Origin of the sequence: Klebsiella sp. GG_Kp173, assembly GCF_040062415.1 — a bacterium.
GTDB classification, from domain to species: Bacteria; Pseudomonadota; Gammaproteobacteria; order Enterobacterales; family Enterobacteriaceae; genus Klebsiella; species Klebsiella quasipneumoniae.
Genome location: NZ_JBEAFZ010000089.1, coordinates 1 through 54,788 on the forward strand (window position 1 = coordinate 1; position 54,788 = coordinate 54,788).

67 protein-coding genes, 3 tRNA genes and 1 pseudogene (1 of these 71 running past the window's edge) are annotated in these 54,788 nt (G+C 52.4%); 63 read left to right on the top strand and 8 right to left on the bottom strand.

Going from position 1 to position 54,788, the window contains the following annotated elements; all coding sequences use genetic code 11:
• The first annotated feature begins 54 nt into the window (after positions 1-54).
• Genes ABLU50_RS24540 through ABLU50_RS24565 form a run of 6 tightly spaced genes read left to right on the top strand, consistent with a single transcriptional unit; the run spans position 55 to position 3,720 of the window.
• Positions 55-267, top strand: coding sequence for a DUF4222 domain-containing protein (locus ABLU50_RS24540; protein ID WP_071557781.1), 213 nt, complete (start codon positions 55-57; stop codon positions 265-267).
• Entirely contained in the window at positions 224-1,138 is a 915-nt protein-coding gene (locus ABLU50_RS24545; RefSeq protein WP_087638371.1) for a conserved phage C-terminal domain-containing protein, read from the top strand. Before ABLU50_RS24540 ends, ABLU50_RS24545 begins: the two co-directional genes overlap by 44 nt.
• Entirely contained in the window at positions 1,135-1,944 is an 810-nt protein-coding gene (locus tag ABLU50_RS24550; RefSeq protein ID WP_064081157.1) for a Dam family site-specific DNA-(adenine-N6)-methyltransferase, read from the top strand. Before ABLU50_RS24545 ends, ABLU50_RS24550 begins: the two co-directional genes overlap by 4 nt.
• 9 nt (positions 1,945-1,953) lie before the next feature.
• Positions 1,954-2,331, top strand: coding sequence for a RusA family crossover junction endodeoxyribonuclease (locus ABLU50_RS24555; RefSeq protein ID WP_348864947.1), 378 nt, complete (start codon positions 1,954-1,956; stop codon positions 2,329-2,331).
• Positions 2,332-2,343: 12 nt separating this feature from the next.
• Positions 2,344-3,324: a DUF968 domain-containing protein gene (locus tag ABLU50_RS24560; RefSeq protein WP_324176365.1), complete on the top strand. Its 981-nt coding sequence runs from the start codon at positions 2,344-2,346 to the stop codon at positions 3,322-3,324.
• Between the two features lie 18 nt (positions 3,325-3,342).
• Positions 3,343-3,720: an antiterminator Q family protein gene (locus tag ABLU50_RS24565; RefSeq protein WP_023284966.1), complete on the top strand. Its 378-nt coding sequence runs from the start codon at positions 3,343-3,345 to the stop codon at positions 3,718-3,720.
• Positions 3,721-3,732: 12 nt separating this feature from the next.
• On the opposite strand, the gene ABLU50_RS24570 is transcribed toward ABLU50_RS24565, so the two are convergent.
• The gene (locus tag ABLU50_RS24570; RefSeq protein WP_023284967.1) at positions 3,733-4,743 is read right to left on the bottom strand and encodes a hypothetical protein; all 1,011 of its coding nucleotides are present in this window, start codon (positions 4,741-4,743) and stop codon (positions 3,733-3,735) included.
• A 975-nt stretch (positions 4,744-5,718) separates the two neighbouring features.
• Between ABLU50_RS24570 and ABLU50_RS24575 the strand changes: the two genes are divergently transcribed.
• From ABLU50_RS24575 to ABLU50_RS24730, 32 genes are all read left to right on the top strand, one after another.
• Positions 5,719-6,018 carry a phage holin family protein gene (locus ABLU50_RS24575; RefSeq protein ID WP_123235734.1) on the top strand — a complete coding sequence of 100 codons (300 nt, stop codon included), beginning with the start codon at positions 5,719-5,721 and terminating at the stop codon, positions 6,016-6,018.
• The gene (locus ABLU50_RS24580) at positions 6,015-6,554 is read left to right on the top strand and encodes a putative peptidoglycan-binding domain-containing protein (RefSeq protein ID WP_087832145.1); all 540 of its coding nucleotides are present in this window, start codon (positions 6,015-6,017) and stop codon (positions 6,552-6,554) included. Before ABLU50_RS24575 ends, ABLU50_RS24580 begins: the two co-directional genes overlap by 4 nt.
• Positions 6,551-6,892, top strand: coding sequence for a hypothetical protein (locus ABLU50_RS24585; protein WP_064164637.1), 342 nt, complete (start codon positions 6,551-6,553; stop codon positions 6,890-6,892). The genes ABLU50_RS24580 and ABLU50_RS24585 overlap by 4 nt, the downstream gene beginning before the upstream one ends.
• A gap of 2 nt (positions 6,893-6,894) precedes the next feature.
• Complete coding sequence (locus ABLU50_RS24590; protein ID WP_064164635.1) at positions 6,895-7,170, top strand: hypothetical protein; 276 nt, start codon at positions 6,895-6,897, stop codon at positions 7,168-7,170.
• Positions 7,121-7,318 (top strand): hypothetical protein, encoded by a 198-nt coding sequence (locus tag ABLU50_RS24595; protein ID WP_046659665.1) that lies wholly within the window; start codon positions 7,121-7,123, stop codon positions 7,316-7,318. The genes ABLU50_RS24590 and ABLU50_RS24595 overlap by 50 nt, the downstream gene beginning before the upstream one ends.
• A gap of 97 nt (positions 7,319-7,415) precedes the next feature.
• A complete protein-coding gene (locus ABLU50_RS24600) occupies positions 7,416-7,724 on the top strand; it encodes a hypothetical protein (protein ID WP_024623185.1) in 309 nt (102 codons plus the stop codon).
• The gene (locus tag ABLU50_RS24605; RefSeq protein ID WP_046659662.1) at positions 7,721-7,987 is read left to right on the top strand and encodes a hypothetical protein; all 267 of its coding nucleotides are present in this window, start codon (positions 7,721-7,723) and stop codon (positions 7,985-7,987) included. The genes ABLU50_RS24600 and ABLU50_RS24605 overlap by 4 nt, the downstream gene beginning before the upstream one ends.
• A 170-nt stretch (positions 7,988-8,157) precedes the next feature.
• Positions 8,158-8,391: a hypothetical protein gene (locus ABLU50_RS24610; protein ID WP_032439285.1), complete on the top strand. Its 234-nt coding sequence runs from the start codon at positions 8,158-8,160 to the stop codon at positions 8,389-8,391.
• Positions 8,379-8,729: an HNH endonuclease signature motif containing protein gene (locus tag ABLU50_RS24615; protein ID WP_074446783.1), complete on the top strand. Its 351-nt coding sequence runs from the start codon at positions 8,379-8,381 to the stop codon at positions 8,727-8,729. The genes ABLU50_RS24610 and ABLU50_RS24615 overlap by 13 nt, the downstream gene beginning before the upstream one ends.
• 158 nt (positions 8,730-8,887) lie before the next feature.
• A complete protein-coding gene (locus ABLU50_RS24620; RefSeq protein ID WP_032750791.1) occupies positions 8,888-9,385 on the top strand; it encodes a phage terminase small subunit P27 family in 498 nt (165 codons plus the stop codon).
• Positions 9,385-11,142 (top strand): terminase TerL endonuclease subunit, encoded by a 1,758-nt coding sequence (locus ABLU50_RS24625; RefSeq protein WP_048335121.1) that lies wholly within the window; start codon positions 9,385-9,387, stop codon positions 11,140-11,142. Before ABLU50_RS24620 ends, ABLU50_RS24625 begins: the two co-directional genes overlap by 1 nt.
• Before the next feature lie 10 nt (positions 11,143-11,152).
• Positions 11,153-11,338, top strand: a complete 186-nt coding sequence (locus tag ABLU50_RS24630; RefSeq protein WP_032408651.1) for a hypothetical protein — start codon at positions 11,153-11,155, stop codon at positions 11,336-11,338.
• Entirely contained in the window at positions 11,338-12,567 is a 1,230-nt protein-coding gene (locus tag ABLU50_RS24635) for a phage portal protein (RefSeq protein WP_087832146.1), read from the top strand. The genes ABLU50_RS24630 and ABLU50_RS24635 overlap by 1 nt, the downstream gene beginning before the upstream one ends.
• On the top strand, positions 12,554-13,207 hold the full coding sequence (locus ABLU50_RS24640) for an HK97 family phage prohead protease (protein WP_004884313.1): 654 nt from the start codon (positions 12,554-12,556) through the stop codon (positions 13,205-13,207). The genes ABLU50_RS24635 and ABLU50_RS24640 overlap by 14 nt, the downstream gene beginning before the upstream one ends.
• Positions 13,208-13,221: 14 nt before the next feature.
• The gene (locus tag ABLU50_RS24645) at positions 13,222-14,430 is read left to right on the top strand and encodes a phage major capsid protein (protein WP_071068275.1); all 1,209 of its coding nucleotides are present in this window, start codon (positions 13,222-13,224) and stop codon (positions 14,428-14,430) included.
• 38 nt (positions 14,431-14,468) lie between these two features.
• Positions 14,469-14,672 (top strand): hypothetical protein, encoded by a 204-nt coding sequence (locus ABLU50_RS24650; protein WP_176391507.1) that lies wholly within the window; start codon positions 14,469-14,471, stop codon positions 14,670-14,672.
• On the top strand, positions 14,669-14,989 hold the full coding sequence (locus tag ABLU50_RS24655; RefSeq protein WP_040186339.1) for a head-tail connector protein: 321 nt from the start codon (positions 14,669-14,671) through the stop codon (positions 14,987-14,989). Before ABLU50_RS24650 ends, ABLU50_RS24655 begins: the two co-directional genes overlap by 4 nt.
• Positions 14,990-15,058: 69 nt before the next feature.
• On the top strand, positions 15,059-15,256 hold the full coding sequence (locus ABLU50_RS24660) for a hypothetical protein (protein ID WP_071068277.1): 198 nt from the start codon (positions 15,059-15,061) through the stop codon (positions 15,254-15,256).
• 1 nt (position 15,257) lies between these two features.
• Positions 15,258-15,590 (top strand): phage head closure protein, encoded by a 333-nt coding sequence (locus ABLU50_RS24665; RefSeq protein WP_065810198.1) that lies wholly within the window; start codon positions 15,258-15,260, stop codon positions 15,588-15,590.
• Positions 15,583-16,122 (top strand): HK97-gp10 family putative phage morphogenesis protein, encoded by a 540-nt coding sequence (locus tag ABLU50_RS24670; RefSeq protein WP_040174775.1) that lies wholly within the window; start codon positions 15,583-15,585, stop codon positions 16,120-16,122. Before ABLU50_RS24665 ends, ABLU50_RS24670 begins: the two co-directional genes overlap by 8 nt.
• Complete coding sequence (locus ABLU50_RS24675; protein WP_086076158.1) at positions 16,119-16,484, top strand: DUF3168 domain-containing protein; 366 nt, start codon at positions 16,119-16,121, stop codon at positions 16,482-16,484. The genes ABLU50_RS24670 and ABLU50_RS24675 overlap by 4 nt, the downstream gene beginning before the upstream one ends.
• Before the next feature lie 56 nt (positions 16,485-16,540).
• Positions 16,541-17,032 (top strand): phage tail tube protein, encoded by a 492-nt coding sequence (locus ABLU50_RS24680; RefSeq protein WP_004104226.1) that lies wholly within the window; start codon positions 16,541-16,543, stop codon positions 17,030-17,032.
• A 43-nt stretch (positions 17,033-17,075) separates the two neighbouring features.
• Entirely contained in the window at positions 17,076-17,429 is a 354-nt protein-coding gene (locus tag ABLU50_RS24685) for a phage tail assembly chaperone family protein, TAC (RefSeq protein ID WP_001177591.1), read from the top strand.
• A 32-nt stretch (positions 17,430-17,461) separates the two neighbouring features.
• On the top strand, positions 17,462-17,725 hold the full coding sequence (locus tag ABLU50_RS24690) for a hypothetical protein (protein ID WP_032717793.1): 264 nt from the start codon (positions 17,462-17,464) through the stop codon (positions 17,723-17,725).
• A 56-nt stretch (positions 17,726-17,781) separates the two neighbouring features.
• Positions 17,782-18,153, top strand: a complete 372-nt coding sequence (locus ABLU50_RS24695) for a hypothetical protein (RefSeq protein ID WP_254912350.1) — start codon at positions 17,782-17,784, stop codon at positions 18,151-18,153.
• 61 nt (positions 18,154-18,214) lie between these two features.
• Complete coding sequence (locus tag ABLU50_RS24700) at positions 18,215-20,638, top strand: phage tail tape measure protein (protein WP_087832148.1); 2,424 nt, start codon at positions 18,215-18,217, stop codon at positions 20,636-20,638.
• A complete protein-coding gene (locus ABLU50_RS24705) occupies positions 20,638-21,108 on the top strand; it encodes a hypothetical protein (protein ID WP_087832149.1) in 471 nt (156 codons plus the stop codon). The genes ABLU50_RS24700 and ABLU50_RS24705 overlap by 1 nt, the downstream gene beginning before the upstream one ends.
• Positions 21,109-21,288: 180 nt before the next feature.
• The gene (locus ABLU50_RS24710) at positions 21,289-21,771 is read left to right on the top strand and encodes a DUF1833 family protein (protein ID WP_024623174.1); all 483 of its coding nucleotides are present in this window, start codon (positions 21,289-21,291) and stop codon (positions 21,769-21,771) included.
• A 9-nt stretch (positions 21,772-21,780) separates the two neighbouring features.
• Positions 21,781-22,161 (top strand): hypothetical protein, encoded by a 381-nt coding sequence (locus ABLU50_RS24715; protein WP_017880229.1) that lies wholly within the window; start codon positions 21,781-21,783, stop codon positions 22,159-22,161.
• Entirely contained in the window at positions 22,158-25,226 is a 3,069-nt protein-coding gene (locus ABLU50_RS24720) for a host specificity factor TipJ family phage tail protein (RefSeq protein ID WP_087832150.1), read from the top strand. Before ABLU50_RS24715 ends, ABLU50_RS24720 begins: the two co-directional genes overlap by 4 nt.
• A gap of 56 nt (positions 25,227-25,282) precedes the next feature.
• A complete protein-coding gene (locus tag ABLU50_RS24725; RefSeq protein WP_348864948.1) occupies positions 25,283-27,694 on the top strand; it encodes a hypothetical protein in 2,412 nt (803 codons plus the stop codon).
• Between the two features lie 4 nt (positions 27,695-27,698).
• Complete coding sequence (locus ABLU50_RS24730) at positions 27,699-27,896, top strand: hypothetical protein (RefSeq protein ID WP_087832151.1); 198 nt, start codon at positions 27,699-27,701, stop codon at positions 27,894-27,896.
• Between the two features lie 31 nt (positions 27,897-27,927).
• Here ABLU50_RS24730 and ABLU50_RS24735 read toward each other — a convergent pair whose 3' ends face one another.
• Positions 27,928-28,203, bottom strand: a complete 276-nt coding sequence (locus ABLU50_RS24735; RefSeq protein WP_087832152.1) for a hypothetical protein — start codon at positions 28,201-28,203, stop codon at positions 27,928-27,930.
• Between the two features lie 341 nt (positions 28,204-28,544).
• Here ABLU50_RS24735 and ABLU50_RS24740 point away from each other — a divergent pair.
• The 4 genes and pseudogenes from ABLU50_RS24740 to ABLU50_RS24755 all read left to right on the top strand — a co-directional run.
• Positions 28,545-28,736: pseudogene (locus tag ABLU50_RS24740) on the top strand (helix-turn-helix domain-containing protein); the annotation flags it as partial.
• 50 nt (positions 28,737-28,786) lie between these two features.
• Positions 28,787-29,209: a hypothetical protein gene (locus ABLU50_RS24745; protein WP_032409522.1), complete on the top strand. Its 423-nt coding sequence runs from the start codon at positions 28,787-28,789 to the stop codon at positions 29,207-29,209.
• A gap of 411 nt (positions 29,210-29,620) precedes the next feature.
• Positions 29,621-29,860, top strand: coding sequence for a hypothetical protein (locus ABLU50_RS24750; RefSeq protein WP_004216505.1), 240 nt, complete (start codon positions 29,621-29,623; stop codon positions 29,858-29,860).
• A gap of 2 nt (positions 29,861-29,862) precedes the next feature.
• Positions 29,863-30,189 carry a hypothetical protein gene (locus tag ABLU50_RS24755; protein WP_032418752.1) on the top strand — a complete coding sequence of 109 codons (327 nt, stop codon included), beginning with the start codon at positions 29,863-29,865 and terminating at the stop codon, positions 30,187-30,189.
• A 605-nt stretch (positions 30,190-30,794) separates the two neighbouring features.
• Here the strand turns inward: ABLU50_RS24755 and ompC are convergent.
• Positions 30,795-31,931, bottom strand: a complete 1,137-nt coding sequence (gene ompC / locus ABLU50_RS24760; RefSeq protein WP_087832153.1) for a porin OmpC — start codon at positions 31,929-31,931, stop codon at positions 30,795-30,797.
• A gap of 536 nt (positions 31,932-32,467) precedes the next feature.
• Between ompC and drpB the strand changes: the two genes are divergently transcribed.
• From drpB to ABLU50_RS24780, 4 genes are all read left to right on the top strand, one after another.
• Positions 32,468-32,749 carry a cell division protein DrpB gene (gene drpB, locus ABLU50_RS24765; RefSeq protein ID WP_004203489.1) on the top strand — a complete coding sequence of 94 codons (282 nt, stop codon included), beginning with the start codon at positions 32,468-32,470 and terminating at the stop codon, positions 32,747-32,749.
• Between the two features lie 41 nt (positions 32,750-32,790).
• Entirely contained in the window at positions 32,791-33,501 is a 711-nt protein-coding gene (locus tag ABLU50_RS24770; RefSeq protein ID WP_060656086.1) for a phosphohydrolase, read from the top strand.
• A 76-nt stretch (positions 33,502-33,577) separates the two neighbouring features.
• Entirely contained in the window at positions 33,578-34,978 is a 1,401-nt protein-coding gene (locus tag ABLU50_RS24775; protein ID WP_176391509.1) for a DNA cytosine methyltransferase, read from the top strand.
• The gene (locus tag ABLU50_RS24780) at positions 34,959-35,453 is read left to right on the top strand and encodes a very short patch repair endonuclease (RefSeq protein WP_087832155.1); all 495 of its coding nucleotides are present in this window, start codon (positions 34,959-34,961) and stop codon (positions 35,451-35,453) included. Before ABLU50_RS24775 ends, ABLU50_RS24780 begins: the two co-directional genes overlap by 20 nt.
• Here ABLU50_RS24780 and yedA read toward each other — a convergent pair.
• Positions 35,428-36,339, bottom strand: a complete 912-nt coding sequence (yedA, locus tag ABLU50_RS24785; protein WP_004203484.1) for a drug/metabolite exporter YedA — start codon at positions 36,337-36,339, stop codon at positions 35,428-35,430. The genes ABLU50_RS24780 and yedA overlap by 26 nt on opposite strands.
• A gap of 183 nt (positions 36,340-36,522) precedes the next feature.
• On the opposite strand from yedA, the gene ABLU50_RS24790 reads away from it, so the two are divergent.
• Both ABLU50_RS24790 and dgcQ read left to right on the top strand, forming a co-directional pair.
• Entirely contained in the window at positions 36,523-37,434 is a 912-nt protein-coding gene (locus ABLU50_RS24790; RefSeq protein ID WP_087832156.1) for a DUF808 domain-containing protein, read from the top strand.
• Between the two features lie 117 nt (positions 37,435-37,551).
• Positions 37,552-39,231: a cellulose biosynthesis regulator diguanylate cyclase DgcQ gene (dgcQ, locus tag ABLU50_RS24795; RefSeq protein ID WP_348864949.1), complete on the top strand. Its 1,680-nt coding sequence runs from the start codon at positions 37,552-37,554 to the stop codon at positions 39,229-39,231.
• A 299-nt stretch (positions 39,232-39,530) separates the two neighbouring features.
• Here the strand turns inward: dgcQ and yodD are convergent, their stop codons facing one another.
• A complete protein-coding gene (yodD, locus tag ABLU50_RS24800) occupies positions 39,531-39,752 on the bottom strand; it encodes a YodD family peroxide/acid resistance protein (protein WP_004203478.1) in 222 nt (73 codons plus the stop codon).
• Positions 39,753-39,893: 141 nt separating this feature from the next.
• Here yodD and dsrB point away from each other — a divergent pair, with 141 nt between their 5' ends.
• A complete protein-coding gene (gene dsrB, locus ABLU50_RS24805) occupies positions 39,894-40,085 on the top strand; it encodes a protein DsrB (protein ID WP_004203477.1) in 192 nt (63 codons plus the stop codon).
• 32 nt (positions 40,086-40,117) lie between these two features.
• On the opposite strand, the gene rcsA is transcribed toward dsrB, so the two are convergent.
• Positions 40,118-40,741 (bottom strand): transcriptional regulator RcsA, encoded by a 624-nt coding sequence (gene rcsA, locus ABLU50_RS24810; RefSeq protein WP_004203475.1) that lies wholly within the window; start codon positions 40,739-40,741, stop codon positions 40,118-40,120.
• A gap of 374 nt (positions 40,742-41,115) precedes the next feature.
• On the opposite strand from rcsA, the gene yedD reads away from it, so the two are divergent.
• A complete protein-coding gene (yedD, locus tag ABLU50_RS24815) occupies positions 41,116-41,550 on the top strand; it encodes a lipoprotein YedD (protein WP_176391510.1) in 435 nt (144 codons plus the stop codon).
• A gap of 41 nt (positions 41,551-41,591) precedes the next feature.
• Here the strand turns inward: yedD and amyA are convergent, their stop codons facing one another.
• Positions 41,592-43,079, bottom strand: a complete 1,488-nt coding sequence (gene amyA, locus ABLU50_RS24820; protein ID WP_004203469.1) for an alpha-amylase — start codon at positions 43,077-43,079, stop codon at positions 41,592-41,594.
• Between the two features lie 200 nt (positions 43,080-43,279).
• Here amyA and tcyJ point away from each other — a divergent pair, with 200 nt between their 5' ends.
• The 5 genes from tcyJ to sdiA all read left to right on the top strand — a co-directional run bounded on the left by tcyJ (position 43,280) and on the right by sdiA (position 47,632).
• Positions 43,280-44,080, top strand: a complete 801-nt coding sequence (tcyJ, locus tag ABLU50_RS24825; RefSeq protein ID WP_004203468.1) for a cystine ABC transporter substrate-binding protein — start codon at positions 43,280-43,282, stop codon at positions 44,078-44,080.
• A 95-nt stretch (positions 44,081-44,175) separates the two neighbouring features.
• Positions 44,176-45,162: a D-cysteine desulfhydrase gene (gene dcyD / locus ABLU50_RS24830; RefSeq protein WP_004203467.1), complete on the top strand. Its 987-nt coding sequence runs from the start codon at positions 44,176-44,178 to the stop codon at positions 45,160-45,162.
• A gap of 15 nt (positions 45,163-45,177) precedes the next feature.
• On the top strand, positions 45,178-45,846 hold the full coding sequence (gene tcyL / locus ABLU50_RS24835) for a cystine ABC transporter permease (RefSeq protein WP_004203466.1): 669 nt from the start codon (positions 45,178-45,180) through the stop codon (positions 45,844-45,846).
• Complete coding sequence (tcyN, locus tag ABLU50_RS24840) at positions 45,843-46,595, top strand: L-cystine ABC transporter ATP-binding protein TcyN (RefSeq protein WP_004203465.1); 753 nt, start codon at positions 45,843-45,845, stop codon at positions 46,593-46,595. The genes tcyL and tcyN overlap by 4 nt, the downstream gene beginning before the upstream one ends.
• A 314-nt stretch (positions 46,596-46,909) precedes the next feature.
• Positions 46,910-47,632, top strand: a complete 723-nt coding sequence (gene sdiA, locus ABLU50_RS24845; protein WP_004203458.1) for a transcriptional regulator SdiA — start codon at positions 46,910-46,912, stop codon at positions 47,630-47,632.
• A gap of 67 nt (positions 47,633-47,699) precedes the next feature.
• On the opposite strand, the gene ABLU50_RS24850 is transcribed toward sdiA, so the two are convergent.
• Entirely contained in the window at positions 47,700-47,924 is a 225-nt protein-coding gene (locus tag ABLU50_RS24850; RefSeq protein ID WP_004203457.1) for a DUF2594 family protein, read from the bottom strand.
• A 461-nt stretch (positions 47,925-48,385) separates the two neighbouring features.
• Between ABLU50_RS24850 and uvrY the strand changes: the two genes are divergently transcribed.
• The 8 genes from uvrY to ABLU50_RS24890 all read left to right on the top strand — a co-directional run.
• Positions 48,386-49,042: a UvrY/SirA/GacA family response regulator transcription factor gene (uvrY, locus tag ABLU50_RS24855; protein WP_002911539.1), complete on the top strand. Its 657-nt coding sequence runs from the start codon at positions 48,386-48,388 to the stop codon at positions 49,040-49,042.
• A complete protein-coding gene (gene uvrC / locus ABLU50_RS24860; RefSeq protein ID WP_017900233.1) occupies positions 49,039-50,871 on the top strand; it encodes an excinuclease ABC subunit UvrC in 1,833 nt (610 codons plus the stop codon). Before uvrY ends, uvrC begins: the two co-directional genes overlap by 4 nt.
• Positions 50,872-50,928: 57 nt before the next feature.
• The gene (gene pgsA, locus ABLU50_RS24865) at positions 50,929-51,477 is read left to right on the top strand and encodes a CDP-diacylglycerol--glycerol-3-phosphate 3-phosphatidyltransferase (protein WP_048295116.1); all 549 of its coding nucleotides are present in this window, start codon (positions 50,929-50,931) and stop codon (positions 51,475-51,477) included.
• A 150-nt stretch (positions 51,478-51,627) separates the two neighbouring features.
• Positions 51,628-51,703 (top strand) — tRNA-Gly (locus ABLU50_RS24870).
• A gap of 40 nt (positions 51,704-51,743) precedes the next feature.
• A tRNA-Cys gene (locus tag ABLU50_RS24875) sits at positions 51,744-51,817 on the top strand.
• Between the two features lie 13 nt (positions 51,818-51,830).
• A tRNA-Leu gene (locus ABLU50_RS24880) sits at positions 51,831-51,917 on the top strand.
• 1,500 nt (positions 51,918-53,417) lie between these two features.
• Positions 53,418-54,299, top strand: a complete 882-nt coding sequence (locus tag ABLU50_RS24885) for a dihydrodipicolinate synthase family protein (RefSeq protein WP_087832159.1) — start codon at positions 53,418-53,420, stop codon at positions 54,297-54,299.
• Between the two features lie 98 nt (positions 54,300-54,397).
• Positions 54,398-54,788: the 5' portion of a YecA family protein gene (locus tag ABLU50_RS24890; protein ID WP_087832160.1), read on the top strand. The gene runs 278 nt beyond the window's last position; the window shows 391 of its 669 coding nt (coding positions 1-391); its start codon is at positions 54,398-54,400; its stop codon lies beyond the right edge, outside the window.

The following is a 54,788-nucleotide window of genomic DNA, read 5'->3' on the forward strand; positions in this document are numbered from 1 at the left end:
CACTATCCTCTCAGGAATATCAGGATCTGCCAGACGGTGCTGAGACGACGCTTACTGCGAGAACTTAACCGATGGTTCAGAGATCACTACGGCGTCCCGGTCAGGGTCATACGCTGGGAGCCCCAAACACAGCGCGTTATATACCTGCGCGAAGGGTATCAGCACGAGTGTTTCAGCCCACTTGAACAGTTCAAACGAAAATTCAGGGAAATAGAGGGGTCTTATGAGCCTGTTAATGCCATCAAGGCCGATAGTCATCAATCCTGACCTTGCGTACAGCATTGGCCTGAATGAAGCCATTGCGCTGCAGCAGGTTAATTACTGGCTGCAGGAAACTAACTCAGGGCTGGAGCGTGACGGCGTACGCTGGATCTACAACACAACAGAGCAATGGCTGGAACAATTCCCGTTCTGGTCTGAGTCCACTCTGAAGCGCACCTTCACCCGGCTGAAGAACCTGGGCGTGCTTAAAGTTGAGCAGCTTAACAAGTCGCAGCGTGACATGACGAACTACTACACGATCAACTACGAGAGCGAGCTTTTAGATGAGGTCAAAGTGATCAAATCGAAGAAGTCAAAATGCGCCGTTCCATCAGTTCAAAATGACACGATGGAAGAGGTCAAGGTGAAACGCTCCACTAGGTCAAAACGAACCGCTGTCATCAGGTCAAATTGGCACGATGATCTTACAGAGAATACAACAGAGAGTACTACAGAGATTACAGGTAAAGACTCTTGTCCGGTTGCGCTGCAACCAGACCATACCGATCCGGCTGCACTCGTTCTGGATCATTTTAATCGAGTAACTAATTCGACCTATGGCAAGGGGGGACGAACCAAAACGACGCTGGGTTATATCCGGGGACGGCTGGCCGAAGATTACAGCCCTGAAGACCTGATGCTGGTGGTTGACTACCTGAACGAGAAATGGGCTCAGGATCCGAAGATGAGCGACTACCTGCGGCCCAAAACGCTGTTTGCTCCCGAGAACTGCGTCGAGTATTTCGACAAGGCCAAAAAATGGGAAGCAGCCGGGCGCCCAGCCTGGACTGGCGGAAAGTGGGTTAAACAAGACACGGCGTTCAAGTCCAGTTATTCCGACGTGGATTATTCAGTGCCAGCGGGGTTCCGTTCATGAGCAAGCCATTTCTGAAATGGGCTGGTGGAAAGTATACCCAGCTGGCTGACCTGTTCGTGCATATCCCGGCAGGGAAACGCCTGATAGAGCCATTCGTTGGTGGTGGGGCGGTATTCCTGAACAGCGATAAGCACGCAGATTACCTGCTGGCGGACGTTAACCCGGACCTGATTAATCTGTATCAGATGTTAGCGGTGGTGCCGGATGAAGTGGAATTAAAGGCCCGCTGGATGTTTGAGCACATGCGGTCACCAGATGGCTATGAGCTGATCCGTTCCGAGTTCAACGCTCAGACGCTGGATGCTACTGAACGCGCAGCTGCATTCCTGTATCTCAACCGGCATTGCTTCAATGGCCTGATGCGCTACAACCAGGCGAACAAGTTCAATGTGGGCTGGGGAGGCTACAAGGCGCCGTATTACCCGATGGATGAGATGAAAGCCTTCGCGGCTATGGCGCATAACTGCGTCTTCATGACCGCTGATTACCGTCGGACAATCAGCCTGGCCGGGAAAGGGGATGTGGTTTACTGCGATCCGCCTTACGAACCGATGCCGGGAACAACCGGATTCACCGCCTATGCTGCTGGTGGTTTTAGCTGGGAGAACCAGGTAGACCTGGCGAAGCAATGTGTATCTGCCTTTCACCGTGGGGCTCGGGTAGTGATTTCTAACTCATCTGCACCGAAGGTTCTCGACCTGTACCGGGAGCATGGTTTTAACCTGCAATTCATCAAAGCGCGCCGTTCGATCTCCTGCAAAAGCAGTACGCGGGAAGTCGCAAAAGACGTTGTAGCGATCCTTTAAGGGGGCTAAATGAAACTGACTTTACCATTTCCACCGAGCGTAAATAGTTACTGGCGCGCCCCGAGCAAGGGACCGCTGAAAGGCAGGCATCTGGTAAGCGAGACAGGGCGCAAGTTCCAGCAGGCAGCGAGAGCGTCGATTATTGAGCAACTGCGGGCCGTTCCCCGGCCATCCTCTGATCTGGCTGAGGTTCACATAGTGTTGTATCCGCCGGATCAGCGCCGTCGGGATATCGATAACTACAACAAAGCGCTGTTCGATGCCCTGACTCTAACAGGCGTCTGGGAAGACGACAGTCAGGTTAAGCGCATGCTGGTGGAGTGGGGGAACATCGTGAAGAAAGGGAAAGTAGAAATCACCATCCGTCGTTTTCGTGCAACTGCCTGACGTGGAGATGATATGAGAGCACTACTAACCCCTGAGATTGCCCCCCGTATGGGCGTTGTTCTTCTTCGCCCAGGCGCTGATCTCATGCCGATGTTCAGGAGAGGGCGGGTACTGATTGAGCCTGCACCGGAAAAATACAGTGACTACGCAACCGGCGCTATCCCTCCCGCCACGCAGCCACTGGCAGAAGACCCGGTTTTGAAACCAGTATTCGAAAACAAAGACGTCATTCTGCGCGCGGGTGGTATCAGCTCGCTGGAAGCCGAGCTGGAGCGGCGGTTTGAATGCCAGTATCCGCACGGCTCGTGGCACAGCGAAAATTTTACGCTGTTACGGCATGAGCCTGGCAGCATCCGCCTTTGCTGGGCCTGCGATAACCTGCTGCGTGATCAGTACACAGAGACGCTGGCAGGCATTGCGCGTGAGAACCTGGTATCCTGGCTGATAACGGTCATCCGCTCACAGCTGGGGTTCAACGAAGACCATCAACTGACGATCCCCGAGTTGTGCTGGTGGCTGGTAATAAACAATCTGGCGCACGTCATTCCTGAATCGCTGGCCCGGAAAGCCCTGCGATTGCCGGAAATAAAGCATCAACCAGTGATGAAGGAGAGCGATATTGTGCCGGAGCCAGCGGCGAGCGAAGTGGTGCAGAAAAAAATTCTCGGTCTTCGCGTAGATCCTGAAACGCCGGAATCATTCATGCTGCGCCCAAAGCGCCGCCGCTGGGTAAACGAGAGCTGGACGCGCTGGGTTAAGTCTCAGTCGTGTGTCTGCTGTAACAAACAAGCAGATGATCCCCATCACCTGATAGGCCACGGACAAGGTGGAATGGGAACAAAAGCGCATGACCTGTTTGTGTTGCCGCTTTGCAGAGCGCATCACGACGAGTTGCACGCCGACACCGTGGCATTTGAGGAGAAACACGGCTCACAGCTGGAGCTGCTGTTTCGATTTCTGGATCGTTCGCTGGCAATTGGCGTGCTGGCTTAATTTAGTGGAGATGAGTTAATGCGTGATATTTCTTTGATACTGGAACGGTGGGGTGCTTGGGCTGCAATGGATAGTAGTGGTGTTGATTATTCGCATATCGCTGCAGGGTTCAAAGGACTACTCCCTCAAACTGGCAAAACACGGCTATGTTGTACCGACGATGATGCACTTATCATCGAAGGCTGTATGGCAAAGCTCCGCGGTAAGAAGCCCTACGAGCACAGTTTGCTTGTAGCCCATTATCTATTCGGTATATCAAAGCGTAAGTTAGCTAAGTCTCTAAAAAAAGACGAAAAAGTGATTCGCATTGAGATACAGATGGCCGAGGGCTTTGTTGATGGATGTTTAGCGATGCTAGATTTGCGTTTGGATATGGATATTGAAGTGAAATCTTGAAGCCAAGCCCGATTACTCGGGCTTATCTTCTACGTCTTTAACATACAAAATCACAGCGGATTTAATATCACCGTCTACGTGTTTTGCGTTAATGCTCAAATGCACAGGTTTTCGTTCCCACTCAGCGCGCTGTAGGGCTTCTTTGTTTCCTGACTCATCAAGGAAAATATCCTGTACAACGCAGGTTAGCCTTTGGTCAGAATCAACTCTGCGAACCTTAACCTTAAAGCTTTCAGGATCAGTGTTATTGACTTCCTCAATCCGGTATACACCGTCTATCCTGATTTCTACCGAACGGCGGCGGGCGTTTGTAACCAACTCTTTTGCAGTCTCTGAATCGATAGTTACGCCGTCAATTTCTGCAGTGTCAGAACGTACGAAAGACTTGACCATGGTTGTCTTTGCGTCATAAGACATACGATCCATGTTGTCCAGAAGAGGTTTTTGGGCAACCATTTCAGAGATTATCTGAAGGCGCTTCGTTTCTTCTTGGGTCATAACCTGCATTGCACGCAGGTGCTCCTTGTCGCCTTCTTTAGCGATCTCAGCGAGGCGAGTATCTTTACGGTTATCTAAAAAGCGTTTAAAGACGGTTACCCCGCCCCATATGACGGCAGCACCGAGAACTGTAAATACGATCTCTGTGGCGTTCATTTTTCCTACCAGTTCATGCGTAAGTTTGCTCAGGAACCCATCAATGTTTATCTCAACAAGTGACGACCCTTGCTCTACTGTAACTTCAATTTCTAGGGCATCAAGCTCTTCTTTTGTCAGCCTGCGAACATCTGGAGTGCCGTACTTTGCTAGTGCGTAAGATTTGTTGATTTGCGATTGCATCTCAACAAAACCCTTCATCACAGAGGGGGTAAGTGATTTGTTGAATTTATCACCTGTTAGCCTGATAGTTAGGCTAGGCCATCCATTGAAACTAATTTTTTCAGGTATGCCTTCTCCGCTCAGGTAACGCTCTAGTAATTCAAAAGCTTGTTGTTCAGACGCTACATCATACTGGATATCATCCAAAGATAGTCCCTCATTCTAAGCCCTGCGATAACTAAGTAGTTAGGCAAGAACTGCCTTCTTATTTTGCTGTGCGTAGGAAAAATAAAACAAAACCCGTCAAAAATCACTAACGCGGTCCGCATTTTCTCGTTTACTGTGTTAAGAATGGTCACTTAGGCACACTGCTTAATCATCGAAACCCTGCCACCAAGCGGGGTTTTTTGCTTTCCGGCGATACGGCAGGGGTATTCGTGAGATGCATTGCATCAGTACCCCTGTCACATCGTCGTAAAGCGACAACCACAATACCTAAGCCTCGGTACTAGCCGAGGCTTTTTTATTTGCACTCCGGTCAGGGCTCTTGGGTAGAGACGTGCTGCACGACACGTTAAAGCCCTCCGCGCAGAGCCATGAACCAGATTGCTGGTTTAGCTCAGTAATAAGAAAATTGCATGTCATCATTTGCTTACATCTTATTGACCAGAAAATTAACATGTTGTTAATCTATTCGTATGGTGAATCCCCCTATGCGGAGGGGCGACCAGTCACTTACAGTGATCTGTAAATGCAGCGCGGGCCATGTCGACTGGGACATGCTCACCGGGAGGCACCCGGCACCATAATGCAATGCTACTAAGCTATTTGGTAGTGGGGTTGCCGTTTCGGCATCTCCAGCTATGTTTAAAAGGTAGTAGCGGAAAACGAGCTCTCTCCTGGTAAATCGGTAGCTCGGACTATTAGGTGCGTCTCGATCCGGTACAGAATCAGAACTATCTACCTTTCTGCCCGCCCGTTAGAGCGGGCTTTTTTTTTGCCTGATTAAGACATTTCAACTAACCAAAACATTTAAGGGCTGCGCTATTGCGTGGCCTTTTTCATTTCAGGCTCACGGGAACCATCATCGATACGGCTCGTTGTTAAATCAGCCCGATGGGCCTGACCCTTTTCAAACACACAGCACCCCGTTAACCCGGAGGTGAACCTATGGCAAAGCATATGCAAGACAAAGAAAGCATGGCCGGACTCACCTGGCTGGCTCTGCTGATCATTGCTGGTTGGGGCGGCCTTGTCCGATTCCTGATGGATGTGAAGCAGGGCAAAGCAAAATGGAGCTGGATAAATGCTTTTGCGCAGATTGTGGTTTCGGCTTTTACCGGGGTTATTGGTGGGCTCATCAGCATTGAAGGTGGCCTGAGTATTTACATGATACTGGCCACTGCCGGTATCAGTGGTGCTATGGGTTCCGTAGCGCTCACGTATTTCTGGGAACGAATCACCGGAGTGAAAGCACAATGACAGCAGAACAGACTATCGAGGGGATCCTCGGCAAAGAGGGTGGTTATGTCGATCATCCGTCGGATAAAGGCGGGCCGACCCGCTGGGGCATCACGCAGACCACAGCTCGAGCACATGGTTACATCGGTGATATGAGAAACCTGCCCAGGGAAACAGCAAAGCAAATTCTGCTGAGCGATTACTGGACCGGCCCCCGGTTCGACCAGGTAGCGAGTTTGTCTACGTTACTGGCGGATGAGCTTTGCGACACTGGCGTGAACATGGGTCCCAGCGTCGCCAGTAAGTTTTTCCAGCGCTGGCTCACTGCTCTGAACATGCGCGGGAAGCTTTATCCCGATCTTATCCCGGATGGAGCCATTGGCCCCCGAACCATCACCGCGCTTAAGGGATATCTTTCCGCCCGCGGGAAAGAGGGTGAACAGGTTCTGTTGCGTGCGCTGAACTGCAGCCAGGGTGCCAGATATCTCGAACTGGCGGAGGGCCGTGAAGCCAACGAGGATTTTCTCTATGGCTGGGTTAAGGAGCGTGTCCTGTGAAGATGATCATTTTCGCTTTGCTCGTGCTGGTGGCTGTGCTCGTTCTGTTACTTCTGCGCAAATATACCCGGCTGGAGTTCGTAGGCCATGCCAGCCTGCTGCTGAAAACGTGGTCTGTAAAGCTGGGCACTATCGGCGCGCTGATTGGCATGTGGGCTCAGTCGTTCCCGGATGCTGCGCTGCACGCCTGGGCGGTGCTGCCGCCGGATATCAAAAACATCCTGCCGCCAAACATCGTTGCGTTGATTAGCCCTGCGCTGGTGGTGCTGGCCGTGCTATCGCAATACGTGCGCCAGCCAGCATTGAAAGATAAGGCCGACAAACTGAAGGAGCCGTAGCAATGAGCTTTGAAATTATCGCGGGGCTTGTGGTTGTCATCCTGGGTGCTATCGCTGGTGCGTTCGGCATCGGCCATGCACGCGGAACAAGCAAGGCAGAAGCCAAAGCCGAGCAGCAGCATACCGAAGAGAAAGCCGCCGCCACCGTCGCCGCAGCAGAACGTAAGGCAGAAGTCACGAAGGAGGCAAGCGATGTACAGCAAACCGTTAGCCATATGCCTGATGACGATGTTGATCGGGAGCTGCGCGAAAAGTTTACCCGCCCCGGTAGTCGTTGATACGGCCTGCAGCTGGGTGCGGATCATCTACCTGACCGACCACGACATCGACGTGCTGGATAAGCAGACCAAGCGCGACATCCTGGCGCATAACAAAGCTTGGCAAGCGAACTGCCAGAAACCAACAGCCGTCACCATTCCAAAATGATAAGCATGACAACTGGCATTCAATTATTGCCTATGATGATGCTCTTTGATTTAGTTGCTGATATAATCCCCCTAAATGATTTCAGGAGGGTTCTGCGTTGTCCGCGATAAACCACATAAAAAACCCGTTAACGATTATCGGTATTTTTGCGGGGATAGTAGAGGTCTCTGCAAACCTCGTATTACCTTTTCTTAATGATTCCCAACAAAGTACATATCTTTGGTTTTTAATGTTTTTCCCGGCAGGGCTTGTAATAGTGTTTTTTTTGACGCTGAATTTTAATCATGTTGCACTTTATGCTCCAAGCGATTATAGCAACGATAAAGGATTCATGCAGGCCAATGGTAAAATGATCGGTAATGATGTCAAGGATACTGATGCAACGCAAGGCTTTGAATTAACATGAATAAATTTATTTCAAGCACTTTTAATAATACTGTCGTCGAACTGGATGGCAACCATTTCGAAAAGTGCGTTTTTGAAAATTGCGAAATTGTATATAAAGGATTGCAGCCTTTTAATTTAATTAATTGTAATTTTATTGCATGTAAATGGAAATTGGAAGGTGCAGCGTCAAACACAATTAACTTTTTAAAGGTTATGTATAAAGATATGGGTGAGTTTGGAAAGAAAATGGTAGAAGCCACTTTCGAAAACATAAAAAAATAGTTTCATCCATTTACTTTCAGTTTATGAGATACAGCCCTGCAATCGCGGGGCTTTTTTATGCGCATCGCTCGCGCACATCAAAGAAAGTCTTTCAGCTGTGAGCTTGGGCAAACCGTTAACTTTCGGCGGCTCTGCCGTGCGACAGGCCCACGTCTAAAAGGAAAATGCATATGAGAATAACCGCTCTGGATGATGATCCTGGAAGGAAGGTAAATCCTGGAATGGAGCAATACGCTGTCTTTCTTTATGGCGTAGAAGTTAAGCATGTCTTCACAGCTGATAGCGATAAAGGCGAAGTGATTGCCGCAGTGCTTGATAGCCAGGGTGACCTCACTGCCGAGAATGGCGAGGTTAAGCGCGAGACCCTTTTTAGTCATGTGAGAATCGAGCGATGCCCGCGCTGATACCCCGCGCTTGCCGCAAGCGTGGATGCCCTGGCACCACCACTGACCGCTCAGGATATTGCGAGAAGCATCGCAATGAGGGATGGCAGCAGTATCAACAGGGAAAGAGTCGGCACGAGCGTGGCTACGGTAGTCAGTGGGATATCAGGCGTGCACGTATCCTGAAACGCGACAACCATTTATGCCAGAACTGCCTTCGCAGCGGGCGAGCTGTCGCAGCAAAGACGGTTGACCACATCAAGGCCAAGGCTCATGGGGGTACCGATGACGATTCGAACCTCGAAAGCTTGTGCTGGCCCTGCCATCGAACGAAAACCGGGCGCGAACGCATCAAATGATATCGATTCTCATTTGAGGCGAGGCAGGGCGGGGGGCGGGGTCAAATCCCTGACGGCAAAGGCCCAAAGGACCGCCGCCTAGCCTTTTTTCACACCGCCGCAGGTTAGAAACTTTTTTTTGGGGTCCCCCATCCGATGATTAATAGGAGTTTTCGATTATGTCTGGACCGCCGAAAACCCCGACACATCTACGTTTGGTGAGGGGTAACCCATCTAAGCGAGCGATCAACAAAAACGAACCAGAGCCACCCAAAGGGGTACCCCCAACACCGAAGCATTTCGACAAGCAGGGGAAGTACTGGTTTAAGAGGATGGCTGAGGAACTGGACGCTATCGGCGTTATGTCCCAGCTTGACGCTCGGGCGCTGGAATTGCTCGTTGAAGCCTATACAGAATACCGCCATCACTGTGAAACCCTTGATCGTGAGGGATATACCTACGCGGTTTACAGCGAGGATGATCCTGATGAAGGGAAAGAACGTGAAATCAGAATGATTAAGCCGCACCCGGCGGCAATGATGAAAGCGGATGCTTGGAAACGTATGCGTGCAATGTTGGGCGAGTTCGGCATGACCCCTTCAAGCCGGTCGAAAGTCAACAGAGAAACGACACCTGACGATGACCTGATCAGCAAATTCCTTAATTCGAGAGACTAATGGCTAAAGTTGCAGATGGCATACGCTACGCTGAGCGCGTCGTGGCGGGGAATATCATTGCCTGCGAATTTGTTCGCCTCGCTTGCCAGCGCTTCCTTGATGATCTGAAATTCGGCGAGGAACGTGGCGTTTACTTCAGCGAACCGCGTGCGCAGCATATTCTTAATTTTTACAAGTTTGTGCCTCACGTTAAAGGCGCTCTTGCTGGTCAGCCGATTGAATTAATGGACTGGCATATTTTCATTCTGATAAACATCTTCGGTTTTGTTATTCCGCTGGTGAATGAAGAAACAGGCGAAATAGTGCTTCGTAATGATGGCAGCGGAAGGCCGGTAATGGTTCGCCGCTTCCGGACAGCCTATAACGAAGTGGCGCGTAAAAACGCCAAATCAACCTTGTCTTCAGGCGTTGGCCTGTATATGACGGGCGCTGATAGCGAGGGTGGTGCAGAGGTCTATTCCGCAGCAACGACGAGAGACCAGGCGCGGATCGTGTTTGAAGATGCAAAAAACATGGTCAAAAAGGCAAAGCCAACGCTCGGGAAGTTGTTTGAGTTTAATAAACTGGCAATTTATCAGGAGCAAACAGCCTCCAAATTTGAACCGCTATCCTCTGATGCAAACAACCTTGACGGCCTGAATATTCATTGCGCCATTATCGACGAACTGCATGCGCATAAAACGCGTGATGTGTGGGACGTTCTGGAGACTGCAACGGGGGCACGCCTGCAATCTTTGCTGTTTGGCATCACCACAGCCGGTTTCAACAAGGAGGGTATTTGTTACGAACAGCGTGATTACGCCATCAAAGTATTACGTGGCTACAACAGTGACGTAGAAGGTGCGGTAAAGGATGACACCTATTTTGCCATTATCTTTACCCTCGATAATGATGATGATCCGTTTGATGAAACGGTATGGCAGAAGGCAAATCCCGGACTGGGTATCTGTAAGCGCTGGGATGACCTTCGACGCCTGGCTAAGAAAGCGAAAGAGCAGGTTTCCGCAAGGGTTAACTTTTTCACTAAACACATGAATATCTGGGTAACGGCTGAGTCTGCCTGGATGGACATGATGAAATGGGAGAAATGCGAGTATATAGCTCCCCGGCATGAGCTTAAAACCTACCCCATGTGGGCTGGCGTTGACCTGGCTCATAAAATTGATATTTGCGCAGCTGTAAAGCTCTGGCGTGCTGATAACGGACACGCCCATGCTGACTTTAAATTCTGGCTACCTGAAGGACGGCTGGAAAAATGTTCTGCGCAGATGGCGCAGATGTATCGGAAATGGGCCGAGCTAGGAAAACTTGAGCTTACCGATGGTGACGTTATCGATCATGCCCAGATTAAAGCGGATTTTCTGGAATGGATTAACGGCGAGAACCTGAAAGAAACTGGATTCGACCCGTGGAGCGCAACGCAGTTCAGCCTGGCGCTGGCAGAAGAAGGCATACCGCTGGTGGAGGTCCCTCAAACCGTCAGAAACTTTTCTGAATCCATGAAAGAGGTTGAATCGCTGGTCTACGGGGGGCGTTTTCATCACAGCAATCACCCGGTAATGAACTGGATGATGTCAAACGTCACGGTTAAGCCGGATAAAAACGACAACATTTTCCCTAACAAATCCACGCCTGAAGCCAAAATTGATGGTCCCGCTGCGCTATTTACCGCAATGAGTCGAATGCTGGTTAATGGCGGGGAACCTGAGGCAAGCCTTTCTGATCACCTGGAAAGTTACGGCGTCCGTTCACTTTAAAGAGGCACTTATGATCCTGATGATTCTTGCCCCGCTGATCGGGGTGATCGGTGCTGCTTTGTTTTCATATGGCGCATGGCTGGTATTCCCGCCCGCAGGATTTATTACTGCTGGTGTTCTGTGTCTGTTCTGGTCATGGGCTGTATCGAAATATTTGTCCGCGCCACGTAATGTTCAAAACGAAGGCGGTGATTGATGTTCTTTCCCGGATTGTTTCAAAAATCTAATACTCCGGTGACCACATCTGCAGAGTTAGCGGAAGCCGTAGGAATGACTTACGACACCTACACTGGAAAGCGCGTCAGCAGCCAGAAAGCGATGCGTCTCACAGCGGTGTTTGGTTGCATAAGGGTGCTGGCTGAGTCAATGGGAATGCTTCCCTGCAACCTGTACAAGGTCACTGGCAACAGTAAGCAAAAAGCGACATCTGAAAGGCTGCACAAATTACTGACGATGAAGCCAAACGACTATATGACCCCTCAGGAGTTCTGGGAGTTGGTCATTGTCTGTCTTTGCCTGCGCGGTAATTTTTACGCTTATAAGGTTAAAGCCCTAGGGGAAGTGGTTGAACTCCTGCCTATTGATCCCGGTTGTGTAGACCCGAAGCTAAACAGCCAATGGCAACCAGTGTATCAGGTCACTTTTCCTGATGGTTCGACGGATGTGCTGGGGCAGGATGATATCTGGCACGTCAGGACGCTGACATTTGACGGGCTGGTGGGCCTGAACCCAATCGCATACGCAAGGGAAGCCATTTCCCTGGGTATGGCGACTGAAGAACACGGCGCCCGATTGTTCTCAAACGGCGCTGTCACTTCCGGAGTCCTTCGTACTGAGCAAACGCTGACTGATGCAGCTTATGACAGGTTGAAGAAGGATTTTGAGGATCGCCACCTCGGGCTCAGCAATGCGCATCGTCCAATGATTCTCGAAATGGGCCTTGACTGGAAGTCGATGGCGCTCAATGCCGAAGACAGTCAGTTTCTTGAAACCAGAAAATTCCAGCTGGAGGAAATTTGCCGACTATTCAGGGTTCCGATGCATATGGTGCAGAATACCGATCGCGCTACCTTCAGTAATATCGAAAACCTTGGCATTGGGTTTATCAATTATTCCCTCGTCCCATATATGACCCGCATCGAACAGCGAATTAACGTAGGTTTGGTGAAAGAGTCGAAACAGGGCACCTACTATGCAAAATTTAATGCAGGCGCTTTGCTGCGTGGGGATATGAAATCAAGATTTGAATCGTATTCAACTGGTATTAACTGGGGTATTTACTCACCAAATGACTGCCGTGAACTGGAAGATATGAACCCACGCTCTGGCGGGGACGTTTATCTGACGCCGATGAATATGACGACCAAGCCGTCTGACAGCAATAAGAGCAAAACAACCGAGGAACAACATGATGCCGATGACTAAACAGCGGCTGGATATTCCGCTGAAGCTAAAGTCTGTCAGCGACAGCGGGGAATTTGAAGGCTATGGCTCTGTGTTTGGCGTTAAGGACAGTTACGACGATGTAGTTGTTCCCGGCGCTTTCAGTAAATCGCTTCAGTCATGGCGGGAGAAAAACGCGCTGCCAGCTATGCTCTGGCAGCATCAGATGGATGAACCTATCGGTGTTTATACCGAAATGAAAGAGGATGACGTCGGCTTATATGTCAAAGGCCGGTTACTCATTGATGATGATCCTCTTTCAAAGCGAGCGCATGCCCACATGAAGGCCGGTTCTTTAACCGGCCTTTCTATTGGTTACATGCTCAAAGACTGGGAATACGACCGTGAGAAAGGCGTGTTTCTCCTCAAGGAAATCGACCTTTGGGAGGTCAGCCCCGTAACGTTTCCGTCGAATGACGAGGCGCGGGTCAGCGATGTTAAAAGCGCGTTTGCCCGTGGCGAAACACCATCCCAGAAAAGTATTGAACGGGTCCTGCGCGATGTTGGGCTCTCCCGCACCCAGGCCAAAGCATTCATGGCCGGGGGCTATGGCAACCTCTCTCAGCGTGACGCTGATGGTGTGGATGCCGCACTGGATGCACTGAAAAACATCAAATTTTAATCAGGAGTTGAATTATGGCAGTCGAAATTAAAGACGTTGAGCAGGTCGCGCAGGATTTGCAGCAAAAATTCGATGATTTTAAAGCGAAAAATGATAAGCGCATTGACGCTATCGAAGCTGAAAAAGGCAAGCTGGCCGGAGAAGTTGAAACACTTAACGGCAAGCTGACCGAGCTGGATCAGCTTAAAACCGCGCTGGAGGATGAGCTTAAACAGGTTAAACGTCCAGCTGGTGGCACTCAAAGCAAGGCCGCAACCGAGCACAAAACCGCTTTCATCGACTTTATGCGCAAGGGGAAGGATGACGGATTGCGTGATCTGGAGCGTAAAGCCCTGCAGGTTGGCGTGGATGAAGACGGCGGATATGCTGTCCCGGAAGAGCTGGACCGCACCATTCTTAATCTTCTGAAAGATGAAGTAGTGATGCGCCAGGAGGCCACAACTATCACAGTTGGCGGTGCCAACTATAAAAAGCTGGTTAACCTTGGCGGCACCGCTTCCGGCTGGGTCGGTGAAACCGATCCCCGTCCGGCTACTGATGCGTCTAAACTCGGTCAGATTGAACCGTTCATGGGTGAAATCTACGGAAACCCTCAGGCAACACAAACGATGCTGGATGATGCCTTCTTCAATGTAGAGGACTGGATCAACAGCGAACTGGCGGTTGAGTTCTCCGAACAGGAAGAAATCGCTTTTACCAGCGGCAACGGTACGAAAAAACCGAAAGGCTTCCTGGCCTACGCCTCCACTCTGGAGGACGATAAAACCCGTGCCTTTGGCACGCTGCAGCACATTCTTTCCGGTGCGGCGGCTGGTGTGACTGCCGATGCGATTATCAAACTGGTCTACACCCTGCGCAAGGTACACCGCAACGGTGCTAAGTTCATGATGAACAACAACAGCTTGTTTACCGTTCGAATCCTGAAGGACTCTGAGGGTAACTATCTCTGGCGTCCGGGCCTTGAGCTGGGCCAACCCTCCTCTCTGGCAGGTTATGGTGTTGCTGAGAATGAGCAAATGCCTGATATCGCAGCAGATGCGAAAGCCATTGCGTTCGGTAACTTTAAACGTGGCTATACCATCGTTGATCGCATTGGTACCCGCATCCTCCGCGACCCGTACACCAACAAACCATTCGTTGGTTTCTACACCACCAAACGTACCGGCGGAATGCTGGCCGATTCTCAGGCCATCAAACTGCTGCAGATCGGTGCTGGCGCATAATCTGATGGGGCTTCGGCCCCATTCTTATGGAGGTCATTATGCTGCTGAAAAAAGACCTGAAATGGTCACCTGATGGCATTCAGATCATAAGCATTCCCGCCGGTGAATATGAGGCTGGATCACTTCCTGAGCGCGCTCTTGAGGTTGCTGCTCAAATGGGGATTCTTGACGGCACTGAACAACTGGAAACTGAAACATCTGTTAAGCCTAAAGTCGGTAATAAGCGGGGTGAAAGCAAATGAAGCCCTCTGTAAATGAGCTTCGTTACCAGTGCCGTATCGATAGCGATGACGATACAGAGGATGTGATGTTAACTCTCTACCTCAATGCCTCTTTGAAGCACGCTGAAAAAATCACAAATTGCCGTCTTTATGATAACGCTGTTCCAGACGACGACCCTGACGGGTTGGTAATCGAGGACGATATCAAACTGGCCCTGATGCTGCTGGTTTCGCACTGGTATGAAAACCGGGAGCCTGTTAGTAGCGACAGCGTTAACTCTATTCCGTTCGGTGTTGATGCAATTCTGAAACAGCATCGAAAAATTCCTGGGACTTGAGGTTGCAAATGGCCTGTGAAGGGTGCCGCCGTCGGCGTGAATGGTTAAAAAAGTGGACGAAAATAGCCTATGAACGAGCAACTGGTAAACGCGCTGATAGCAGCGCTGAGAGAACAAACAGCAGCACAGCGAGAGCAGACGGAAGCGATAAACCGCCTGGCTGAGTCTAACGTCGCCCTGTCCGATGTGATTATCCAGTCGCTTGCCGGCGATCTCGATGAGGCACCAGCCCAGCAAACCTATCTGAGCGGGAAACCCAGGGGATGATATGCAGGCCGGAAAATTGCGTCACAGGATCACCCTGCAGGAGCCGGTAAAAGAACAGAACCCGACAACGGGAGCCGTGATTAATACCTGGCGCGATGTCGCAACCCTTTGGGCCGAAGTCGCTCCTTTATCCGCACGTGAGTTTATCGCCGCCCAGGCCTCTCAGGGCGAGGTTAGCACCCGGATAACGATTCGTTACCGTGAAGGCGTCACCCGCAAACATCGGATCCTGTTTCGTGGCCGCATCTACAACATTGAGGGCGTTTTACCTGACCCCCGGAGTGGCAGGGAATACCTGACACTGCCATGTTCAGAGGGGGCTAACGATGGCTGATGGCGTAGAAGTAAACCTGACTGGCCTCGATTCCGTCCTGGGGAAGCTGGATGCCGTCTCACAGGTCACTCGCGATAAATCTGGTCGTGCAGCGCTGCGTAAAGCGGCAAACGTCATCAGGGACAGAGCGCGCAATAATGCCGCGAGGGTTGATGACCCTCTCACCAAAGAGGCTATCTACAAAAACATTGTGGTCAGTTTCAGCAGCAAGGCATTTCGCAGAACCGGCGATCCAACGTTTCGTGTCGGGGTGATGGGCGGAGCCAGGCAATACGCCAATACAAAGGCCAACGTCCGAAAAGGCAGGGCGGGTAAAAGTTTTAACACTGCCGGAGATAAAGGTAATCCCGGCGGGGATACCTGGTACTGGCGATTCCTTGAATTCGGCACAGAACATGCTGCAGCGAGGCCAATAATTAGGCCTGCACTGAATGGGGTCGATACCGATGTGATTAACGTTTTTGCTTTGGAGCTGGAAAAGTCCATCGATCGCGCTGTTCGTCGAGCGGCTAAAAAAGGAACTCCGGTATGATTGCTCCAATATTTGCAGTTTGCGCAGCCAGCCAGGCAGTCAAGGATTTGTTAGGTTCTAATCCCGTGCGGCTTTATCCGTTCGGTATGCAGGACGATAATATCGTTTACCCCTATGCAGCCTGGCAAAACATAGGTGGCAACCCTGAAAATTATCTAAACCAGCGGCCAGATGCAGATCATTATTCTCTGCAGGTTGATGTCTATGGTGATACTGACACCGACGTGATCGCCGTTGCCCGTGCTTTACGCGACGCAATTGAGGGCAAGGCCTATATCACCCGATGGGGTGAACAAAGCCGTGATCCTGAAACAATGCGATACCGCTATTCCTTCGATGTTGACTGGATAACGCCCAGATAACCAACAACCCCAAACTGACCCGCCTTGTGCGGGTTTTTCTTTTATGGAGACAAAACATGTCTGTATTAACGCAAGGCACGCAATTTTTTGTGCTCAAGTCTGGCGTGGTCAGCGAGGTTGAATGCATCACCAGTTTCAACCCCGGCGGCAACCCTGCCGATCAGATTGAAGATACCTGTCTGAGTGAGCGGGATTCCAGAACCTACAAAAAGGGGCTTAAAACGCCTGCGGCCGCAACCGTCGGGCTTAACGCTGATCCGACGAACGCCAGCCACATTATGTTGCATGGCCTCGCTGAAGCGAATGACCAGACGCCGTTAACTTTTGCGGTTGGCTGGTCAGATGGAACCAGTGTCCCGACAGCCGCCGCTTCTGGCGCTGAGGATGCTGTTGATGGCCTGGTACTGCCATCGGATCGCACCTGGTTCATTTTCCAGGGTTACGTTTCCGATTTCCCGTTTGATTTCCAGGGTAACGCTGTTGTGACGACCTCAGCCACGATCCAGCGGTCTGGCTCTTCCGTATGGGTGCCGAAGGCCGCAGCGTAATTAATATGCCCGGTTATCCGGGCTTTTCTATTCAGGAGCTGAAATGCAACTTACTCTCGATACGTTAAAAGAAACCGGTGCTTTTACCGGGCGTCCCGTGGAAAAAGAAATTAAGTGGAAAGGCCGTGACGGGAAAGAGCATATCGCAACCGTCTATGTGCGCCCGATGGGCTACCACACCACTAAAGCTGAACTGCTGGCGTACAACGGGAAATCGGACCCGATTGCTGAGCGCATTGCGGCGCATATTTGCGATCAGGACGGCGCCCCAGTGTTTACCGCGGCTGACATTCTTGGAACTGCTACCCCAGATCGTGGGGCGCTGGACGGTCCGATCGTTATGGCCCTCCTGGCTGCAATTCATGATGTAAACGAACTGGGAAAGACTACGAGCTAACCGGCGAGGATGAATTCTGGTGCGAACTGGTGATGAACGGCATCGGCGGCCGCACCATCGCAGAGGCTCAGGAGCGGATGAGTCGCAGGGAATTTCTGGTTTGGCTCAAGTACCGTGAGAAGTACGGACCGCTCAATATCATGATGCGTACCGAGTGGGGGGCTTCGCTGGTGGCGTCTGTCCTGGCTAACATCAATAAGGCAAAGAACACGCCGCCGTTCAAGGTAAGTGACTTTGCACCGCACATCAACGAAGCGCCATTATCTCTGGAAGAAGCTATGAAAAGTTGGCGTTGATATCATTTATTTGGTTATATACTCTCTGGGATGATTATATTTATACCGAGGGAATTATGATAAAGAAAACAGCTGTTGTTTTTACTATAATGCTTTTAGGTGGCTGCGTTAGTGCGCCAGATAAGGCTGAGCTAAGCCGCGCCGATTATGGGAAGTTACCTGATAATTATCAGGAAATAATTAAAGATAGTATGTCGGCGCGCCTTAAGGACCCTTATTCTGCACGATATTATTTCAATGAACCTTTCAAAGGTTGGTGCAAGTCAGGATTTACAACTTATTACGGATGGTTAGTTCCTTTTACTCTTAACGCTAAAAACAGTTATGGCGGTTATGTAGGTAATAAGTCATACCTTTATCTGGTGAATAAAAATAATGCTATTGACTATACGGCCTCCTTCCAGGTGGGAGGGTGCGGAAAAAGTTAGATTTAGTAAATTAAAATGAACCTCGCTCCGGCGGGGTTTTTTATTGCCCGGAGAAAATTAAATGGCTGGCAAGTCCCTTGGTACTTTAACAATTGATCTAATAGCAAAGGTCGGCGGATTTGTTCAAGGAATGGATAAAGCTGAAAGGGCATCCCAAAAATGGCGTGACCAGGTAAAAAAAGACGCCAAGGAAATAAGCACCTCAATTATTGCTATTGGAGCAGCTGCGGCAACTGCCGCCGTCGGGATTGGCGCTGCTGGGCTGGCAATTGTAAAAAATACAGCGCAGCAAGTGACCGAGGCAGATCGCTGGGCTAAGTCATTAAAAATGTCCACCCAGGACTTGTTATCCTGGCAATACGCAGCTGAACAGGCAGGTTTAACCGGCGATAACATAGCCGATATTTTCAAAGACATTAATGATAAAGTCGGCGATGCGGTCCTGAACAAATCAGGTGAGGCCGCGCAGGCTTTGGACACGCTCGGGCTTTCAGCTCAGAAGCTGGCCCAGCAATCCCCTGATAAACAGTTGCTGGCTATTAGTTCGGCATTACAGAAAATACCCACTCAGGCTGGGAAAACCAACATCCTTGAAAGCTTAGGGAATGACCTGTCAAAAATGCTGCCGTTGTTTGACAACAACAACGAAAAGCTAAAACAGTTTCTTCAGTTATCAAAGGATTTTGGCGTAGCTCCGCCGCAGGAAGATATTGATAACTTAGTTAAAGTTAATCAATTTTTTCAGGATATAGAGACAAGCGCCCGTGGCTTAAAAATGGAAATTGCGTCTGGCCTGGCAAAAGTAGATTTATCACCTCTACAGGACGGGCTTGATAGTATCCATGATGTTTTCACTGACCCTGCTATCCTACAGGGCCTGTCCGACCTGGTAGGAGAAGCGATCAGTTTAGCCGGTGTTGTAGGTCGTATTGCTGGTGGGCTTGGAGCTATTGCCTCTTACACCCGCTCTAGGGTCGGTGCGGTATCAGGGAACTATGATTCAGCTGACGAAAAAGATATTGAGCAGCGCATCGAGTTCCTCAATAAAAGAGGGAATCAAAGTAAAGAACAAAAAGATGAGTTAGATTTTTTAAATAAACGCCTTCAGTTCCTTCGAGCCATCAAATCCAGTTTAACCCCAGAGGAAGTAGAGAAAGGAGCTAATGGGTTAACTTCTCTTCTCTCTGATATGGGAATACAACCACCAAAAGGTGACGATTACAAACTGGGGAAAGGGGAATCAAATCAGAAGGTAACTACAAAAAGCAACCCAACTGAAAATGCTTTTAAAAGCCGCCTTCTTGATTTACAAAAACAAGCTGCTCTCATTGAAACTACTGGCAAAAAAACTGCAGAAGTTACAGAGCTTGAAAAAGTAAATTTTGATATAACAAGTGGTAACCTAAAGAAATTATCAGAAGCGCAAAAAAACCAACTTCGAGATGCGGCTAAGTTCCTAGACTCCAAGAAGGAAGAGTTACGCCTTAATCAGGAAAACGCGAAAGTAGCTGAGTACGTATCAGGCCTTGAAAGACAGAATAAATTAATTAAGCAGGGATATGATAGTGAATTTATTGGGCGTTATTCTGGCGATCGAGAGCGTAGCCGGATGCAAGAGCGCAACAGTATTCAGCAGGAGTATGAGGGGAATCGCGAGGATTTATTAAAGCAATACCAATCCGGAGATATTTCTAAAAGTCTTTATGACGCTGAAACTGAAGCTTTGCAGGATGCACTGAATAAGAGGCTAGAAATTCAAAATGATTATTATAAACAACAGGATGAATTACAGAATGATTACAGTGCTGGGTTAATTTCTGGTTTTGCTACGCAGGCTACTGCTGCGATGGATTTGTACTCCACAATGCAGCAGGTTGGGGCGCAAACATTCAGCAGCATGACCGACATGATTATAGCTTGGGCGGAAACTGGAAAGTTGAACGCTCAAGATTTTGCAGCGACCTTTATACAGTCTGTAGGTGCGGCAATGCTGCAATATGCCGCTGCTCAGGTAGCAATGGCGGCACTTAATGCCTTCACGCAATGGATAGGTGTTCCTTACGTAGGCCCGGCGGTGGCTCCGGCTCAAGCAATTGCAGCAGCTGCAGCAGCTGGCGTGTTCATGACTGCTATCGGATCGGCGCTTCATGGACAGGCTCACGACGGTATCGACTCTGTACCCGAAACAGGAACCTGGCTCCTGCAGAAAGGTGAGCGCGTTACGACTGCTAAAACCAGCGCCAAACTTGATGCCACTCTGGACCGAGTAGCAAACCAGTCAACAGGGGGGGCAACCTATGCGCCGAGTATGAGTTTCTATGTCAACGGCGATCCCTCTGATGCTCAAATCGCCATGATGAAGAAAGCTGCATCCGATGGGGCTCAGATGGGGTATCAAAAAGCGGTTCAGTCTATTGCTACCGGGCAGGGTGATTTACATAGAGCTCTGATGGGGAAAACTACCTCGGGGAGGAAAATTAGCTGATGGCAATTTCAACTAATCTCAATTACCCGAAGGATTATCTCCCTTGCCCATTGAAGGAGAACTTTGGTCTTAAAGCGACTTCTCCGCTAAAAAGTACAGCGATGGTTACCGGCAGGCGGCGACAAAGGCGAGCTTATACTTCGGTTCCTACTCAAACGCCAGTTTCATGGATCTTTACTGATGGTCAGGCACAGCTTTTCGAAGCCTGGTACCGCGACATCATTACCGATGGGGCTGACTGGTTCAACATGCCGCTGCTTACCCCTTTAGGTGCGCAAGATTATGTCTGTAGGTTTGTCGATATATACGAGGGACCGACACCAGAGGGCGGTAAATACTGGCGATATAGTGCAACGCTGGAATTATGGGAGCGTCCAATCCTTCCGCCTGGCTGGGCCGAGTTCCCTGACATCATTGTGAACAGCGATATTCTTGATCTTGCAGTTAACAGGGAGTGGCCAAAGGCTTGATTAAAACCGTTTCACCTTCATAATAACCTGTGTCGATTTGTGGGAAAGTCCTTCATGCCGCTCCGTAGCCGGAGCGTGAAATAAAGTGAGGAATAGCGATCCTGCCGGTGAGGGTACACCCACATTCGACACCAATTTTTAAGGCCACCTTCGGGTGGCCTTTTTTATTGGGTAAAAATCATGACAAGGCTTAACAGGCTCTATGCCAGCAGCGGGCCGGAGGTGATCATTGAAACGCTGCAGATCACCGTTGGCTCAGATGTTCACTACCTGTGCCAGGGGTATGAGGATATTACGGCGACGACAGAGAGCGGCAATACCGTAACGTTTACCGCCTGCGCGATTGACATTGCGCTGCCGGCGCGCAACGCGGACGGTACGCAAGATTTGAAATTTGCCCTGTGCAATGTTGATGGTGTTGTGTCCACGACGATCCGCAATGCCCTGGCTAACAGGTTGTCTGCATCGCTGACATACCGCTGTTTTATCTCCACGGATTTAGCGGCCCCTGCGGAAGTGCCGTATACGCTGAAAATCAAGTCTGGTTACTGGACGGCGACAGAGGCGCAGATTACCGCGGGTTATATGAATATCCTTGATACAGCCTGGCCGCGATACCGCTACACGCTCCCTGTATTCCCCGGACTGCGTTATATCAGCTAAGGAATCCCAATGTTTAACCCTGATAAATACCGTTCAGTCACCTGGCTGAAGGGCGGGCGCGTATACCCGCAACTCGACTGTTTCGGCATTGTGAACGAGATACGCCGCGACCTGAATTTACCCGTCTGGCCCGATTTTGCAGGGGTCACCAAAGACGACGGCGGCCTCGACCGGGAAGCGCGCAGGATGATGCTTACCCTTGAGCGCTGCGAGCCCTGCGAAGGGGCTGGCGTGGCCTGCTATTCCGGGTCGACCGTCACCCATGTGGGGATCGTTGTCAGTATCGGTGGCCTGCTGCATGTGGCGGAATGTAATCCGGGAACGAACGTCACCTTCCTGCCGTTGCCGCGGTTTAAGCGCCGATTTGTCAAAGTGGAGTTCTGGCAATGACCATTCGTTTTTATCCGTCCCGGCTTCCCGGTGAACCTCTCGAAACGCATGAACATGGCGTAACCAGCCTTCGAAACTGGCTGGCGGTGAATGTTGAAGGTTACGAGGATCGGGATGTACCGCCGTTAACCATTGAGGTTGACGGTCTGTCCATTCCGCCAGGCGAGTGGGCTACTTGCGTGATCCACCCTGAAAGTGATGTCCGGCTTTATCCGGTGCCCTTCGGGCTGGAGGCCGCCACCATCGCGTGGATAGGTGTCGGCATCTCCGTTGCTGCAGCAGCTTATTCGCTGTTTATGATGAGCAGTATCGATACGGGGGGCTATACCTCATCCACAGGGCGGAGTCTCGACCTGAACCCGGCAAAGGCAAATACTGCAAAACTCGGTGATGCCATTCGTGAGGTGTTTGGTCGGGTGCGTATCTACCCTGATTATGTGGTGCAGCCGGTTACCCGGTTTGATGCCGCCGATCCTACGAAAATGCGCGTCCAGATGCTGCTGTGTCTCGGTGTCGGTGATCTGATTTATACCAATGGCGATATCCGGGTTGGCAGTACGCCAGCTTCAACGCTGCCGGGGTTCAGCAGCACCCATTACCCGCCAGGCGCTGACGTTTCCGGCGATGAGCGCAGCGAGAACTGGTTCAACTCGACAGAGGTCGGTGGAACATCAAGCGGAACAGGGCTGGACATGGCCCAGACCTCACCTGATTCCGACGATATTATCGCTGACAGCATGACGGTTTCTGGTGCATCCGTAACCTTTACAGGCCTTGATACGGATGATGGTGACGATGACGACGAGGACGATAATTCTCTTCCGGACAGCTGGGTAACGGGGGCCATAGTTGAAATTAAGGCGCCGACAAATTATCTGATCTCCACCTCTTCTGGTTACAGTGTTTTTGCCAGCTCGTTGCTTACCGAACTTGCCCCCGTAGCTGGTATGCCGGTGACGCTGAGTTTCAACAGTGTCGATTATGACCTCGTCATTGCGTCCTATACCCCAGGTCAGGAGGCGGTGCCTGGCGAGGGTGGCAGTGCAGCAAAAATTCAGGCCAGTGCCGCTCCTGTTACCTACGATTTTTCGACCAGTTCCAGTACGTTCATGATCACATGGCAGGGTACCACCTATACGGTGTCGCTGGTAGCGAACTATATCTCGATGTCGGGACTGCTGGCGGCTATTACCGAGGGGCTCACTGGCTCCGGCCTGGTCGCACGGGACAACGGCGGTACCGTACTAATAACCGAGGCGGCCAGTCCGTTCGTTGGTGGGGCAATCACATCCTCCTCACTGCCTGCAGCCGTTTTCGGTGATGCCCCGGTTTACACCTCCGGCACGGCATCAACCGGCGGCAGCCCGGCGGTAACGGCAAACGTGACGCTTGCGTATAACAGCACTACGGGAACCGCATTCTCGGGCATGCCTGAAGGTGTGCAACGGCTTTCCCTTGCTCACCGCGGGAATGAGTACCAGATCGTCTCTGCCGACGGCACAACGGCAACAGTGGCGCGCCTGGTTAATGGGTCCGTTGATGAGTCGTGGCCGGGATTCACCGCCAGGACGATGATCGACTATGAGGCCACTGGTCTTAACGACACGCTGAGCTGGCTGGGGCCGTTCCTGGTTTGCCCTGAAAATGAGACCGTCGATATGTTCGAGGTGAATTTCTCTTTCCCGAACGGTATTTGCGGCTTTGACAGTAAGGGCAAAAAACGGATTCGCCACGTTGAGTGGGAGATACAGTATCGCGTCTACGGTTCCGGATCGGGGTGGGTGAGTCACCAGGGCGAGTACGCGCTGAAAAACATCAACGGGTTAGGTTTCACTGAGCGGATCACCCTCAGTTCTCCGGGGCTGGTGGAAGTTCGCTGCCGTCGGCGCAATGAGCAGGGCTCAAACAACGCGCGAGACAGTATGTACTGGCAGGCACTGCGCGGGCGGCTGCTGACACGTCCTTCATCCTATCCCTATGTGTCGCTGATGGCGGTGACCGTTGAGACGGGCGGGAAGCTGGCGGCGCAGTCAGACCGCCGCGTAAACGTTGTGGCCACGCGGTCCTATGACTCAGGAACTGCCAGAACTATTTCGGGGGCGCTGCTGCATGTCGGTAACTCGCTGGGGCTGGAGATGGACGTCGATACCATCAACGCGCTGGAGGCCGCGTACTGGACGCCACGGGGCGAAAATTTCGATTTCGCCACCGGCGACAGTATCTCGGCGCTGGAAATGCTGCAGATGATAGCCAGTGCCGGGAAATCCCGCTTCCTGTTAAGCGATGGCCTTGCGACGGTCAACCGCGAGGGGATTAAGCCCTGGACGGGGATCATAACGCCGCATGAGATGGTGGAGGAGCTACAGAGCGGATTTACCGTGCCGTCCGACGATGATTTTGATGGTGTCGACGTGACGTACATCAACGGCGTCACCTGGGCAGAGGAGACTGTTAAATGCCGGACACCCGATAATCCCACGCCGGTGAAAATCGAGAACTACAAACTCGATGGGGTGCTCAATCAGGATCACGCCTACCAGATCGGCATGCGTCGCCTGATGAAGTATCTTCAGCAGCGGGTTACATACCAGACCACCACCGAGCTGGATGCGCTCTGCTACAACACTGGCGATCGCATCGTGCTCACGGATGATATTCCGGGGAACAACACGATTTCCTGTCTGGTGGAGGCGATGACAACGGCTGGTGGCGTGACAACCTTCACCGTTACGGAGCCGCTGGACTGGTCTTTCGAAAACCCCCGTGCGCTGATCCGCTATCAGGATGGTTCTGCATCCGGTCTGATGGTGGCGAGCAGAGTGGGGGATTATCAGTTGTCCGTTCCCCATCTGAGTGATTTTGATGACCCATTGAAGATTGACCAGACTTCACCAGCCATTGAGCCAGTCCGACTGGTGTTCTGCGGCTCAACGCGTCATGTCTATGACGCCATTGTTGAGGAGATTGCCCCACAATCAGACGGGACGTGTCAGGTTACCGCCAAAGAGTACCGCGCATCCTTCTACGACTACGACAACGCCAGTTATCCCGGCGACATTGCATAAAACAGAAATAACTCTCAACAACCCGCTTCGGCGGGTTTTTTTGTTATAGGGCGACTATGAGCACATATAAAACGAAAAATCCTTTAGGTTCCGCCGCCGTAAAGGACCTGTACGATAACGCTGAAAACGTGGATAAATTCGTTAACGACAGGACAAAAGAGGAGTTAGAGGACCGGTTAGGTGTGCTTCGCAAAACCTGGCACGGCATGGAGATGATCTTCAGCCGCTTTATCGACTACATCACTGGTCGCGGCGAGCAGGCAGTTGCAGCTATCGGCTGGCAGGAGCTTGGCAACTGGGCTGTTGGTCTGGCTGTAGATAATCGCCAGCAAATCGTCTACTACAATGGCTCCTGGTACAAATACCTTGGTGAGCTTGAGCACGTCATTGCCGGGGATTCTCCTGAGAACGATGGCGGTGTGTGGTCGGCTGCAAACCCCACGGGGAAATGGTCGAACATCGGTGACGCGGCCCTTCGCTCAAACCTGGGTTCAGGCGACGGTCTTAAGATGGTTGGTAGATGTGCGTCGCTGTCATCATTGCGACTTACTGAGCCAGCCGTTGACGGGCAGTGGATCGTTCTTGAAAAAGCCATTCCCGGTGGTCAAATCATTAACGAAATATTGACCTACGATGCGGCTGACACAGTCAGCCCTGACAATGGCTATTCTGTTTTTGTGACAGCCAACGGTCGACGCTGGAAAGCTGACCTGTCAAAAGGATATAACCCTTTATTCCTGTTAGGGGCGGTCGGATACGAAAGTATTTCCTCATGCATCAACAAAATCGCGTATGACCTGGCTGTTTTATGGGGAAACAAGAAAGGGGTTATTGATTACTGCACAACCATCCGAATCCCGGGCATGCCGCGTGGTGAGACGCGATATAATGTGACTGGGGCGATCCATATCCCTTCGTTCGTCACCTTAAAGATGGACGTTGACACATATTTTGATTATTACACTGTAACTAATACCGATGGGGTAGTAATTGATAACAGTTACTTCCCTATGTTACTTGATTCTGCGTATGATACATCATCTACAGCACGCCCAAGGTCTGTACTCCTGTGGGAAACTGAGAGAGATATTTTTACAGGTGGTAGGCTGATACTGACTCACCCTATCGGGTCAGCAAGAACGTCGAACGCGGGTATCAAGATAGGCAATACAGCTACGGGTTTTATTGACGTTCGCTGTTGCCGTGTCCGCAACTTTGAGTCAATTGGCTTTTACTACGGCATTAAAATTAACCCAATTGATAACTATATCAACACCTTCGACGGGTTCCATCTCGCAAGAAACAACTATGCTCTTGCTATCGTTGGGGATACCAAAAACAACTCTGGAGAGCGCTTTGTATTTAGAGATGGGTTGCTTTCTGACTCTGACTCTGACTTGATTTACGTAGAGAATAATGCATTTGAGTTATTCTTCCACGGATGTTCGCTGGATTATCCGACAGGCGACATGGTGAAAATAACTAAAAATGGTAATGCTCTTATTTCGTTTAACCAATGCCACATTGAAGGCGTGCAGGGTATGCTGGTTAACGTAACAGCGTCTACTACCTTCCCTAAATATGGTAAGAAAGTAGTATTTTCAAACTGTATGCTTGACCTTGGTTCTGGCCAGAATGGGGCTTCGGGATGGAATAAAACTTGGTTTTATTCATCGGTCATCAACACATATGTGCTGATTGAAAAATCGTGCCGTGTATGGTGTACAACAGCAACAATGAACCAGACTAAAACCGCTTATCAGTCACTTATAGTGTCTGGGCAGCCAGCTAACAACTCCATTGTTTTGGATTTCCAACAGAATATAGAAGACCTTCTTGATGCATCAACGGTTCTGCTTGGTAAGTTCGTCCCAACAGGGGAGGATAAGCGAGTAATAAGTACCAACCGTTTCAGCGGAACAGCTGGCGACGCATACACTGGTGCTGTGTCAGCTGCTGATTCATATGGTTGGTATCGTGTTAACGGGACGTGGACATATAGCCCAGCAGACACTAATGATGGCGACGGTTTGCAATCTATTACCCTTACATCGGATAGTGAAAGCAATGTGTATTACATAATGTGTGCTTTGCCATACCATGTTCTTTCGCATGAAAAGTTCAGGGCATTAGGGGCGATAAAGGTCGGCTCGGGGTACACGGGTGCCGTAAATGTATCCTGTGGCGTGGAAGTCCGTAGTATTTTCACAATGAACAGTGCCGCTGTATCTGAAAATACTCTGGCAACAAACTACAGTGCCGCTGTAGATGTTGCAGCTTTGGCAGCATCAAACGGAAGAATTGATAAGTTTCAGGGATTTTGTACCCAAGCTGTGCAGGCAGGCTCGTTTTATAATCAAGCACACCCGATGAGCCATGTGCGTGTTGGGCTGCGTATTGCTGGGTTTACCGGGACAATTTCTTTAAAATTACCAACTGTAACCAGTCACCGACTGCTGGGGAGCTGATGAGATGACTCAATATTACATTTACCAGATGGAAGCGGAAGGTGTTTACAGCGTTTCTACTGATAACAAGGGAACACCCTTGGCACAGTTTGAGTCCAGTGAATCTAATCAGGCTGCTGTACTTCAGGCAGCTGACCAGTGTATGGCACTAACTGGGCAATTGGGGACTGATATTCAAATCACCTATATTTTTGACATTTAGCCAATCCCGCCAGTTATAAGCTGGCGGTTTTTTATTCTGCGTTGAGTGAATCTTTTAGAGACAGCCCCGCTTCTTCTATCGGGCTTCCTGTTCCTGAATAGGCAAAGGAGTGATAGTAAACCCCGGTAATACTGGCTCCATCAACTTCCACATCAAAAATCACCTGAGCATTATTTTCCGCATCCAGACTGACTACCTGCCGGGCATAAAATGTCACCAGTTTTTCAATAGTGGTAACTTCTGATTCTGCACCATACTCCGGATAGGACGAAATACACTTAATACTTTTCGTTACTGTGAATGACATATTAATAGTCCTCGATTAACTAATAGCGGTTATTGTAACTTTACCCCAACCGTATCCGGCTATGTATCGATATAAAATCATGTTCGCTGAATCGAATACCTCCGCCCCCGGGTATCCTGGCGATGTTCTTGATGTAGGGATTGAGGTAATATCCGTGTGACGGTTTGCCATTCCACCCACATCCAGAATAATGCACTGGGTAGTGTTTAGCGCAAACACCTTGATGGCATTTGGTAATGTCATTACAAACGACTTCTGGTCAGGGCATACCATATTTGTGCCATGCGTAAATGATACGTTTGATGCCGACAGCAGTATATTCACCTCTTTACCAACCATTTGCGAGGGAGCAGGGGAGAGTCGGTGGCCGTCGCCGGGTAATGACTGAAGATGTGGTGGAGCAGTGCCGCAGAATGCTGGAGAACGGCGCTACCCGGCAGCAGGTAGCCGATGTGATAGGGGTGGGGGTGAAGACGATCTACAAATACTTTCCTGCTGCCGTCCGCGATCAAGGATTCCTGCCCTTCCCGTGATATGTAACATTTGAGATAATAAGTACTTTCAGTTTTGAAAACAGTTTGGTTTGTTCGTGAACGGTAAGAAAACAATAAGTTTTGAACAATTTTTAACTATTAACAGCAATCTTGTTTCCATCTCAGATACATGGGCTGACTTGTGGGCGTTAATTTTTCACACGGGTTTAAGCGCTGGAAGGCTGCTGAGTATTCGATATGATGATATTGATGGTGACTTGATACTGATACGAAAACAGGGTCACCTGAAGGAGCTACGTGTTAAATCAACCCCTCCAGTGGAGGCGATGATTGCTCGTAGAAGAGAACGCTATCCAGAAGATGTTTTTTTATTTCAGAGCCATTCTAACCGTGTGAAGTACCAACGCCGGCCGGTCACTATAATTGCTTTCAACGCCGCTTTACGTCGCGCCGCTAGATCATTACCAGACGTTAACGTAAGCAGTAGTAGCGCGAGAAACATACCGGACTAAGCGCCCGTCCAGTAGCGTGTGGCCGATGTGACAGGCGTGGGAGTGAAGACGATTTACAAATTTTTGCCAGTACAATACGGCGATAAAAAATCCCCTTGAGCAGGCACACTCAAGGGGAAAATACTACATAACATCATTGCTGTGTGCGTCTTTGCGCTCATCTATCTTCCAAGAAGATGCCTAAAGCTTCCAGATATTTCTGGTCTGAGCAGTTAAAACATTGGGTCGGTAGCCGATGTAATAGGAGGGGGTGAAGACGATTTATAAATATTTCCCTGCTCAATGTTGCCAGTCGAATTGAGGCATCAATGCGTTACGTCAGCGCTGATCATTGATAGCCACTGCCAATATTGATCTGCTGCACACATGCATTTACTGTATTTATATACAGTAAGTTTGACAGGGGGAAGTATGCCGCGTTTATACGAAATCGAGACGGCCTGCCGTAAGGCAATAGATATCCTGCCTAACGGAAAGCGCATCCTCACCACCAGGCGATTTCTGCAGGAACTGGAGAGATATAACTGGCACTGGTCGCCACGGCAGGCTAACCAGTGGATAGAGCACTATGTGACGACATTCCGGGATGTCTCAACGCAGGAAGGTGACGATCGCACGTTCCAGCTTTACAACCCGAATGGAGGGCTGTAATCGTGGGATTTCCATCGCCAGCATCAGACTATGTGGAGGGGCGGTTAACCGTCGATAAGCTATGCAGCATCGGCCCTAATACTCGGGTTGTAGTAACAGAAACAGGCTATGCCGTTGTGGATTTCTCCGTTAAACCAAAACAAGGAGACACCGTTTTAATTCAATACACCGGCGGTACGGATTTTGCGAAAGTTATGGGGAAGGCGTTTATTACTCGTGATGGTGAGGCGCTGGAAGGTGAAGCACTCGACGACGTCGTAGTGTTAGGAATAGTGACATTCGTTATTAACCGGATATGGAAGGATGATGATGATTATCCAGTAATATGAAAAGTGGTGCACCTAAATTTCATCCTTACCCCTGGATGAAAAGCCTATAAAAACATGCTGGTAAAGTAGCGCCATTCGATACTGGAAAGGCGCTCGCAACTTCTTTCAGAGGCGAAAGTATTCCCAGCCAATCATTAAGGGCTAATGTCGAAAATTTCATGAGAAAATGAAGTTTTGAAGGTGGCTAACTTATTGAAAAGGTTGTGTGTGAAATTTGAGGTATTTTCTCAAAAAAATCGGTAAATATCTGTTTTTAAAGAAAAGCAGTCCGGTCTCGAAAACCGGAGTAGGGGCAACTCTACCGGGGGTTCAAATCCCCCTCTCTCCGCCACTATTCTTTCTCTGACCATTCCCCTTCAATAATACCGTTAGCTTCAGGTATAACGCCTGCGCTGGGGTATCGCCATCATCATCGTCCTGGTTTCAGCGTAAAGACGCGGTACTTTGCCTTGTCCTTGTGTGGTCTTACCGCCGCAATTTGCCCGAACGAGCTTAAACGCATCATAAAGAGGGAAGGTACGCCTGGAAAGCGGCAATGTCGAAAAGAGTGATCTCAACGGAGCGGGAACAAGAAAAAGCCCGCTGAGCGCGGGCTTAGATGGGGATCAGAACTGGTAAACCAGACCGAGGGCCACGATATCATCGGTCGAGATACCGTTGTTGCTGTAGAAGCGGTCGTCCTCATCCAGCAGGTTGATTTTGTAATCCACATAGGTGGACATATTTTTATTGAAGTGGTAGGTCATGCCGATGTCGACATACTTGACCAGATCCTTGTCGCCGAAGCGAGAAGAGGAGTAGAGATCTTTACCCTTTGATTGCAGATAGGCCACAGACGGACGCAGCGGTAAATTATACTCATCGAACTGGTACTGGGCGACGACTTCAAAGTTCTGCGTCTTGTTGGCAATAGCGCCGTTGCCGTAGAAGGTCATGTTGCGGGTCTCCGCATACATGGCGGCCAGATAGATGTTGTTGGCGTCATATTTGGCGCCGACGGTCCAGGCGTCGGCTTTATCACCGTTGGCATAAATATGGCTGCTACGTGCTGCCGCCAGCTGGTTATGGGTACGGTCGGAAGATGAGTAGGCGGCCCCGAAGCTGATGCCCATATCGAGATCGTAGTAGCTGGAGATACCAAACCCGTCGCCATTTTCCCGCGCCAGTTTACGAGCACCACCGTTGTTAGTGCCTTCGCCAGAACCGGCGTTTTCATTATTACCCTGATACTGCAGGGCGAAATGCAGGCCGTCGACGAGGCCGAAGAAATCGCTGTTACGGTAGGTGGCCACCCCGTTGGTGCGGCCGGTCATGTAGACGTCGGTCTGGGTGTAGGTATCGCCGCCGAATTCTGGCAGCATATCAGTCCAGGATTCGATGTCGTACACCACGCCGTAATTACGGCCATAGTCCAGTGAGCCATAGTCAGCAAACTTCAGACCGGCGAAGGCCAGACGGGTCCAGGAATTCGCTCCTTCATTTTCGCTGGTATTGGCCTTGATATTGTATTCCCACTGACCGTAGCCGGTTGACTCGGAAGCGATCTGCGTTTCGCCTTTGATGCCAAAGCGTGCATAGGTCTGATCGCCGTCCTCTGAAGTGTCGTCTGAGAAATAGTGCAGGCCGGCGACTTTCCCGTAAAGGTCCAGTTTGTTGCCGTTGTTGTTATAGATTTCCGCGGCATTAACGGCATTGGCCATTAATAATGCCGGAACCATGAGAGCCAGTACTTTTCTTTTCATTATATATTCCCTTTTAATAATAATTTCTGTGAATTATGACAATCCCTCCGGAATGACTATCAGATACTAACGACCAGGTTCATTTTTATTTAAAATAAAATATGTAAATAAATAATGTAAGATATTGCAAAATATTTCCAAATGGTTCGTTATATTAAATTTAAATGAATATGCTTTTATTATTATTTTGTTATATAGCAATGAGTTATGTTGTTTTGTTGCGGAATCGGTTAACCAAATGAAATTATTTTTATTAATTTACGGCGAGGGGGGTTATTCAGCATTTAAATATAATTTATGAGACAAACTCGCCGGGTGAGATAAGTACAATACGCGGCATGGTTGATGTCGTTAATGTTTAATCCTGTGGGTAAGTAATAAAGAACAAACCCTTGGGTATCCATTGGCAGCATAAGAGATAAGTAGGTGCAGAAGACAAGGATGAAACTGCTGCCTGTGGCGCAGGTTGGCGGTATAATGTGATGCGTGTCACGTTTTGGGTGGCAGTAGTATGATTTGTCACGGAGAAGAATGAGATGGAAGAGCAGGCAAAACGCAGCCCGGGCGGCAAACTCGCGCTCTGGGCGTTGTATGCCTTTTGCGGATATTGTGTCTGGGTCATTGTGCGTTACTGGTGGGTGGTAGGGAAAATTCACAGCGTTCCCGGCGCCAGCGCGGAGGGCGACTTTGGCACAATGGCAGGGAAATGGCTTGGCGCCCTGTTGGGGATGCTGGTGCTCGCCGGCATTGGCGCGATCCTAGGTGCTGTCGTCTGGTATACACGGCCCGCCAGAAGCAGGCGGGATCATCGGTCGTAAAGTTGCTATGCTCGAGGCTGACCTTCAGATAAGGAACGCCTATGAACCTGGTAGACTGGCAGCAACGATTTGAGCACTGGATACTGACGCACCACGCCCAGGAGGATGCGGCGCACGATCTGTCCCATTTTCGTCGCGTCTGGGCCACCGCCACCCGGCTGGCCGCCGGGGAGGTGGAAGTCGACAGGCTGGTGCTTCTCACGGCCTGCTATTTTCATGACATTGTCAGTCTGCCTAAAAATCATCCGGAGCGAAGCCGCTCTTCGATGATGGCTGCCGAGAAAACCCTGGCGATTTTGCAGTCGTCGTTTACCGATTTTCCCGCAGACCGCTATGCGGCGGTCTGCCATGCTATTGAGGCGCACAGCTTTAGCGCGGCGATCCCGCCGCGCACGCTGGAGGCGAAAATCGTCCAGGACGCCGACCGTCTCGAGTCGCTTGGGGCGATTGGCCTGGCGCGGGTCTTCGCCGTCGCCGGCGCCCTAAACACCATTCTGTTTGATGCCGACGATCCTTTCGCCGACCGGCGAGCGCTGGATGACAGAAAATATGCCCTCGACCATTTCCAGTGCAAACTCCTGCGCCTGCCGGAAACCATGCAGACCGCCGCAGGAAGGGCTATGGCGCAGCATAATGCGCGCTTCCTCGTCGAGTTTATGGCCAAGATCAGCGCGGAGCTGAAGGGGGAGCCTATGGCGCTGGATGAGGCGGTTTTACGCCGCTTTGCACCGCAGCCGTCAACCGACCAGTGATTTATGGTACTCTCTGCAAAAATCGTCCGCGCTGGTTGAGGATATGCCACAAAAGTTAATCAAGGAAAACAGGTCGTTGTCATTGACGCAGCAGGCCGGTGAAGAGGCTCAGGCGCTGCTGAGTCAGCTGATGACGATCTACGATGTGAAAACGCTGGTCGCCGAGCTGGTGAGCGTCGGGGAGCAGCACTGGAGCGCGGCGATCCTCAAGCGCGTGGCGGCCCTCGGCCGCGCGGCGGGGCGTTTGCGTCCGCAGGAGGTCGCTCATCTGGCGACGCTGCTGCCGTCGCCGCCGGCCCATCATCCGCACTATGGGTTCCGCTTTGTCGATCTGTTTGCCGGTATCGGCGGGATCCGCAGCGGTTTTGAAGCCATCGGCGGGCAGTGCGTCTTTACCAGCGAGTGGAATAAGCATGCGGTGCGCACCTATAAGGCCAACTGGTATTGCGATCCGCAGCAACACCGTTTCAATGAAGATATCCGCGATATCACCCTCAGCCATCGCCCCGACGTTAGCGATGACGAGGCGGCGCAGCATATCCGCGAGACTATCCCGCAGCATGATGTGCTGCTGGCCGGCTTTCCCTGCCAGCCTTTCTCACTCGCCGGCGTATCGAAAAAAAATGCCATGGGTCGCGCCCACGGCTTTGCCTGCGAAACCCAGGGGACGCTGTTTTTTGATGTGGTGAGAATTATCGCCGCCCGTCAGCCGGCGATCTTTGTGCTGGAGAATGTTAAAAATCTCAAAAGTCACGATCAGGGACGCACCTTCCGCATCATCATGCAGACACTGGATGAGCTGGGGTATGAGGTCGCTGACGCCGGGCATAGCGGGCCGGACGATCCGAAAGTGATCGACGGGCGCCATTTCTTACCACAGCACCGGGAGCGCATCGTGCTGGTAGGCTTCCGTCGCGATCTGCACCTGCACGAAGGGTTTACGCTGCGCGATATCGCGGCGCTTTACCCGGCGGTTCGGCCAACGTTTGGCGAGCTGCTGGAGCCGACGGTGGATGCCAAATTTATCCTCACGCCGGTACTGTGGAAATATCTTTATCGCTATGCGCGCAAGCATCAGGCGCGGGGCAATGGCTTTGGTTATGGCCTGGTGGACCCCGCCAATCCCCACAGCGTGGCCCGGACGCTCTCCGCCCGCTACTATAAAGATGGCGCCGAAATTCTCGTCGATCGCGGCTGGGACCGGCCGCTGGGCGAGACGCATTTTGACGATCCGCAGAATCAACAGCGGCGTCCTCGTCGGCTGACGCCGCGGGAGTGCGCCCGATTGATGGGCTTCGAATCGCCTCAGGGGGCGCGTTTCCGCATCCCGGTGTCGGATACCCAGGCCTATCGTCAGTTCGGCAACTCGGTAGTGGTTCCGGTCTTCGCCGCGGTGGCGAAGCTCCTGGCCCCGCGCATCGCTCAGGCGGTGGCGCGTCGCGAAGCGGATGATAACGATGGCGGATGTTCACGATAAAGCCACACGCAGTAAAAATATGCGGGCTATCGCCACGCGCGATACGGCGATCGAAAAGCGGATAGCGGCGCTGTTGACTCAGGCGGGATTCACCTTTATTGCTCAGGATCGCGAGCTGCCGGGGCGCCCCGATTTCGCTTTACCCGACTACCGTTGCGTCATTTTTACCCACGGCTGTTTCTGGCACCACCATGACTGTTACCTGTTTAAGGTGCCGGCCACCCGGACGGCGTTCTGGCTGGACAAGATCGCCGGCAACGTAGCGCGCGATGCCCGTGACCGGCAAAAGCTGGCCGAGCAGGGCTGGCGGGTGCTTATCGTCTGGGAGTGCGCCCTGCGCGGTCGCCTGAAGCTGAATGACGAGGCGCTCACCGAGCGTCTGGAAGAGTGGATCTGCGGCGCCGGACACGACGCGCAGATCGACACCCAGGGGATCCGCGAACTGGCGCTTATTTCGACGCCTTACAAGGGGTAGCTTCGCTGCGAACCGGGAAGAGATATTTGCCCAGCGTCACCAGCACGACGGCGAAAATAATCACCGCCAGCGCCAGCCACTCGATCAGTGACAGGCTTTCGCCACCGAATCCGGTGCCAAGGAGAACCGCTACCACCGGGTTGACATAGGCGTAGCTGGTGGCCACCGCCGGGGTGACATTGCGGATCAAAAACATGTAGGCGTTGATGGCAATCAGCGAGCCAAAGATAGCCAGGTAGGCTACGGCGGCGATCCCGGACCACGACGGAACGCGGGTTAAGGTTTCACCGCTCAGCCATGAGGCGGCCAGCAGGACGATCCCGGCGGCGAGCATCTCGATTGCCCCCGCCATCATGCCGGTCGGCAGCACGATCCGCGAGCCGTAAACCGAGCCGAAGGCCCAGCTCAGGGAGCCAATCAGAATCAGCAGTGCGCCCCAGGGGTTGCCGTTCAGGTTGCCCCCGCTGTTAAGCATCACAATACCCGCGAGGCCAATGGCAATCCCCAGCCACTCCAGCTTCCGAGTGGCGATGCCGAAAAAGCGGCTGAAGCACAGGGTGAACAGCGGAACGGTGGCGACCATCACCGCGGCGATCCCGGAGGGAACGTGCTGATGTTCGGCCAGGGTGACAAAGCCGTTGCCGACGGCCAGCAGCAAAACCCCGATCAGCGCGGCATTAAGCAACGGCCTGCGGGCCGGCAGTTTATGGCCGGTGGCCAACAGCCATCCCAGCAGCAGCACGCCGGCAGAGAGAAAGCGAATTCCGGCCATCATCAGCGGCGGCCAGCTGGCGACGCCGACGGCGATGGCGAAATAGGTAGAGCCCCAAATGATATACAGCGCAAACAGCGCCCCGATAAGCGGTAACAGCTGACGGGTAGACATACTTCCTCACGACGGTGCAGAGATAGAAAGGGGACATATAGTAAACGTGAAAACTATCCTGCTGGCGAGCGCTTAATTTGCGCCAGGTTGTTAAATTTATATTGACTAATTGTACCTTGGGCAGCGGCCGTTTTTTAACGCATACTCGAGGGAGACATTGATGAAAAGAGAAGGAAAATCATTTTGGCAGGAAGTAGTCTTTTAACATTACTTGATGATATCGCCACGCTGCTGGACGATATCTCCATGATGGGCAAGCTGGCGGCGAAAAAAACGGCGGGGGTGCTGGGCGACGATCTTTCCCTGAATGCCCAACAGGTGACCGGCGTGCGGGCAAATCGTGAGCTGCCCGTGGTCTGGGGCGTGGCGAAAGGGTCGTTCGTCAATAAAATCATCCTCGTGCCGCTGGCCCTGCTGATCAGCGCCTTTATTCCCTGGGCGATCACGCCGCTGCTGATGGTGGGTGGCGCGTTTCTCTGTTTTGAAGGGGTGGAGAAGGTGCTCCACAGTCTGGAAGCGCGTAAGCACAAGGAGGACCCAGCGCAACGGCAGCAGCGTCTTCAGGCGTTGGCGGATCGTGACCCGCTGGCCTTTGAGCGTGACAAAGTAAAAGGCGCGATTCGCACCGACTTTATTTTGTCCGCGGAAATTGTCGCCATCACCCTCGGCATTGTCGCGGAAGCGCCGCTGCTGAATCAGATCCTCATTCTCTCAGGGATCGCGATTCTGGTCACCGTCGGGGTCTATGGCCTGGTGGGGGTGATCGTCAAGCTGGATGACATGGGTTACTGGCTGGCGGAGAAACGCAGTACGCTGGCGCAGTGGCTGGGCAAAGGGTTATTGGCCGTGGCTCCCTGGCTGATGAAACTGCTCTCTGTCGTCGGGACGCTGGCCATGTTCCTCGTTGGCGGCGGGATTGTGGTCCACGGTATTGCGCCGCTGCACCATGCCATTGAGCACTGGAGCGCGGGCCTGGGCGGCATGTTGGCCGCCTTGCTGCCGATGGTGGTCAATCTGGTGCTGGGTTTTATCATCGGTGCGGTGGTACTGGCCGGCGTCAAGGCGGTGAGCCGCCTGCGTGGCGCTGTGAAGTAGTCAGGTGCGGCGCAGCGTATTGGCGCCGCGTGGTCTACGCTAAAAAGCGCGTCCGGTATCGACAGAAACCGCGTGCGCTGACGACGTCAGGTTTGCGCAACGTACTACGAGAGAAAGATGGATAAGCCACTGCGGTTGAAGTTGAAAAAGCGCTACTTCCTGACTCGCCCGGCACATGTGGTTAACGTTTGTTTTATCGTGGTGCTATTTTTCTCCACGCTGCTGATCTGGCGTGAAATCAACGTCCTGGAAGAGGCCTACGTGGCGAACCAGCGCAATAATCTGGCTAACGTCGCGCATGAAATGGATGGGCTGCTGCAGTTTAACATCGACAGGATGATGTTTTTTCGCCACGGTATGCAGTCCGCACTTGAACGCCCCCTCGACGTCGATGTGTTGCACGAGGCCAGCCAGCGCTATCTGAACCAGCGCCATCAGGAGATTTGGCGGGTGGCGCTCCCGAACCGCCGGACGCTGCCGGTGTTTGGCGTCTCGGAGAGCGTCGTCAGGGAGCACCCGCTGCTCTTGCCGGACGATCCGCTGGTGGTCAATGAACTGATGGCGACGCTGGAGCTGGGTTATCTGTTAAATCTGACGCAGCATGACCGCGATTTTGCCGAGCGGATGCAATATATCTCCCGCAGCGGCTTTTTCACCTCGACCCTGCCGCTGCGCGATGAATCGCAGGTGAAGACGAACTATTCGCGCGCTATCAGCGCCCTCTGGTTTACCCGGCAGACCCAGCGGAACAATCCGTACCGCGGCGTTATCTGGCAAACCTTTCCTGACGATGACCCGCAGCTGGAAGAGCAGGTGGTTACCGCCTCGATACCGCTGGATTTTGCCGGTTACTGGCGCGGCGTGCTGGCGATGGATTTCTCAGTCAGCGAAATAAAAGCATTTTTAATCAGCGCGATGAAGGGCGGGCAGGAGGGGGAATACCAGCTTTATGACAGCCATCTTAGCCTGCTGGCCTCCTCTGCGCCGGGGAATGTCCTGACGCTGCTGTCGCCGCGCGAGCAGGAACTGCTCAGCCGCGCGTTTGCCCATGATAACCAGGGCGGCCTGCGTCTGCTGACGCGCTATATCAGTTGGGCCAAACTACGGAATTTTGACGGCGTGCGGCTGCGGATCCACACCCTGCGGGAAGGCGTACGCGGCAACTTTGGTACCATCACCATCGCCCTGACCCTGATGTGGATCCTCTTCACCTTGATGCTGCTGCTCTCCTGGCTGGTGATCCGCCGTATGGTCCGCAATATGAGCGTCCTCCAGACCTCTCTGGAGTGGCAGGCCTGGCACGATGCCTTAACCCGCCTGCTCAATCGCGGGGCGCTGTTTGAAAAGGCGATGGCGGTCGCCAGCGCCTGCCAGCGCAGCGGACTACCGCTGGCGGTGATCCAGCTCGATCTGGATCACTTTAAGAGCATTAACGATCGCTATGGTCATCAGGCGGGTGACAGGGTGCTGTCGATGGTGGCCAGTACCCTTGCCGGCACTGTTCGGGAAGGCGATTTGCTGGGCCGCGTGGGGGGAGAGGAGTTTTGTGTCGTGCTGCCGAATACCACGCTGCAGGAAGCGGCGGCGATAGCGGAGCGGCTACGCCTGCGTATTCATGGCCGGGAGGTCTTTTTGCATAACAACGTGACGCTGCGGGTCAGCGCGTCGTTAGGGGTAAGCGCCAGCGAAGAGCAGGGAGAGTATCACTTTGAAGCGCTGCAGTCGGTCGCCGATGGTCGACTGTATCTGGCCAAGCAGAATGGCCGCAACCAAGTCTGTTATCGCAGCGAAGCGTGAGTAAAACGTTTCGCTCGCGCCAGCGGATTTGAGATTTATCTTAAAGTAATGTCTGGCGATCGTACTATCGGATGAAACCGGTTTGCGGCTAAGCCTTCTCGCATCAGCCTTGCAGCCCTTTCTGCTGCGAAGCGCCGACTTTCTCAATATTTTGCGTCATGAATATCTCTTGTCATGCAAAATAATTGAGGATAATGTTTCAACGCATCGGATTTCCCGGTGTAACGAATTTTCAAGTGCTTCTTGCATTAGCAAGTTTGATCCCGACTCCTGCGAGTCGGGATTTTTTTCGCCCATCGCTAGCGGTTGGCTTCACTGGCGCTGAAATCATGAATATCGAGTTCAAATGCCTCCGCCAGTTCGCGCCAGGTATGCGCCCCGCGGCCATCGATACTGGCGCGCTGAGGGTCATCGAGGATGCGGTGGACTTCGCTTTCGCTGATCTCATTAATCGCCGCCAGTAGAGCATCAACGTTGACATCAACGTCGTTCCCGGTCTGGTCTGTCAATCGGTTCTTCATCATTATCATTACCCCCCTCGCTGAGCGTCGCTCAAGCCTTTTTAAGTATAGTCGGTCTAAAAAAGCGCCAGTCACCGGCCGCGACGCTGCGAGCGGCGTGGTTTTGTTCTACACTGGCTGAAAATAGAGAGGAGATGGATTATGCAGGTGAACGATCGTGTCACGGTGAAGACCGACGGTGGCCCACGTCGATCGGGCGTAGTGCTGGCAATTGAGTCGTTTAGCGAAGGGACGATGTATCTGGTTTCGCTGGAAGACTATCCCCTGGGGATCTGGTTTTTCAATGAAATAGGGCACCCGGATGGGATCTTCGTGGAAAAAGAAATCTCGTAAAACCGAACTGGCGGGACCACCGCCAGTTTGTTTCAGCGTAGATTCACCTGAATACCACTGGTAATGTTTTCGGTCAGCCGAACGATGTGGTAAATCACCTGCTTATTATGCGTCTGTATTTTCTTTTTAATATTACCTTTGTGCGATGATACCGTTTTCGCTTTGATGTTCATTTGCGTTGAAATTTGCGAAGTACCATGCCCGGCCATCCACATTTGCAGCATATTTGATTCTGTTTTGCTTAGCGACAACGTCGGTAAATTCAACTGCCCCAGGCTCGTGTTCTTGTATTTAAGATAATTAACCAGAATGACATCAAGGTCTTTTGGGGTGATCGATTTTGAACTGATTAGCAGATTCTTACGTACCCGCAGATAGCGGTCAAAATGGATGTTCGCCAGCGACATAAAAATCACAAACAGCGTCGCCGGATTTTGCGTGATGATCTGGCGAATAATGTTATTACTTTCATCATCATGCACAAAGCAATCTTCATTCAGAAACACCACCGCCGGGCAACATGACGCACAGTGCCTGTGCAGATCCTCAGCGCAGTTGACCTCAACGATTTCCTGTTTTTTAATTCCCCGACTGGTCAGATATCCCGTAAGTCCCAACCGGGTATAACTGCACAAATCCATAATCATCGTTGACATGACCCATCCTCAATCAACACGTAACGATATACACTTCGCACTGGCTGTGCGAAGCAGTCCTTGCGGGCGGTAATAATAGTAGGTTTAAGAAAGAACCCATTAGTTCCATTAAACTATTCCGCATCTCTGCATATAATTTGCCAGGAAAACTCTTAAAGTAAAGTCGAGAACCGGTAGTGTGAGCGAATTAAAAACAAAAAGTGCCCGTGGCTGCTATGGTTAGGCGCCAAAGATTCTTTTACTTTCAGAATTTCCTTATTTCATATGAAGGTCACGATGCCTGGCCCTGTTTTACCCGGCTTCTCCGCCCGCGGCGGGGGTGGAAGGCTTAACGCTTTAATGCCACAATACTTTTTTATCAGCTTGTGGGATGAATGATGAAACAGTTAGTTTTTGCTGGCATGGTGGTGGCGCTCGCCGGATGCGTGCAGGTTGATCGTTACGAAGACGTTGTTAAAGCCCCAGCGCCGGCAGGCCTGGAAGGCTACTGGCAGACGAAAGGGCCGCAGAGTGAGATGATGAGTCCGGACGCCATCGCCAGCCTGATCGTCACCAAAGATGGGGACACCTTCGACTGCCGCCAGTGGCAGCGCGTGATCGCCCAGCCGGGGAAACTGATGAACCGCGATAGCGATATCTACAACGTGACCGCTTCCCTGGATATCTACCCGATCGAGCACGAGGGCAACACCCTTTCCTACGATCGTATGACGTTGACCCGCGTTGAACGTCTCACCCCGGAGTGCGAGAAAGCATGGGCGAAAGCGCGTGCCACCGCTCCAGTCAGCGCGCCGACCACCGCGCACTAAGATTCCGGCGGGCCACCGCTGGCCCGTCCGGCGTCAGATGACTACAGCACCGCCTCCAGCACCCACACGCTGACGCTTCCTCCGTTACAGGTAAAGGTGGCGCAGCCTTCGCCGTCGGTTTCGACAATCTCTTCCCGATTGCCCAGGAAATCCCGCCAGCGTTTGTTGCCATAATTCTCGCCCAGCGTCAGGGTCTTTTCTCCCTCATCACCATTGGACATCACCACCACGCAGCCGGGATCCTCGTCCGTGCCGCTGCGGCTGAAGGCAATGCAGTTGGGGTGATCGAACCAGAGAGTCTGCACGCCGTGGGCAAAACGCTGACGGGCGTCGATCAGCTCGTGGAGTTGTTCGATAACGGGCATTTCTATGGCGTAGGTTTGTCCGTCGCCGCCGGTATCCTCATAGGAGGCGCCGAAGAGATCGGCATAGAAGACCGAAGGTACGCCATTTTCACGCAACAGGATCAGCGCATAGGCCAGCGGTTTAAACCATGGCTCAACCGGCGCCTCGAGCGCCTGCAGCGGCTGGGTATCATGGTTGGTGACCAGGGTGACGGCATGGAAGGGGTCGGCTTCCACCAGCGTCCCGCTGAAAATCTGGCTCATGTCGTAATCGCGCCCCTGGCGTGACGCTTCATGAAATTTCATCTGCAGCGGGGCGTCAAACAGCATCGTCTTGCCCTCGACCAGATCGATATACTGCTGGAGCTTTTCCACTTCATGGGACCAGTATTCCGCAACAATAAACAGCGGCTGCGGGGCTACCTCCTGAACATGCTCGATCCACGCTTTGTAAAACCATGCGGGGATATGCTTCACAGCGTCAAGACGAAAACCGTCGCAACCGGTTTGCTCCATCACCCAGCGCGCCCAGTATTTGATCTCTTCGGTGACGGCGTGATTACGAAAATCGATATTGGCGCCCATCAGGTAGTCGAAGTTGCCAAGCTCGTCATCGACCTGTTCATTCCAGCCTTCGCCGGTGTAGTCGTTGACGATTTTAAATACACCGTCTTCCGTCGGATTCTCGATGTGGTCAATGCCGCTAAAGCACTTGTAGTCCCAGACAAACTGCGAATACTGCCCGGCGCGCACCGGGAAGGTATAGCGAGTCCATGCCTCGCACTCTATGATCGTCTCGTCAATTTGCGTGCGATCCTGCTCATCGACGCGCTGCACGCGCAGGGCCTCTTTTTCATCGGCGCCCATTTTATGGTTCACCACCACGTCCAGCAGCACGGCGATGTCGTGCTCCTTCAGGGCGTTGATCGCCGCCAGCAGCTGGGTCTTATCGCCATATTTGGTGGCGACAGAGCCCTTTTGATCAAACTCGCCGAGGTCGAAGAGATCGTAGGTGTCATAGCCGACGGAATAGCCGCCCGAGGCGCCTTTGTAGGCGGGGGGCAACCAGACCATATTGATGCCGATTTCGTTAAGACTGGGGGCCAGCGCTTCGACTTCACGCCACAGTTCGCCGCCGGCGGGGTAGTACCAGTGAAAACATTGCAACAAGGTGGGGTTTTTCATCTTCCATGCTCCAGACGTCAACAGGCTGACCTTTGCAGTATGGGAGATATCCCGCAAAACGGGTGAGGAAAGCCCTGAATTTCGCTATACCCTAAAGCGGATCATATATAATAAATTTGCATAAGATGTAGCGTAACGATGTTGGTGTCGGGCCGTTAAGCGCTTTACACTACAGGAAAATCCTAACCTTCGGGGTATCTATGAAATTAGCACTTCTGGGTCGTCAGGCGCTGATGGGCGCGATGGCCGTTGTTTTGATGGCTGGCGTTAGCGTGAAAACTTTTGCGGCGGAAAACCTGCTCAATCAGATTAAAGAGCGCGGCACCCTGCGCGTGGGCCTCGAAGGCACCTATCCTCCTTTTAGCTTCCAGGGCGATGACGGTAAGCTGACCGGCTTTGAAGTGGAGTTCGCCAACGAGCTGGCGAAACATCTGGGCGTGAAGGCTGACCTCAAACCGACCAAGTGGGACGGTATGCTGGCCTCGCTGGATTCCAAGCGCATTGACGTGGTGATTAACCAGGTCACTATCTCTGATGAACGTAAGAAAAAATACGATTTCTCCACCCCGTACACGATCTCCGGTGTGCAGGCGCTGGTGAAGAAAGGCAACGAAGGCGCGATTAAAACCGCAGCGGATCTGAAAGGCAAGAAAGTGGGCGTCGGGCTGGGCACTAACTATGAAGAGTGGCTGCGTCAGAACGTCCAGGGCGTGGATGTCCGCACCTATGATGACGATCCGACCAAATACCAGGATCTGCGCGTAGGCCGTATTGACGCCATTCTGGTTGACCGTCTGGCGGCGCTGGATCTGGTGAAGAAAACTAACAACACGCTGGCGGTAACCGGCGAAGCGTTCTCCCGTCAGGAAGCTGGCGTTGCACTGCGCAAAGGCAACGATGACCTGCTGAAAGCGGTAGATGGCGCGATCGCGGATATGCAGAAAGATGGCAGCCTGAAGGCCCTGTCAGAGAAATGGTTTGGCGCTGACGTGACAAAATAAAGGCCAGCGGTGAAAAAAGGCGCTCCTGGAAGCGCCTTTTTTTATTTAGCGCGTAACTGTGTGCATAATGAAGCATAACTGAGTCAGGAGGGGCCATGTCACTGCAAAATTTAACCCGCTTTCCGCGTCTGGAATTGATCGGCGCGCCGACGCCGCTGGAGTATCTGCCGCGTCTGTCCGATCACCTCGGGCGCGAAATATTTATCAAACGTGATGATACGACGCCGCTGGCGATGGGGGGAAACAAACTGCGCAAGCTGGAGTTTCTCGCCGCCGATGCGCTGCGCGAAGGGGCGGATACTTTAATTACCGCCGGCGCGATCCAGTCTAACCATGTGCGCCAGACGGCGGCGGTCGCCGCCAAACTGGGCTTGCACTGCGTGGCGCTGCTGGAAAATCCCATCGGCACCCGTGCGGAGAACTATCTGAGCAATGGCAACCGCCTGCTGCTGGATCTGTTTAATACCCAGGTTGAGATGTGCGATGCCCTGACCGATCCCGCTGCGCAGCTCGACGAGCTGGCGACCCGTATCGAAGCGCAGGGGTACCGCCCGTATGTCATTCCGGTCGGCGGTTCAAACGCCCTTGGGGCGCTAGGCTATGTGGAAAGCGCGCTGGAAATCGCCCAGCAGTGCGAAGACGCGGTGGAGATTTCGTCGGTGGTGGTGGCCTCCGGGAGCGCCGGCACCCATGCCGGACTGGCGGTCGGCCTTGAACAGCTGATGCCGCAGGCGGAACTGATTGGGGTGACGGTGTCGCGCGCGGTTGCCGACCAGCTGCCGAAAGTGGTAGCGCTGCAGCAGGCCGTGGCCAACAGCCTTGAGCTGCAGGCGAAAGCCGACATCATCCTGTGGGACGATTACTTTGCCCCAGGCTACGGGACGCCAAATGAGGAAGGAATGGCCGCCGTGAAGCTGCTGGCGCAACTGGAAGGTATTTTGCTCGACCCGGTTTATACCGGCAAAGCGATGGCCGGACTTATCGATGGCATTACGCAGAAACGCTTTAAGGATGAAGGGCCGATTTTGTTCGTCCATACCGGCGGAGCGCCGGCGCTGTTTGCCTATCATCCTCACCTCTAATACAGAAACCACAGCATGCAAGAAAGTATTCAACTGGTCATCGATTCTGCGCCTTTTCTGCTGAAAGGCGCCGTCTTTACGCTGCAGCTGAGCATTGGCGGGATGTTTTTCGGCCTGGTGCTGGGCTTTATCCTGGCGCTGATGCGCATGTCGACCCTCTGGCCGGTAAAATGGCTGGCGCGCATGTATATCTCCATTTTTCGCGGGACACCGCTTATCGCCCAGCTGTTCATGATCTACTACGGCTTGCCGCAGTTTGGCATTGAGCTTGACCCGATCCCGGCGGCGATGATCGGCTTATCGCTGAACACGGCGGCCTACGCGGCGGAAACCCTACGCGCGGCCATCGCCTCGATTGACAAAGGGCAATGGGAAGCGGCGGCCAGTATCGGTATGACCCCCTGGCAGACGATGCGTCGGGCTATTTTACCCCAGGCGGCGCGGGTCGCTTTGCCGCCGCTCTCTAACAGTTTTATCAGCCTGGTAAAAGATACCTCGCTGGCGGCGACGATCCAGGTGCCGGAGCTGTTCCGTCAGGCGCAGCTTATCACCTCGCGTACGCTGGAGGTCTTCACCATGTATCTGGCCGCCTCTCTGATCTACTGGGTGATGGCGACGGTACTCTCCTCGCTGCAGAACTATTTTGAAAACCAGCTGAACCGCCAGGAGCGTGATCCGAAATGAGTGCGATTGAAGTAAAAAGCCTGGTGAAAAAATTCCATGGCCAGACGGTGCTCCACGGTATCGACCTCGAGGTGCAGGAAGGCGAAGTGGTGGCAATCATCGGCCCCAGCGGCTCGGGTAAAACCACCCTGCTGCGCAGCATTAATCTGCTGGAGCAACCGGAGAGCGGCACTATCCGCGTCGGCGATGTGACGATCGACGCTGGTCGCAGCCTCGGGCCGCAAAAAGGGCTTATCCGTCGGCTGCGCCAGCACGTTGGCTTTGTCTTCCAGAACTTCAACCTGTTTCCCCACCGGACGGTGCTGGAGAACATCATTGAAGGGCCGGTCATCGTAAAAGGTGAAGACAAGCAGGAGTCGATGGCGCGGGCGCGCGATCTGCTGGCGAAAGTGGGCCTCAGCGGCAAAGAGAACAGCTATCCGCGCCGCCTCTCTGGCGGGCAGCAGCAGCGGGTCGCGATTGCCCGCGCGCTGGCCATGCGTCCGGACGTGATCCTGTTTGATGAACCGACCTCGGCTCTCGATCCCGAGCTGGTAGGGGAGGTGCTCAATACCATCCGCCAGCTGGCGCAGGAGAAACGCACCATGGTTATCGTGACCCATGAAATGAGCTTCGCTCGCGACGTTGCCGATCGGGCGATTTTTATGGATCAGGGACGCATCGTTGAACAAGGCGAGGCCAAAGCGCTGTTCGCCTCGCCTCAGCAGCCGCGAACCCGCCAGTTCCTCGAAAAATTCCTGATGCAATAGAGCAGGCGCTGGCGCGGCGGCTCGCCTTCGTGTGAGCCGCCGCAATGAGCCCAATTCCACGCTGGGGTAACACCCCATCGTCACGTCTTTGTGCTATTTACTCCCCTGGCCGTATACACCGCTTCCCATCCCCCCTTGTAGGGTGTAGAAAATGAAGGGAGGGGCCTTAGTTTCAGCGCAGCGAACTGGGAAAAGGCAAGTCTTCAGGCTAATAAATGCGACAGCTACGATATTTTATACATATAAATAAGATTTATGTGTTAGTTTTCTGTATTTATAATAATGATTATCAATCAGGAGTTATTTGCACAGCTATGAGGGACAATGATTTTTTCAGCTGGCGGCGGGATATGCTGCATCAATTTCAGTCCATGGCCGCCGCTCAGGAGGTTTATAATCTCCTGCAACGAGAAACAGAAACGCTGGAATATGATTTCTATACGCTTTGTGTACGTCACCCGGTGCCTTTCACCCGCCCCCGCGTCACGTTTCAGTCGACCTATCCCCGCGCATGGATGTCTCATTACCAGGCAGAGAATTATTTCGCCATAGATCCCGTATTACGCCCGGAGAATTTTATGCGTGGCCATCTGCCGTGGGAAGATGGGCTGTTTCGCGATGCGCAGGCGTTATGGGACGGCGCGCGCGACCATGGTCTGCAAAAAGGGGTGACACAGTGCCTGACGTTGCCGAATCATGCTCAGGGTTTTCTCTCCGTCTCCGCGAACAACCGTTTGCCGAACGCTTATGCTGAAGATGAGCTGGAGCTGCGCTTGCGAACGCTGACGGAGCTGAGCCTGCTGACGCTCTTGCGTCTTGAAGATGAGATGGTGATGCCGCCGGAGATGAAATTCAGCCGGCGCGAACTGGAGATCCTCAAATGGACCGCGGAAGGAAAGACCTCTGCGGAGGTGGCGATGATTCTCTCGATTTCGGAAAATACGGTCAATTTCCATCAGAAGAATATGCAACGGAAATTTAACGCGCCGAATAAAACGCAAATTGCCTGTTACGCTGTGGCGACAGGGTTAATCTGAAGGCGCCTGCCGTTCTGCGTGCCAGACGTGATACCGGCTGTCAGTCATACTTTCAGCCGGTACAGGATTACTGCCGATAAGCTTGTTTAATTTGCTTAACGGTGCTGGAGAATACGGCGGCCTGAGCCTCATCTTCCATCTGCGCGATCTGCTTTTCCATTTTAATAATCACGCGACCTGCATCTGCCTGGCCCATCGCCTGCAGCATCAGCGTCATCATCGCTTTCAGGCAGGAGACTTCCTGCGCCAGTTCCTGATTATTTTCTGCAGTGGAAAAATCTGGTGTGCTCATCGATATCCTCGTTTACTCGCTGCGCTATTGCGCTCTACTCAATGTGAAGGCCGCGCAGTATACCACAAGCGACAGAAAAAAAAGGAGTGCTTAATTTCTGTTCTCTCATCTGAGCTGTGAATGGTTTTATGCTTCAGATAAGACGTAATAGCCATCGTCAGGCCAATAATTGCCACTATCTATTTAGTACGTTAATAATTGTTACATATTTAGCTTCGTATTTATGCGCTACGTAATCTGTTGTGTTTTTTGTGCCTTCTGTATGGGGATTGTTAAAAAATAAGACTCGTGCAACCGACTGTTCGCAATGACTTTCCACTGAGTGTGCACAGACATTGCCATAAATGAGAGCCAAATCGAGGCGAGGGCATTTTTTTGCCTTTTAAAATAGCAATAAAACCCGGTAATATGTGGGAGATAAAGTATCAGTAGCGTTATCCCTCATTCTGGAGATTATTCCTTTGATCAACGTTCTTCTTGTTGATGACCACGAACTGGTGCGCGCAGGGATACGACGCATTCTGGAAGATATAAAAGGGATTAAAGTCGCTGGCGAAGCCTGCTGCGGCGAAGACGCCGTCAAGTGGTGCCGGGCTAATTCCGCCGATGTCGTCCTGATGGACATGAACATGCCCGGGATCGGGGGTCTGGAAGCGACGCGCAAAATTGCGCGCTCGGTAGCGGGCACAAAAGTGATCATGTTGACCGTGCATACCGAGAATCCCTTACCTGCCAAGGTCATGCAGGCGGGGGCGGCAGGCTATCTCAGTAAGGGCGCCGCGCCACAGGAAGTGGTGAATGCGATTCGCTGCGTCGCGTCAGGGCAACGTTATATTGCCTCTGATATTGCTCAGCAAATGGCGTTAAGTCAGATTGAACCGGAAAAAACAGAATCGCCGTTTGCCAGTTTGTCTGAACGCGAATTGCAGATTATGCTGATGATCACCAAAGGTCAGAAGGTGAATGAGATCTCAGAGCAGCTGAATCTGAGTCCTAAAACGGTTAACAGCTATCGTTATCGGATGTTCAGCAAATTGAACATTCATGGTGATGTCGAGCTGACCCACCTGGCAATTCGCCATGGCCTGTGTAATGCGGAGTCGTTAGCAAGCCAGTGAGTGATGTTTTTGACGCAAAAGCTTTCCTGAAAACGGTAACTAGCCAGCCCGGTGTGTATCGGATGTATGATGCTGGCGGAACCGTCATCTATGTTGGCAAAGCCAAAGATTTGAAAAAGCGGCTCAGCAGCTACTTCCGCAGCAACCTCGCGTCGCGTAAAACGGAAGCGCTGGTGGCGCTGATCGCGCAAATCGACGTGACCGTCACCCATACCGAGACGGAAGCGCTGCTGCTTGAGCACAACTATATCAAGCTGTACCAGCCGCGGTACAACGTGCTGTTGCGCGACGATAAGTCGTATCCTTTTATTTTCCTCAGTGGCGATACCCATCCGCGTCTGGCGATGCATCGTGGCGCCAAACATGCGAAGGGCGAGTATTTTGGTCCTTTTCCCAACGGCTATGCCGTGCGCGAGACCCTGGCGCTGCTGCAGAAGATCTTTCCCATCCGTCAGTGTGAAAACAGCGTCTACCGCAATCGCTCCCGTCCCTGTCTACAGTATCAGATTGGCCGCTGCCTCGGGCCGTGCGTGGCGGGGCTGGTCAGTGAAGACGAGTATGCTCAGCAGGTGGAGTATGTGCGGCTGTTTCTTGCCGGCAAAGATGACCAGGTGCTGACTCAGCTCATCGCGCGGATGGAGAAGGCGAGCCAGAACCTTGAGTTTGAAGAGGCGGCGCGCATTCGCGACCAGATTCAGGCCGTCCGCCGCGTGACGGAGAAACAGTTTGTCTCTAACACCGGCGACGATCTTGACGTGATCGGGGTTGCCTTCGATGCCGGCATGGCTTGCGTCCATGTACTGTTTATCCGCCAGGGTAAAGTACTGGGCAGCCGCAGCTACTTCCCGAAAGTGCCGGGCGGTACCGAGCTGGGCGAGGTCGTCGAGACCTTTGTCGGCCAGTTCTATCTGCAGGGCAGCCAGATGCGCACGCTGCCGGGGGAAATTTTGCTCGACTTTAACCTCGGAGATAAGACGCTGCTGGCCGAGTCGCTGTCAGAACTGGCGGGGCGTCGAATCCATGTGCAGACCAAGCCGCGCGGCGACCGGGCGCGTTATCTTAAGCTGGCGCGCACCAATGCCGCGACGGCGTTAACCACCAAATTGTCTCAGCAATCGACTATTCATCAGCGTCTGCAGGCGCTGGCCTCCGTGCTGGAGCTGCCGGCGGTGAAGCGGATGGAGTGCTTTGATATCAGCCACACCATGGGCGAACAGACCGTCGCCTCCTGCGTGGTATTTGACAGCAATGGTCCGCTGCGCGCGGAGTACCGGCGATACAATATCGCCGGCATCACCCCGGGCGATGACTATGCGGCGATGAATCAGGTCCTGCGCCGTCGCTATGGCAAAGCGATTGATGACAACAAGATTCCTGATGTGATCCTGATAGACGGCGGCAAGGGGCAGCTGGCGCAGGCGAAAGCGGTATTTGCGGAGCTGGACGTCCCCTGGGATAAACATCATCCGCTGCTGCTGGGCGTGGCGAAAGGTAGCGATCGTAAAGCCGGCCTGGAAACGTTATTCTTTGAGCCGGAAGGCGAGGGGTTTAGCCTGCCACCGGATTCGCCGGCTCTGCACGTGATCCAGCATATCCGCGATGAATCGCATGATCATGCAATCTCCGGCCATCGCAAAAAACGGGCGAAAGTGAAGAACACCAGCTCGCTTGAGACTATCGAGGGGGTGGGGCCGAAGCGTCGCCAGATGCTGCTGAAGTACATGGGTGGACTGCAGGGGCTGCAGCAGGCCAGCGTCGAAGAAATTGCCAAAGTACCGGGCATCTCTCACGCTCTGGCAGAAAAGATCTTCTACTCGTTGAAACATTAGGGGCTCTGTAGCAACATAGGGCTAATTTTTACTTACAACAGATAGTTACCCGTCACTATGCAATTTAATATCCCTACGTTGCTTACTCTGTTCCGCGTCATCCTGATCCCGTTCTTTGTGCTGGCGTTTTATCTGCCCTTTATCTGGGCGCCGTTTGCCTGCGCGCTGATTTTCTTTGTTGCCGCTGTGACCGACTGGTTTGATGGTTTCCTCGCCCGTCGCTGGAACCAGAGTACCCGGTTCGGCGCCTTCCTCGATCCGGTGGCCGATAAAGTCATGGTGGCTATCGCCATGGTGCTGGTCGCTGAGCACTATCACACCTGGTGGGTCACGCTGCCGGCGGCGACGATGATTGCCCGGGAAATTATTATCTCCGCGCTGCGCGAGTGGATGGCGGAGTTGGGAAAACGCAGCAGCGTGGCGGTCTCGTGGATTGGCAAAGTAAAAACCACCGCGCAGATGACCGCCCTGGTGTGGATGCTGTGGCGTCCTTATCCGTGGGTGGAATGGGCAGGGATCGCGCTTTTCCTCGTGGCGGCGGTGCTGACGCTGTGGTCGATGCTGCAATATTTGAACGCGGCGCGCGGCGATTTGCTTGATCAGTGATCGTTTCGCCGTTATTTTCAGCAAACGATGCAAAGTTGCGAAAAATACCGTTGACTCACCGCGAGAGATAAGTAGAATGCAACGCATCGAACGGCGGCACAGTCTTCCAGACGATAACAAAATCAAGTGATTAGCAAATAACTTGATGATGCGGGAATAGCTCAGTTGGTAGAGCACGACCTTGCCAAGGTCGGGGTCGCGAGTTCGAGTCTCGTTTCCCGCTCCAAATTAATAGCATCGGCATAGGCGGGTGCTTCAGTATCAAAGGCGCGTTAGCAAAGCGGTTATGTAGCGGATTGCAAATCCGTCTAGTCCGGTTCGACTCCGGAACGCGCCTCCACTTTATATCCCGAGCCCGGATGGTGGAATCGGTAGACACAAGGGATTTAAAATCCCTCGGCGTTCGCGCTGTGTGGGTTCAAGTCCCACTCCGGGTACCATTGGGATAAAAGCAGAATAATCAAAGCAATAAGCAGTGTCGTGAAACCACCTACGGGTGGTTTTTTTGTTTTTAAATCCCTCTTCATTACGACATGTCATCCTGTTTCTCTTATCCATCTTGCGCTACACCCGAATTATTGTCACTGGCTAAGCCTGCGCCTGGAGATACGGGGGGCCGCTCTGAATCCGGGCAAGGAGAGGCTTGAAGTCAAGGTCTGTGGTCGGCACAGACTTCTGGCATAGAGGCTTACCGTAGTGAAGCAGGTCCGGGTCGCGGCGGATAATGGGTTTAACGGGTGGGTGATTATACGTTCGGGACGATCTCGCTCCCCCAGGCCAGCAGGTAGGAAGCGAGTGGGTACAAGACGAGACAGCGGACCGGTGTTGGAACCGTCTCTATAGTTCGAGGTTGAAAGAAAGTACTTTCGATATAAATACCATCTCATCCGTAAGCGAGGGGAATTTGCCGGTAAATTTTTCTTCAGACTCCGGGGTAAAACGATATAGCGAATAATTGTCCCCAGAAGCGATGCTCTCCAGTTGAATATGAGAGGGGTTCTGCAGTGAAAAAGCTAACAGATAGAAGTTCGTCGTGTGCTGAGCCAGTTCAGCGACTAATGCCGGGGGCACCTTTACAAGATTGATCTCTTATCTGCAGCAAATGACAAAAAGCTTGCCATCCGCACTTTTTAATATGTTCCTGAACCTCTTTACTGCCCGGACGTAATACGCCTAAACGGTTCGAGGAATCGCGATGGGTGAAAATCGTCCCACAGGCAATCGATGACCATCGCGGGGCAGGAAAAAATCCAGTCAAAAGGCAGAGAGGTGTTTTCAGATTGAATTTTTTCAGTGTCCGCGATGTTAAACAATGGCTTCCTGGCGACACAATGTGCTTTACAGCCAACCGCTCTTGAGTCTCCGTCCTTGATACACAATGTGGCGGGAGACACATATTCTCGAATGCCATTCTGGATGTTGTTAATCCCTTGAACTCGTCACTGTTTATCAGCGATGAGTTCAGAAGTTGCGCTGATTCTGCAAGCGGCTTGTCAGAAGTTGCGTGATAATAGTTTTCAGGACCGTCAGGATCTGCAGGTCGACCCAGTAATATTTTATACGTTGACTTTATTAATCATATCTTTAGATATTTTTCCTGGATGTTATCTGTCATTTTTTATCCATTTGAAGCCGTAGTGGTACCTTATTTAATTGCTGCTTATATATAACAACATCAATCATGCGGTCTTATGGCAAATTGATTTAAGATTGGCAATGCAGCAAAAAATAGCGACTGCAGGGAACGGCGTCGTTGAATATCCTCGGCAGAATCGGGTGGCTATCGATGTCTGGGCTGACAGCGGCAATATCGCGAATGGGATCCCCCCGTAGTGGGGAACCACCCCATTGTCACCGGCAATCGCTCATTTGTCCCAGGACAAAACGATCTCTCCCTGCTACTATCGTCCGGACACTTCTCCCTGCCTGCCGGAGGCATCATGTTCACAGGGCTTTGCGCATTTCCGTTAACGCCGCTGCATCAGCAAAATATCGATGAAAAAGCGTTTATTCGTATTCTTGCTCGTCTTACCGATGCCGGAGTCGACTCCCTGGGCATCTTAGGCTCAACCGGCAGCTACGCTTATCTCAGTCGTGAGCAGCGCAAGCGGGTCGTGCAGGTGGCGAAGGCGCATGCCGGGCCGACCCCGATGATGGTCGGCGTCGGCGCCATCGCCACCTGCGAGGTGCTGCGGCTGGTGGAGGATGCTCAGCAGGCCGGGGCGGATGCATTGCTCCTGCCGATGATGTCCTATCAGCCGCTGTTTGCGGAGGAGATCTATGCTTTTTACGAGGAGGTCTGCCGGCATGCCTCGGTGCCGGTTTGCCTGTATGACAATCCCCGTACCACCCATGTGACGTTATCGGATGAGCTGCAGGGGCGCATTGCCGCCTTACCGGCCATCGCCTCGATTAAAATTCCCGGTCTGCCCGCGCCACAGGCCAGCGAACGGGTGGCGGCGCTGCGTCGTCATCTGCCTTGCGGCGTCACGCTTGGCGTGAGCGGTGACGTCCGGGCGACAGCCGGCTTGCAGGCCGGCTGTGAGGTCTGGTACTCGGTCTGCGGCGGACTCTTTCCCCGGATCTCACTGGCGCTGGTAAAAGCCATCCGTCACGGCGACGCGGAACAGGTGGCGGCGCTGAATAAGCAACTGGCGCCCCTCTGGCGGTGCTTTGACCGCTACGGCGGCAGCCTGCGGGTGATCGCCGCCGCTGCGGCTATTCTGGGATTGTGCGACCCTGACTCGCTTCCCCGCCCCTTGCTGCCGTTAGGGGATGAGGCCTGTCGCGACGTGGCGGCGGCGCTACAAGGGCTGGCCTGATTGTGTCGGGTCGGCGCAGGCGCAATGGGCGCAGCCGGGTGGCTTTCTGCCGGCATTTCGGCTACTGTAGGCCCGATTTTTACCATGCGAGCCTGTGAATGAATACCGGACCCTTAAACGAAAACGAACTGGAATGGCTGGACGAGACGCTGGCGAAATACGCCACCGAAGGCGCTATTCTGGATGTCTCTGAACTGGATGGCCTGCTGACGGCGATCCTCTCGGCGCCCACCGCTATTGAACCCGCCCAGTGGCTGTTGGCGATCTGGGGTGGCGCAGATAACGTGCCACGCTGGGCCAACGACCGCGAGCGCGATCGCTTTGTCAATCTGACGCTGCAGCATATGAGCGATATCGCCGAACGACTCGAGTCTTATCCCGATCAGTTCGAACCGCTGTTCGGCACCCGCGAAGCGGAAGGTCAGGAACTGACCATCGTTGAAGAGTGGTGTTTTGGCTATCTGCGCGGCGTGGCGCTGAGCGACTGGT

Coding starts and splice junctions, on each gene's coding strand:
- ABLU50_RS24620 (WP_032750791.1), top strand. CDS start 8,888: ATGTCTGGACCGCCGAAAACCCCGACACATCTACGTTTGGTGAGGGGT.
- pgsA (WP_048295116.1), top strand. CDS start 50,929: ATGCAATTTAATATCCCTACGTTGCTTACTCTGTTCCGCGTCATCCTG.
- ABLU50_RS24650 (WP_176391507.1), top strand. CDS start 14,469: ATGCTGCTGAAAAAAGACCTGAAATGGTCACCTGATGGCATTCAGATC.
- ABLU50_RS24590 (WP_064164635.1), top strand. CDS start 6,895: ATGAGCTTTGAAATTATCGCGGGGCTTGTGGTTGTCATCCTGGGTGCT.
- ABLU50_RS24730 (WP_087832151.1), top strand. CDS start 27,699: ATGACTCAATATTACATTTACCAGATGGAAGCGGAAGGTGTTTACAGC.
- sdiA (WP_004203458.1), top strand. CDS start 46,910: ATGAGGGACAATGATTTTTTCAGCTGGCGGCGGGATATGCTGCATCAA.
- ABLU50_RS24625 (WP_048335121.1), top strand. CDS start 9,385: ATGGCTAAAGTTGCAGATGGCATACGCTACGCTGAGCGCGTCGTGGCG.
- rcsA (WP_004203475.1), bottom strand. CDS start 40,741: ATGTCAACGATGATTATGGATTTGTGCAGTTATACCCGGTTGGGACTT.
- ABLU50_RS24700 (WP_087832148.1), top strand. CDS start 18,215: ATGGCTGGCAAGTCCCTTGGTACTTTAACAATTGATCTAATAGCAAAG.
- ABLU50_RS24660 (WP_071068277.1), top strand. CDS start 15,059: ATGAACGAGCAACTGGTAAACGCGCTGATAGCAGCGCTGAGAGAACAA.
- ABLU50_RS24850 (WP_004203457.1), bottom strand. CDS start 47,924: ATGAGCACACCAGATTTTTCCACTGCAGAAAATAATCAGGAACTGGCG.
- ABLU50_RS24580 (WP_087832145.1), top strand. CDS start 6,015: ATGACAGCAGAACAGACTATCGAGGGGATCCTCGGCAAAGAGGGTGGT.
- ABLU50_RS24735 (WP_087832152.1), bottom strand. CDS start 28,203: ATGTCATTCACAGTAACGAAAAGTATTAAGTGTATTTCGTCCTATCCG.
- dcyD (WP_004203467.1), top strand. CDS start 44,176: ATGTCACTGCAAAATTTAACCCGCTTTCCGCGTCTGGAATTGATCGGC.
- ABLU50_RS24705 (WP_087832149.1), top strand. CDS start 20,638: ATGGCAATTTCAACTAATCTCAATTACCCGAAGGATTATCTCCCTTGC.
- ABLU50_RS24695 (WP_254912350.1), top strand. CDS start 17,782: ATGATAAAGAAAACAGCTGTTGTTTTTACTATAATGCTTTTAGGTGGC.
- ABLU50_RS24670 (WP_040174775.1), top strand. CDS start 15,583: ATGGCTGATGGCGTAGAAGTAAACCTGACTGGCCTCGATTCCGTCCTG.
- ABLU50_RS24595 (WP_046659665.1), top strand. CDS start 7,121: ATGTTGATCGGGAGCTGCGCGAAAAGTTTACCCGCCCCGGTAGTCGTT.
- yedD (WP_176391510.1), top strand. CDS start 41,116: ATGATGAAACAGTTAGTTTTTGCTGGCATGGTGGTGGCGCTCGCCGGA.
- ABLU50_RS24685 (WP_001177591.1), top strand. CDS start 17,076: ATGCAACTTACTCTCGATACGTTAAAAGAAACCGGTGCTTTTACCGGG.
- ABLU50_RS24675 (WP_086076158.1), top strand. CDS start 16,119: ATGATTGCTCCAATATTTGCAGTTTGCGCAGCCAGCCAGGCAGTCAAG.
- ABLU50_RS24560 (WP_324176365.1), top strand. CDS start 2,344: ATGAGAGCACTACTAACCCCTGAGATTGCCCCCCGTATGGGCGTTGTT.
- ABLU50_RS24565 (WP_023284966.1), top strand. CDS start 3,343: ATGCGTGATATTTCTTTGATACTGGAACGGTGGGGTGCTTGGGCTGCA.
- ABLU50_RS24710 (WP_024623174.1), top strand. CDS start 21,289: ATGACAAGGCTTAACAGGCTCTATGCCAGCAGCGGGCCGGAGGTGATC.
- dsrB (WP_004203477.1), top strand. CDS start 39,894: ATGCAGGTGAACGATCGTGTCACGGTGAAGACCGACGGTGGCCCACGT.
- amyA (WP_004203469.1), bottom strand. CDS start 43,079: ATGAAAAACCCCACCTTGTTGCAATGTTTTCACTGGTACTACCCCGCC.
- ABLU50_RS24615 (WP_074446783.1), top strand. CDS start 8,379: ATGCCCGCGCTGATACCCCGCGCTTGCCGCAAGCGTGGATGCCCTGGC.
- ABLU50_RS24780 (WP_087832155.1), top strand. CDS start 34,959: ATGGCGGATGTTCACGATAAAGCCACACGCAGTAAAAATATGCGGGCT.
- ABLU50_RS24725 (WP_348864948.1), top strand. CDS start 25,283: ATGAGCACATATAAAACGAAAAATCCTTTAGGTTCCGCCGCCGTAAAG.
- tcyL (WP_004203466.1), top strand. CDS start 45,178: ATGCAAGAAAGTATTCAACTGGTCATCGATTCTGCGCCTTTTCTGCTG.
- ABLU50_RS24630 (WP_032408651.1), top strand. CDS start 11,153: ATGATCCTGATGATTCTTGCCCCGCTGATCGGGGTGATCGGTGCTGCT.
- tcyN (WP_004203465.1), top strand. CDS start 45,843: ATGAGTGCGATTGAAGTAAAAAGCCTGGTGAAAAAATTCCATGGCCAG.
- ABLU50_RS24655 (WP_040186339.1), top strand. CDS start 14,669: ATGAAGCCCTCTGTAAATGAGCTTCGTTACCAGTGCCGTATCGATAGC.
- ABLU50_RS24635 (WP_087832146.1), top strand. CDS start 11,338: ATGTTCTTTCCCGGATTGTTTCAAAAATCTAATACTCCGGTGACCACA.
- ABLU50_RS24720 (WP_087832150.1), top strand. CDS start 22,158: ATGACCATTCGTTTTTATCCGTCCCGGCTTCCCGGTGAACCTCTCGAA.
- ABLU50_RS24690 (WP_032717793.1), top strand. CDS start 17,462: ATGAACGGCATCGGCGGCCGCACCATCGCAGAGGCTCAGGAGCGGATG.
- ABLU50_RS24610 (WP_032439285.1), top strand. CDS start 8,158: ATGAGAATAACCGCTCTGGATGATGATCCTGGAAGGAAGGTAAATCCT.
- ABLU50_RS24665 (WP_065810198.1), top strand. CDS start 15,258: ATGCAGGCCGGAAAATTGCGTCACAGGATCACCCTGCAGGAGCCGGTA.
- ABLU50_RS24605 (WP_046659662.1), top strand. CDS start 7,721: ATGAATAAATTTATTTCAAGCACTTTTAATAATACTGTCGTCGAACTG.
- ABLU50_RS24640 (WP_004884313.1), top strand. CDS start 12,554: ATGCCGATGACTAAACAGCGGCTGGATATTCCGCTGAAGCTAAAGTCT.
- dgcQ (WP_348864949.1), top strand. CDS start 37,552: ATGGATAAGCCACTGCGGTTGAAGTTGAAAAAGCGCTACTTCCTGACT.
- ABLU50_RS24750 (WP_004216505.1), top strand. CDS start 29,621: ATGCCGCGTTTATACGAAATCGAGACGGCCTGCCGTAAGGCAATAGAT.
- ompC (WP_087832153.1), bottom strand. CDS start 31,931: ATGAAAAGAAAAGTACTGGCTCTCATGGTTCCGGCATTATTAATGGCC.
- ABLU50_RS24770 (WP_060656086.1), top strand. CDS start 32,791: ATGAACCTGGTAGACTGGCAGCAACGATTTGAGCACTGGATACTGACG.
- yodD (WP_004203478.1), bottom strand. CDS start 39,752: ATGAAGAACCGATTGACAGACCAGACCGGGAACGACGTTGATGTCAAC.
- ABLU50_RS24575 (WP_123235734.1), top strand. CDS start 5,719: ATGCAAGACAAAGAAAGCATGGCCGGACTCACCTGGCTGGCTCTGCTG.
- ABLU50_RS24550 (WP_064081157.1), top strand. CDS start 1,135: ATGAGCAAGCCATTTCTGAAATGGGCTGGTGGAAAGTATACCCAGCTG.
- drpB (WP_004203489.1), top strand. CDS start 32,468: ATGGAAGAGCAGGCAAAACGCAGCCCGGGCGGCAAACTCGCGCTCTGG.
- ABLU50_RS24715 (WP_017880229.1), top strand. CDS start 21,781: ATGTTTAACCCTGATAAATACCGTTCAGTCACCTGGCTGAAGGGCGGG.
- yedA (WP_004203484.1), bottom strand. CDS start 36,339: ATGTCTACCCGTCAGCTGTTACCGCTTATCGGGGCGCTGTTTGCGCTG.
- ABLU50_RS24545 (WP_087638371.1), top strand. CDS start 224: ATGAGCCTGTTAATGCCATCAAGGCCGATAGTCATCAATCCTGACCTT.
- ABLU50_RS24645 (WP_071068275.1), top strand. CDS start 13,222: ATGGCAGTCGAAATTAAAGACGTTGAGCAGGTCGCGCAGGATTTGCAG.
- ABLU50_RS24885 (WP_087832159.1), top strand. CDS start 53,418: ATGTTCACAGGGCTTTGCGCATTTCCGTTAACGCCGCTGCATCAGCAA.
- tcyJ (WP_004203468.1), top strand. CDS start 43,280: ATGAAATTAGCACTTCTGGGTCGTCAGGCGCTGATGGGCGCGATGGCC.
- ABLU50_RS24680 (WP_004104226.1), top strand. CDS start 16,541: ATGTCTGTATTAACGCAAGGCACGCAATTTTTTGTGCTCAAGTCTGGC.
- ABLU50_RS24555 (WP_348864947.1), top strand. CDS start 1,954: ATGAAACTGACTTTACCATTTCCACCGAGCGTAAATAGTTACTGGCGC.